Source organism: Stenotrophomonas sp. STEN063, from assembly GCF_056854515.1.
Window position 1 is genome coordinate 1 of record NZ_JBXFWF010000044.1, and the last position, 40,667, is coordinate 40,667.

General features: G+C 66.1%; 39 protein-coding genes. 22 read left to right on the forward strand and 17 right to left on the reverse strand.

Translation table 11 applies throughout. The annotated features are described in order from the left end of the window. Positions 1–123 precede the first annotated feature (123 nt). The 4 genes from AC1VWL_RS12440 to AC1VWL_RS12455 all read right to left on the reverse strand — a co-directional run bounded on the left by AC1VWL_RS12440 (position 124) and on the right by AC1VWL_RS12455 (position 5,389). Entirely contained in the window at positions 124–1,680 is a 1,557-nt protein-coding gene (locus AC1VWL_RS12440; protein ID WP_482986897.1) for a hypothetical protein, read from the reverse strand. A 16-nt stretch (positions 1,681–1,696) separates the two neighbouring features. After that, complete coding sequence (locus AC1VWL_RS12445) at positions 1,697–2,275, reverse strand: hypothetical protein (protein WP_482986898.1); 579 nt, start codon at positions 2,273–2,275, stop codon at positions 1,697–1,699. A 40-nt stretch (positions 2,276–2,315) separates the two neighbouring features. Next, positions 2,316–2,747, reverse strand: a complete 432-nt coding sequence (locus AC1VWL_RS12450) for an NUDIX hydrolase (protein WP_482986899.1) — start codon at positions 2,745–2,747, stop codon at positions 2,316–2,318. A 275-nt stretch (positions 2,748–3,022) separates the two neighbouring features. Further along, entirely contained in the window at positions 3,023–5,389 is a 2,367-nt protein-coding gene (locus tag AC1VWL_RS12455) for a S9 family peptidase (protein WP_482986900.1), read from the reverse strand. A 483-nt stretch (positions 5,390–5,872) separates the two neighbouring features. Between AC1VWL_RS12455 and AC1VWL_RS12460 the strand changes: the two genes are divergently transcribed. The 3 genes from AC1VWL_RS12460 to AC1VWL_RS12470 all read left to right on the forward strand — a co-directional run bounded on the left by AC1VWL_RS12460 (position 5,873) and on the right by AC1VWL_RS12470 (position 9,741). After that, on the forward strand, positions 5,873–7,267 hold the full coding sequence (locus tag AC1VWL_RS12460; RefSeq protein WP_482986901.1) for a cytochrome ubiquinol oxidase subunit I: 1,395 nt from the start codon (positions 5,873–5,875) through the stop codon (positions 7,265–7,267). A 1-nt stretch (position 7,268) separates the two neighbouring features. Next, positions 7,269–8,282, forward strand: a complete 1,014-nt coding sequence (cydB, locus tag AC1VWL_RS12465) for a cytochrome d ubiquinol oxidase subunit II (protein ID WP_296248312.1) — start codon at positions 7,269–7,271, stop codon at positions 8,280–8,282. A gap of 112 nt (positions 8,283–8,394) precedes the next feature. Next, complete coding sequence (locus AC1VWL_RS12470) at positions 8,395–9,741, forward strand: AMP-binding protein (protein WP_482986902.1); 1,347 nt, start codon at positions 8,395–8,397, stop codon at positions 9,739–9,741. A gap of 53 nt (positions 9,742–9,794) precedes the next feature. On the opposite strand, the gene AC1VWL_RS12475 is transcribed toward AC1VWL_RS12470, so the two are convergent. Next, on the reverse strand, positions 9,795–10,805 hold the full coding sequence (locus AC1VWL_RS12475) for a chorismate transformation FkbO/Hyg5 family protein (RefSeq protein ID WP_482986903.1): 1,011 nt from the start codon (positions 10,803–10,805) through the stop codon (positions 9,795–9,797). Positions 10,806–11,001: 196 nt separating this feature from the next. On the opposite strand from AC1VWL_RS12475, the gene AC1VWL_RS12480 reads away from it, so the two are divergent. From AC1VWL_RS12480 to fabG, 8 genes are all read left to right on the forward strand, one after another. Continuing rightward, positions 11,002–11,271 carry a phosphopantetheine-binding protein gene (locus AC1VWL_RS12480; protein ID WP_303748293.1) on the forward strand — a complete coding sequence of 90 codons (270 nt, stop codon included), beginning with the start codon at positions 11,002–11,004 and terminating at the stop codon, positions 11,269–11,271. Between the two features lie 5 nt (positions 11,272–11,276). After that, positions 11,277–11,999, forward strand: a complete 723-nt coding sequence (locus tag AC1VWL_RS12485) for a ketosynthase (RefSeq protein ID WP_482986904.1) — start codon at positions 11,277–11,279, stop codon at positions 11,997–11,999. A 50-nt stretch (positions 12,000–12,049) separates the two neighbouring features. Next, entirely contained in the window at positions 12,050–12,349 is a 300-nt protein-coding gene (locus AC1VWL_RS12490) for an ApeI family dehydratase (protein ID WP_481533630.1), read from the forward strand. Continuing rightward, positions 12,346–13,293 carry an LpxL/LpxP family acyltransferase gene (locus AC1VWL_RS12495; protein ID WP_482986905.1) on the forward strand — a complete coding sequence of 316 codons (948 nt, stop codon included), beginning with the start codon at positions 12,346–12,348 and terminating at the stop codon, positions 13,291–13,293. The genes AC1VWL_RS12490 and AC1VWL_RS12495 overlap by 4 nt, the downstream gene beginning before the upstream one ends. Further along, positions 13,226–13,882, forward strand: a complete 657-nt coding sequence (locus tag AC1VWL_RS12500; protein WP_482986906.1) for a LolA-related protein — start codon at positions 13,226–13,228, stop codon at positions 13,880–13,882. The genes AC1VWL_RS12495 and AC1VWL_RS12500 overlap by 68 nt, the downstream gene beginning before the upstream one ends. A gap of 65 nt (positions 13,883–13,947) precedes the next feature. After that, the gene (locus AC1VWL_RS12505) at positions 13,948–16,218 is read left to right on the forward strand and encodes an MMPL family transporter (RefSeq protein WP_482986923.1); all 2,271 of its coding nucleotides are present in this window, start codon (positions 13,948–13,950) and stop codon (positions 16,216–16,218) included. Then, on the forward strand, positions 16,205–16,636 hold the full coding sequence (locus AC1VWL_RS12510) for a hotdog family protein (RefSeq protein WP_482986907.1): 432 nt from the start codon (positions 16,205–16,207) through the stop codon (positions 16,634–16,636). Before AC1VWL_RS12505 ends, AC1VWL_RS12510 begins: the two co-directional genes overlap by 14 nt. A gap of 33 nt (positions 16,637–16,669) precedes the next feature. Continuing rightward, positions 16,670–17,398 (forward strand): 3-oxoacyl-ACP reductase FabG, encoded by a 729-nt coding sequence (fabG, locus tag AC1VWL_RS12515; protein WP_482986908.1) that lies wholly within the window; start codon positions 16,670–16,672, stop codon positions 17,396–17,398. A 9-nt stretch (positions 17,399–17,407) separates the two neighbouring features. Here the strand turns inward: fabG and AC1VWL_RS12520 are convergent, their stop codons facing one another. Genes AC1VWL_RS12520 through AC1VWL_RS12530 form a run of 3 tightly spaced genes read right to left on the reverse strand, consistent with a single transcriptional unit; the run spans position 17,408 to position 20,182 of the window. Continuing rightward, positions 17,408–18,196 carry a glycosyltransferase family 2 protein gene (locus AC1VWL_RS12520; protein ID WP_482986909.1) on the reverse strand — a complete coding sequence of 263 codons (789 nt, stop codon included), beginning with the start codon at positions 18,194–18,196 and terminating at the stop codon, positions 17,408–17,410. Then, positions 18,189–18,977, reverse strand: coding sequence for a beta-ketoacyl synthase chain length factor (locus AC1VWL_RS12525; protein ID WP_482986910.1), 789 nt, complete (start codon positions 18,975–18,977; stop codon positions 18,189–18,191). Before AC1VWL_RS12525 ends, AC1VWL_RS12520 begins: the two co-directional genes overlap by 8 nt. Before the next feature lie 5 nt (positions 18,978–18,982). After that, positions 18,983–20,182 (reverse strand): beta-ketoacyl-[acyl-carrier-protein] synthase family protein, encoded by a 1,200-nt coding sequence (locus tag AC1VWL_RS12530; RefSeq protein WP_482986924.1) that lies wholly within the window; start codon positions 20,180–20,182, stop codon positions 18,983–18,985. Positions 20,183–20,423: 241 nt separating this feature from the next. Here AC1VWL_RS12530 and AC1VWL_RS12535 point away from each other — a divergent pair, with 241 nt between their 5' ends. Both AC1VWL_RS12535 and AC1VWL_RS12540 read left to right on the forward strand, forming a co-directional pair. Then, the gene (locus tag AC1VWL_RS12535; RefSeq protein ID WP_296248351.1) at positions 20,424–20,699 is read left to right on the forward strand and encodes a YcgL domain-containing protein; all 276 of its coding nucleotides are present in this window, start codon (positions 20,424–20,426) and stop codon (positions 20,697–20,699) included. Further along, complete coding sequence (locus AC1VWL_RS12540; protein WP_482986911.1) at positions 20,692–24,033, forward strand: ankyrin repeat domain-containing protein; 3,342 nt, start codon at positions 20,692–20,694, stop codon at positions 24,031–24,033. Before AC1VWL_RS12535 ends, AC1VWL_RS12540 begins: the two co-directional genes overlap by 8 nt. A 66-nt stretch (positions 24,034–24,099) precedes the next feature. Here the strand turns inward: AC1VWL_RS12540 and AC1VWL_RS12545 are convergent, their stop codons facing one another. After that, on the reverse strand, positions 24,100–24,528 hold the full coding sequence (locus AC1VWL_RS12545) for a hypothetical protein (protein ID WP_296248354.1): 429 nt from the start codon (positions 24,526–24,528) through the stop codon (positions 24,100–24,102). Between the two features lie 143 nt (positions 24,529–24,671). On the opposite strand from AC1VWL_RS12545, the gene AC1VWL_RS12550 reads away from it, so the two are divergent. The 4 genes from AC1VWL_RS12550 to AC1VWL_RS12565 all read left to right on the forward strand — a co-directional run bounded on the left by AC1VWL_RS12550 (position 24,672) and on the right by AC1VWL_RS12565 (position 27,257). Beyond that, the gene (locus tag AC1VWL_RS12550; RefSeq protein ID WP_481530425.1) at positions 24,672–24,920 is read left to right on the forward strand and encodes a hypothetical protein; all 249 of its coding nucleotides are present in this window, start codon (positions 24,672–24,674) and stop codon (positions 24,918–24,920) included. Between the two features lie 119 nt (positions 24,921–25,039). Then, positions 25,040–25,954 carry a bestrophin family protein gene (locus tag AC1VWL_RS12555; protein WP_482986912.1) on the forward strand — a complete coding sequence of 305 codons (915 nt, stop codon included), beginning with the start codon at positions 25,040–25,042 and terminating at the stop codon, positions 25,952–25,954. Positions 25,955–25,984: 30 nt separating this feature from the next. Beyond that, positions 25,985–26,974 carry a porphobilinogen synthase gene (hemB, locus tag AC1VWL_RS12560; RefSeq protein WP_282269327.1) on the forward strand — a complete coding sequence of 330 codons (990 nt, stop codon included), beginning with the start codon at positions 25,985–25,987 and terminating at the stop codon, positions 26,972–26,974. Position 26,975: 1 nt separating this feature from the next. Next, the gene (locus AC1VWL_RS12565) at positions 26,976–27,257 is read left to right on the forward strand and encodes an SHOCT domain-containing protein (protein ID WP_482986913.1); all 282 of its coding nucleotides are present in this window, start codon (positions 26,976–26,978) and stop codon (positions 27,255–27,257) included. 182 nt (positions 27,258–27,439) lie between these two features. On the opposite strand, the gene AC1VWL_RS12570 is transcribed toward AC1VWL_RS12565, so the two are convergent. Beyond that, positions 27,440–28,318, reverse strand: coding sequence for a TolB-like protein (locus tag AC1VWL_RS12570; RefSeq protein ID WP_482986914.1), 879 nt, complete (start codon positions 28,316–28,318; stop codon positions 27,440–27,442). Between the two features lie 52 nt (positions 28,319–28,370). On the opposite strand from AC1VWL_RS12570, the gene aroE reads away from it, so the two are divergent. The 4 genes from aroE (at position 28,371) to AC1VWL_RS12590 (ending at position 32,270) form a co-directional block, all read left to right on the forward strand. Next, positions 28,371–29,219 carry a shikimate dehydrogenase gene (aroE, locus tag AC1VWL_RS12575; RefSeq protein ID WP_482986915.1) on the forward strand — a complete coding sequence of 283 codons (849 nt, stop codon included), beginning with the start codon at positions 28,371–28,373 and terminating at the stop codon, positions 29,217–29,219. 8 nt (positions 29,220–29,227) lie between these two features. Continuing rightward, positions 29,228–29,584, forward strand: a complete 357-nt coding sequence (locus tag AC1VWL_RS12580) for a hypothetical protein (protein ID WP_296247431.1) — start codon at positions 29,228–29,230, stop codon at positions 29,582–29,584. A gap of 74 nt (positions 29,585–29,658) precedes the next feature. Next, positions 29,659–31,758, forward strand: a complete 2,100-nt coding sequence (gene dinG, locus AC1VWL_RS12585; RefSeq protein WP_482986916.1) for an ATP-dependent DNA helicase DinG — start codon at positions 29,659–29,661, stop codon at positions 31,756–31,758. An 83-nt stretch (positions 31,759–31,841) separates the two neighbouring features. Next, entirely contained in the window at positions 31,842–32,270 is a 429-nt protein-coding gene (locus tag AC1VWL_RS12590; protein WP_482986917.1) for a hypothetical protein, read from the forward strand. A gap of 790 nt (positions 32,271–33,060) precedes the next feature. Here the strand turns inward: AC1VWL_RS12590 and AC1VWL_RS12595 are convergent. The 5 genes from AC1VWL_RS12595 to AC1VWL_RS12615 all read right to left on the reverse strand — a co-directional run bounded on the left by AC1VWL_RS12595 (position 33,061) and on the right by AC1VWL_RS12615 (position 37,824). Next, positions 33,061–33,441, reverse strand: a complete 381-nt coding sequence (locus AC1VWL_RS12595) for a DUF1761 domain-containing protein (RefSeq protein ID WP_481513888.1) — start codon at positions 33,439–33,441, stop codon at positions 33,061–33,063. A gap of 129 nt (positions 33,442–33,570) precedes the next feature. Then, positions 33,571–34,752, reverse strand: coding sequence for an NO-inducible flavohemoprotein (gene hmpA / locus AC1VWL_RS12600; RefSeq protein ID WP_482986918.1), 1,182 nt, complete (start codon positions 34,750–34,752; stop codon positions 33,571–33,573). 687 nt (positions 34,753–35,439) lie between these two features. Further along, positions 35,440–35,706, reverse strand: a complete 267-nt coding sequence (locus AC1VWL_RS12605; protein WP_282272864.1) for a hypothetical protein — start codon at positions 35,704–35,706, stop codon at positions 35,440–35,442. A 63-nt stretch (positions 35,707–35,769) separates the two neighbouring features. After that, positions 35,770–36,354 (reverse strand): YdeI/OmpD-associated family protein, encoded by a 585-nt coding sequence (locus tag AC1VWL_RS12610; RefSeq protein WP_482986919.1) that lies wholly within the window; start codon positions 36,352–36,354, stop codon positions 35,770–35,772. A 93-nt stretch (positions 36,355–36,447) separates the two neighbouring features. After that, positions 36,448–37,824 carry an amino acid permease gene (locus AC1VWL_RS12615; RefSeq protein ID WP_282272859.1) on the reverse strand — a complete coding sequence of 459 codons (1,377 nt, stop codon included), beginning with the start codon at positions 37,822–37,824 and terminating at the stop codon, positions 36,448–36,450. Positions 37,825–37,965: 141 nt separating this feature from the next. Between AC1VWL_RS12615 and AC1VWL_RS12620 the strand changes: the two genes are divergently transcribed. Then, positions 37,966–38,715 carry a hypothetical protein gene (locus AC1VWL_RS12620; protein ID WP_482986920.1) on the forward strand — a complete coding sequence of 250 codons (750 nt, stop codon included), beginning with the start codon at positions 37,966–37,968 and terminating at the stop codon, positions 38,713–38,715. 4 nt (positions 38,716–38,719) lie between these two features. Here the strand turns inward: AC1VWL_RS12620 and AC1VWL_RS12625 are convergent, their stop codons facing one another. Further along, entirely contained in the window at positions 38,720–39,298 is a 579-nt protein-coding gene (locus AC1VWL_RS12625; RefSeq protein ID WP_482986921.1) for a methyltransferase family protein, read from the reverse strand. 186 nt (positions 39,299–39,484) lie between these two features. Next, a complete protein-coding gene (locus AC1VWL_RS12630; RefSeq protein WP_482986922.1) occupies positions 39,485–40,627 on the reverse strand; it encodes a nitrilase-related carbon-nitrogen hydrolase in 1,143 nt (380 codons plus the stop codon). Positions 40,628–40,667 lie beyond the last annotated feature (40 nt).

Here is a 40,667-nt window from a genome sequence, read left to right on the forward strand (position 1 = left end):
GCGGCCTGCTCGAGGGGGGCGCCGAGGCGGGCCTGCAGGCCGGGCATATAGACGCGGCGGCTGTCGAATGCGTGATTGTCCGTACGGTCGGGCCGGCCGCGGCCGCGGCCTGCGCCTCCTGCCTTACTTGCGCAGCGATTTGCCCTTGCTGGGCGTCGCCGGTGCGTCGGCGTCTTCTTCGTTGTCGAGGTCTTCGGCGGCACGCATCAGCTGCGCACCCAGGCCGGCCATTGCCCAGTTGGTGGTCTCGTAGACATCGCAGGCCACATGGGTGCCCTTGCCGTCGCGCTTGCAGATGGACAGCAGTTTGCCGGGGATGTCTTCGTCGCCGGTGTTCTCGTAGACGCCGCGCAGGTTCTCGCAGCCAACGCGCACACCGGCCTGGCACAGCTTCTGGTATGCCGGCGCAGAGGCCTGCCAGTCGCCGGCCAGCGCATGGCGATGGCCTAGGGTATTGCAGCCCTGCAGCTTGCCACTGTCGCAGCAGGCCTGCGGATCACTGCCCACAGGGCAATCCTGCGGCAGCGGCAGTTCGACGAATACCTTGGGCGCGCTGCACTGGCTGCTGCCGCCAGTGCGTTGGTAAACGGCATAGCGGCTCCAGCTGTCGATGCCGAGCAGGCCGCCGTTGCGCAGCGGCTTGAGCACGAAGTCGCCACCCTTGTCGTGGCGGATATGGATGGCGCCATCCTGCAGGCGTGCGCGCAGCTCGCTGCCCATGCCCATCGTGACCAGGCCATCGTTGCCGAAACCGAGCGCATCCATCAGGCCAGTGCTGGCCTTGTAGTCGCCGCAGGGCAGGCTGCTGGCGGGGCCGACGTCAACACCGGCAGCGCTCAGTGCAGCCAGCGCTTGTGCGCGCTTGCAGGTCATCTCGTCGGCGCCGGCCTTGCAGGCCAGCTGCAGCGCATCGCGCGCGGGCAGGTAGCGCCCGGCATCCCAATGCGCATCGGCGACTTCGCTGCAGAAGCCTGCGTCCGGGTGGCTGCGGCACAGCTGCAGCAATTCGTTCAAACGCGGTTCGGGCAGGACCGCGGTGTTGCTGCTCAAGGCGCCGGCCAGCGCCTTGGCCATGGCGATGCCGAGGACTTCCTTGGCGGCTGCCAGGCAGGCCGCTTCGTTGTACTGCGGATTGCCTTCCTTGCAGACCGCAGGCTCTTCCAGATCCGGGTCCGGCGTTGCGGCCTGTTGTGCGGCCTGGGCCTCATCGCGGTAGCTGGACAGCAGGCGCTCGCAGGCGAAGGGCAGGTCTTCCTGGCACCACTGGCGCAGCTGCGGCGGCGTTGCCGCGCTGGCATTCTCGATGCAGCTGTCGATATCGGCACGGCAGCTGCCTACGGCCGGCGTAGGCGCTGTCTTGCAGCTACTGCTGGTGTCCAGCACGTAGTCCCCCAAGCTGCCGGTGATGCGCTTGCCGTCACGGCTGAGGCTGTACTCGGTGCTGAAGCCATTGGATACATCGGCGGCATGCAGGGTGTCGCCCTGCTGGCGGATTACATATTGGGTAGGCGCCAGACCTTCATAACGCATCGTGGCCTGGCTGCTGCTTTGAACCACGAAGCGGGCCGACCCCTCTTCAGCGATATAGCTGCCGCAGCCCAGGGTAGCGGCGGCGGCCGGCAGCGCACTCAGCGCGAGCAGGCCGCCGGCGAGGGCGGAGAGGAAACGTGGGAAGGACATGCAAACTCCGGGGGACTCAACGAAACAGGGCGCGAACGTCAGGGCGACTCAGCTTGATCACCAGCCACGCATGCAGCCCGGCCAGTGCCAGGGCGGCAACGCCGCCAGTGATCAGCGAGGTCCACAGGCCAACGCGTAGTTGCACGCGCATTTCCAGGCCTTCTGGAGAATTGAGGAAGTCGGCAGGCACCATTGCCTGCATGGCTTCAAACATGCCGTGGATCAGTGGCAGGGAGGCAAAGTTGGCCAAGGCCACCAGCACCAGGAAGACGATGAAGCCGATCCGGCCCCATTCGCGGTGCCTGAGCAATGCCCACGACACCGCGAGGAACGCGATCGACAGCAGCAGGCCAAGCACGCTCAGCGAGAGTGCGTGTTCACCGAGCCAGAGCATGCCCGGCGTCACCGGCAGGCCTTCGTTCTGCATGGCCTGCAGGATGCCCAGGCGGCCGATCAGGACCACTGCCAGCAGTTGCAGCAGGCTCCAGACAATGGCCAGCGCAGCCATTACCAGCGAGAGCTTGGCGGTGACGGCGATGAACGAGGCCGCTGCGGAGGGCGGGGCCGGGATTGGTGGGAACTGTGGGGGATTCACGGTGGCTCGCTACGGATGTTCTGGTGGATCGTTGCAGGGGTCAGTCGGCTTTCTTCGAGGAGGACAACGCGGCGCACGCTGCAGGCAATACATGCAGCGCACTCAGCGGCGCCAGCTTCACGCCGTGCGGTGGCTGCAGCGGGATCCATTTCAGCTCGGCAATCTCCGCCTGCACCTGCGGCACGCCGGTGATGCTTACCAGGAAGGATTCGCCCTGCACACGGCGTCCGGGTTCGTTGACGGCAATGTCTTCGAAGCTGCCAAGTGCCACTGCACTGCTGTCGTCGACGTGAACACCGAGCTCTTCGAGGAGCTCACGCGCAAGTGTCTGCAGTGCGTCCTCACCGAATTCGCGTTTGCCGCCGGGTTGGATGAAGGTATCCGAGCCATGTTTGCGCACGACCAGCACGCGTTGCTGCGGATCGAGGATGACGGCGGTGACGATGCGGATGGGGTTTTCTGCGGTGAACATGTGCTTCCTGCGAATAGTGCTCCGTGAGGGGAATGGTACTGGAGGCTTGGGTGGTGGTGGGTGCTGCGTAGGCAGGAGCGGGATCAAGATCAAGAGCAAGAGCAAGAGCACCCCTCCCCAGCCCTCCCCTTGGCTGCGCCAAAGGGAGGGAGCACAGCGGCCCCCTCCCTTGCGTGCAGCGCAGGGGAGGGTTGGGGAGGGTGCTCTTCGCGGTACGCAAACAACATCCAACACCCACAAACAACAAGGGCGCCTAGCGGCGCCCTTGTTGATGCTTACTTCAGTTCCTGCTCGAACAGCTTGAGGATGCGCTTGTACTGGTCAAGCCAGGAGTCGGCACGCGTATAGCCGTGGCGCTCCAACGGGTAGGGCGCGATCGACCAGTTGTCCTTGTGCAGCTCGATCAGCTTCTGCGTCATGTTGACCGAGTCCTGGAAGAACACGTTGTCATCCATCATGCCGTGCGCGATCAGCAGGTTGTCCTGCAGGCCTTCGGCATACTCGATCGGCGAGGAGATGCGGTAGGCCTCCGGATCGATGTCCGGGGTGTTGAGGATGTTGGCGGTGTAGGCGTGGTTGTACTGGTGCCAGTCGCCAACCGGGCGCAGCGCGGCACCGGCCTTGAACGTGCCCGGCGAGCGGAACAGCGCCATGTAGGTCATGAAGCCACCATACGAGCCGCCGTAGATGCCGGCGCGGTCGCGGTCGCCCTGCTTGGTTTCGACCAGCCAGTCCAGGCCGTCCAGATAGTCTTCCAACTCCGGGTGGCCCATGTTGCGGTAGATGGCGGTACGCCAGTTGCGGCCATAGCCTTCGCTGCCGCGGTAATCCATGTCCAGCACGATGTAACCCTTCTGCACCAGCAGGTTGTGGAACATCTGCTCGCGGAAGTAGTTGGAATAACGTGCATGCACGTTCTGCAGGTAGCCGGCACCGTGCACGAACATGGCGATCGGGTATTGCTTGCCCGGCTCGAGCTTGTCCGGGCCGTAGTACTTGGCCCAGACGTGGCCGGCGCCGTGCTTGGACGGCACCTGCACCATCTGCGGCTGCACCCACTCGCGTGCCTTGAATTCGGCGCTGCGGGTATCGGTGAGCTTGCGTGCTTCGCCGCCGCTGACCGGCAGCACGGCGACCTGTGCCGGCAGATATGGTGCGGAGTAGCGCACCAGCAGCTGCTGGCCATCCGGCGACAGGCTGAAATCCTCCACGCCATCGAGCGCGGTCACTTCACGCACGGCACCGCCGTTGGCGTTGACGTTGCAGACTTCGTAATCGCCCGGCCACTTCTGGTTGCAGACGAAGTAGAAGCTGTTGCCGTCGGCGCTGACCACCGGCGCCGAGGTTTCCCAGTTGCCGGAAGTGATGGCCTTGGGCTTGGCGCTGCCGGTCTGCGTGTACAAGTGCGAATAGCCGGATTCCTCGGACAGCAGCCACAGGGTGCGGCCGTCCGGCATCCAGCCGTAATCGTTGAAGCCCCAGTTGATCCAGCCGCCGTCGGTCAGGCGGTGACGGTTTTCCAGGCGTGCGCTGCTGGCGCTGGTGGTGGCGATCCAGCGGTCCTTGTTGTCGTTGGCACGCAGCATCAGCGCGGCCTGGCTGCCGTCGGCATTCCAGCGGATGCCGCCGCCCATGAAGTCGCTCATCAGTTCCAGCGGACGGTTGCCCTTCAGCGCGTCCTTGCCGGCCTTGCGGCGCAGCTCGGCCAGCGGATCGGTGGCGATGCCGGGCAGGTTGTCCAGCGACAGCGCTTCGACCTTGCCGGTGACTGCATCGGCCAGCCAGAACGCATGCGGCTCGGGATTGTTGCGGCCAACGCGGGTGCGGGTGTCTTCGGCTTCTTCGTAACCGGACTCGGTCACGTACAGCGGCATCTTGCCGCCACGGCCTTCGTCGTAGCCCTTGGGCTTGGTGACCACGATCAGGTGGCGGGCATCGGGCGACAGCGCGCTGTCGACGATCTCGACATCGGCGCCGAGGAAGATCGGTGCCGGCGCACGGGTCGGGTCGGCCTGGCGCCAACGCTCGCCCTGCTCGCGCAGTTCCTCGCGCTGGGCGCGATCGGTGCGCAGGGTGGACAGGGTGCGCATCTGCTGGTCGCGCAGCACGTCGGCCTTGGGCGCGTCGGCCGGGTTCTTGTCGGCCTTGAGCTGGGCGACCTGGCTGGTGACGTTGTTGCGTGGATTCCAGTGGAACCAGTTGTTGCCAACTTCCCAGATCACGCCGCCGTCGCTGGCGAAATTGACGCCACCGGCGCGCTCGTTGCTGCGGGTCAGCTGGGTCAGCGTGCCGTTGCGCAGGTCGCGTACGAACACGTCGCCGTTGCGGACGAAGGCCATGCGCTGGCGGCTGCTGTCATAGACGCGGTCGGCGGCATCGAGGGTGCCGCGCTGGTCATCGGCGACCTGCTGACCGACACCGCCACTGACTGGCAGGCGGAAGCTGTCGCGCACCGCGCTGCCCTGGCGCTTGAGCGTGTACTCGACCTGCTGGCCATTCCACGACCACCAGGCCGATTCCACCGGCGGCCCGATCCAGTCCGGGTTGGCCATGGCCTGCTCGATGGTGATCGGCGTGGGTGCGGCATGGGCGTTGCCGAAAGCGGTCAACAACAGCAGGGACAGGGGCAGCAGCTTGGGCATCATTCGGCACCGGTGTAGAGAACCGGGCAAGGGTAGCAGCAGGCCCGCGCGGCGGGCTGGGCCACAGGTCATGGAGGCAGGGTTCGGCGGGTGAGCTGCCGGAATCGGCAATGTTTGTTGCCTTGCTCCCTCCCTTGCGCCATGGGCGCAGGGGAGGGTTGGGGAGGGGGGCTTTGGGTTTTGCTTTTCTGGCTTTGAGCTGGTGCTGTAGAGCCAAAGGCAAAAGCGCACCCCTCCCCAGCCCTCCCCTTGGCTGCGCCAAAGGGAGGGGGCAAAGCTGACCCCTCCCCAGCCCTCCCCTTGGCTGTGCCAAAAGGAGGGGGCAAAGCCGACCCCTCCCCAACCCTCCCCTTTGTCTTCGACAAAAGGGAGGGGGCTACAGCCGCTGCGACTTTTTGACGCAGTGCGACATCCGGTCACATCCGCTCTTAACCAATACCGGACCAGAATCGCCCCAATTAAAAATGTTGCGGAGAAGCGGCCGTGGAAGCGCTGCTGTTGTCCCGGATCCAGTTCGGATTCGTGGTGAGTTTTCATGTGTTGTTCCCAGCCTTCACCATCGGCACGGCCAGCTGGTTGGCCTTCGTCGAATGGCGTTGGCTGCGCACCCGCAACCCGGTCTGGCGCGAGCTGTTTTTCTTCTGGCAGAAGATCTTCGCCGTGTCCTTCGGCATGGGTGTGGTCAGCGGCATCGTCATGGCCTTCCAGTTCGGCACCAACTGGCCGCGCCTGAGTGAAGTGGCCGGCACGGTGATCGGGCCATTGCTTACCTACGAAGTGCTGACCGCGTTCTTCCTGGAGGCCAGTTTCCTCGGCGTGATGTTGTTCGGCTGGGAAAAGGTCTCGCCGCGCCTGCACTTCTTCTCCACCTGCATGGTGGCCTTGGGCACGCTGTTTTCTACCTTCTGGATACTGTCTTCCAACAGCTGGCTGCACACGCCGGCGGGTTACACGCTGGTCGACGGCATCGTGCATCCGCAGGACTGGTGGCAGATCGTGTTCAACCCGTCGTTCCCATATCGCTTGGCGCATATGGCGCTGGGGTCGTTCATTACTACGTGCTTTGTCATTGGCGGTGTTGGTGCCTGGTACCTGCGTCGCGGCGTGCATGTGGAAGCCGGCCGCAAGATGCTGGTGGCAGCCGTCGCCTTTGCTGCTTTGACTGTGCCGGTGCAGATATTCGTTGGTGACATGCATGGTTTGAATACGCTGGAGCACCAGCCAATGAAGATCGCGGCGATGGAAGCGCACTGGCATGAAAGCAAGCCTGGCGAAGGCGTGCCGCTGGTGGTGTTCGCGGTGCCGAATGAAAAGGAAGAGCGCAACGATTACGAGATTGCCATCCCCAAGCTCGGCAGCGTGATCCTGACCCACAGCACGGACGGTACCTTCGCACCGCTGACCTCGGTGCCGGCCAGTGAGCGGCCGCCGGTGGTGCCGGTGTTCTATGCGTTCCGCATCATGGTCGGGATCGGTTCGTTGATGCTGTTGGTTGCGTGGATTTCGGCCTTCCAGCTGTGGCGTGGACGCCTGCTGCAGTCGAAGTGGCTGTTGCGTGGCTGGAACTGGATGCTGCCGAGCGGCTTCGTCGCGTTGGTGGCCGGTTGGTTCGTCACCGAAATGGGGCGGCAACCGTGGGTGGTGTATGGCGTGCTGCGCACGGCCGATGCGGTGGGCGCGCAGAGCGCGTGGATGACGGTGCTGTCGCTTGCCATCTATGTGATCGGTTATCTGTTCGTGTTCGGCTGGGGCATCTGGTACCTGGTCAAGATCATGCGCAGCGGGCCCAAGCGACATGACCTGCCGCCGCGCGATGACGGCATGCATACCCCGGCGCGGCCGCTGTCCGGCGTCAACGAACCGCTGGAGGAGCGCTGACATGGAGATGACAACCTGGCTGCCGGTGGCATGGTTCGCGGTGATTGGCTTCGGCGTGCTGATGTACGTGGTGCTGGATGGCTTCGTGCTCGGCATCGGCATCCTTGCGCCGTTCGCCGAGGACGAGCAGCAGCTCGACGTGATGATGAATACCGCCGCGCCGATCTGGGACGGCAACGAAACCTGGCTGGTGCTCGGCGGTGCTGGGCTGATGGCGGCGTTTCCCAAGGCCTATGCGGTGCTGCTGTCGGGCCTGTACCTGCCGGTGCTGCTGCTGGTGATGGGCCTGGTATTCCGCGGCGTGGCCTTCGAGTTCCGCTTCAAGGCGCATCGCTCGCGCGCGCTGTGGAGTGTTTCGTTCGCGATGGGCTCGCTGCTGGCGGCGTTCGCGCAGGGGGTGATCCTGGGCGCGCTGGTACAGGGGCTGCCGATGCAGGACGGGCAGTACAGCGGCGGCGCGTTCGGCTGGTTCAGCCCGTTCTCGATGCTGACCGGTGTGGCGGTGGTCACCGGCTATGCGCTGCTTGGCAGCACCTGGCTGATCCTCAAGACCGAAGGTCGCGAGCAGGCCTTGGCACGCTCGCTGACGCGGCCGCTGATGGTGGCGGTGATCGTGTTCATGGGCCTGGTCAGTACCTGGCTGCCGTTCCTGCAGTCGCGGGTGATGGAGCGCTGGTTCAGCGATGGCAACTTCTGGTGGCTGTCGCCGGTGCCGCTGTTGACCCTGGCCGTGGCAGTGGCGCTGTGGCGCAGCGCCATGCATCCGCGCCGCGACCTGCCGCCGTTCCTGCTGACCCTGGCGCTGTTCGTGCTCGGTTTCGTCGGCCTGGTGCTGGGCATGTGGCCCTACCTGCTGCCGCCGCACCTGACCCTGTGGCAGGCCGCTGCGCCGGCGTCTTCGCTGGGTTTCAGCATGGTCGGGCTGGTGCTGCTGTTGCCGGTGATCCTCGGCTATACGGTGTGGTCGTACCGGGTGTTCCGCGGCAAGGTGACGGCTGAAACCGGCTATCACTGAACCGTGGCGACATGGCCCGGCTTGCCAGCCGGGCCCCGCAGGGCCAAGCTGGCCGCCCCGTTGTGGCTGGCGTCATGATGGGCCATCCATCGAACGAGGTCGCTGTAGTCGCATGTCGGTTGTTCCCGAGCAGTTGTCACCCCCTTCCCACCATCCATTGGCCAACGGTGAGCTGCACCGTCTGCTGGCGGTAGGCGAGGGTCGCTCGGTCGATCTGCGGACCTTCTTCGCACATGTGCGCGCCGTGGCCGCGTTGCTGCCACCAGCCGAGCATGCGATCAACCTCTGCGATGACCGCTATCGCTTCCTGGTGGCGTTCTGCGCGGTGGCCTTGCGCGGGCAGGTGAACCTGCTGCCTTCGTCGCGTGCAGCTGCCGTCGTCGCCGATGTACAGCAGCGCTATGCGCAGACGTATTGCATCAGCGACGACGCGCTCGAGCAGTTGCCAGCGGACAGCTTCGTGTTGCCCGCGGAGCTGCCGCAGCTGGACGGCGATCTGCCGCAGCTGGCCAGCGATCAACTGGTGGCGATCGGCTTCACGTCCGGCAGCACCGGCACACCCAGCGCCAACAGCAAGACCTGGGGTTCGTTCCTGGCCAGCACCGCGCAGAACCTGCAAGCGCTGCAAAGCCTGTGGGGTGATGCGCAGCCAGCGCTGGTGGCGACGGTGCCGTCGCAGCACATGTACGGCATGGAGATGGCGGTGCTGCTGCCCTTGCTGGCGCCGGCAACCTTGCAGGCCGGGCGTCCGTTCTTTCCGCAGGACGTGGTGCTGGCACTGCAGCAGGTGCAGGCGCCGCGCGTGCTGATCACCACGCCGGTGCACCTCAAGGCGCTGGTGGAATCAGGTGTGGGCTTGCCGCCGCTGGCCGGTATCGTCACCGCCACCGCGCCGCTGTCGCAGGAACTTGCGGCGGCTGCCGAACAGGCGTTTTCCACCGAGGTGCGCGAGATGTTCGGCTCCACCGAGACCTGCATCTTCGCGCGCCGGCGCACGGCCAGCGAGACGGCCTGGAGCCTGCTGCCAGGCGTGCGCCTGGAGCCGCAGCCGGACGGCACGCGCGTGCATGCGGCGCATCTGCCGGCACCGGTGAACCTGGCCGATCTGGTGGAGCTGCTGCCAGGTGATCGCTTCGTGCTGCGTGGCCGCCGCGCGGATCTGCTTGAAATTGCCGGCAAGCGCGCTTCGCTGGGCGACCTGACCCGCAAGTTGCAGGCGGTGCCGGGCGTGGTCGATGCAGTGGTGGTGCAGCTGGCCCCCGAGCCTGGTCATGCGGTCGGTCGCATCGCTGCGCTGGTGGTTGCGCCAGAGCGTGAAGAGGCTGAGATCCTGCGCGAACTGCGGGCCTTCATGGACCCGGTATTCCTGCCACGGCCGCTGCGCAAGGTGGCGGTGTTGCCACGCAACGATACCGGCAAGCTACCGCGTGACGCGGTGCTGGCTTTGCTGGGGCACTGAAACGCCGCGCTGCAGGTAATGCCGGTGAACATGGCTCACCAGCGCTTGTTCGATCAGGCGTCGTGGACGCCGTCGATCTCGACCCGCAGGTCGCGTCGGCATACCGCTGCATGCAGCACGATATACGGCACCTGTGGCGGTAGATGCGCGGCCAGGGCTGCGCGCACCTCGGCAATCTCGGCCGCATCGCGTACATAGACCTTGAGCCGGCTGCCGTCGCCGAACTGGGTTGGCAAACCCGGCCGATGCGCACGTGCAGCGCCGATCAGGGCTTCGAAATTGGCGAAGGTTTCCTGCAACTGGCGCTGGGTGCTGTCGCCGTGCAGGGTGGCGTGGCCGACCACGCTGGCGGTGCCTGACAGCAGCAGCGGCAGGCGACTGCCGTTGGCGGCCAGCATGGCACGGGCGAAACTCGGTGATTGCCGGCCGTACTGGCGCGGATAACGGTAGGCGCTGACCTGGCGCGGGTTTTCCAGCGGTGTGCCGGCCTCACGCGCGGCCAGCCAATACACCTGCAGCACGCGCACGCCGTCGACGCGACCGATGGCGGTGGCAGCGGGCAGGGTGCTGGTGTCGATGGCACCGATGCCACGGGCACGGCCTACGCAGAACTCGCGGTAGCGTTCGCTGTCGTCTTCGCCGTCGGTGATCGCGTCCAGGTAGTTCCAGATCCGCAGCAGGTGCGGATAGGCATGCGCAGGCAGGGCTTCGAGCATGCGCGCATAGGCGTGCTCGGAGGCGCCGATGATGCCGCCGTGCTGGTGCTCATCCACCTGCAGCGCACCGAACATCAATGCACCGTCGCTGGCCCAGGCCACGCCATTGGCGTCGCGGCCGCTGCTGACCGGCTTATCGCTGCGCCACACTTCCAACTGGGCCTGGCCATCCGGTTGCAGGCCTACCTGCAGATAGCGCGGGTCAGCGCTGGCCACGGGCTCGTCCCCGGCCTGGAAGCCGAAGATCGCCAGCACCTGCGGATCCGCCAGCAGGACCGGCAACTGGGATGGATCGGCATAGTCGATCTGCAGCGCGGCAGCCGCCACCGGGGACGTCAGGGCATTCATCTCAGGCCCCCGTGACATTGGTGGTCAGGCAGGCGGAGCAGGGCTGGCGGCGGCGGGAGTGGAGCGGGAACGTCATTGCACGGCGTATCGGGCATCGCAGAGGTGGCAATGATACCCCGCGAGTCTGAACTGTCATGCTTGCGCAACAGTCGGCGATGCCGGATCGTTGCGGGTCTATTTGCTGTGGGTAGTGGAAATGTCGCAACAGAATGACGCCGAACGCGAGCTGGCCGGACTGCTGGTCGAGAGCCTGAACCTGGAAGACGTGGACCCGGCCCAGATCGACCCGGAAGCGGCGCTGTTCAACGATGGCCTGGGCCTGGATTCGATCGATGCGCTGGAGCTGGCCCTGGCCATCAGCAAGCGTTATGGCTTCCAGCTGCGCTCGGACAATGAGGACAACCGTCGTATTTTCGGTTCCCTGCGTGCCCTGTCGGCACATATCCAAGCCAACAAGACGGTCTGAACGGCGTGACTGCTGCCAGCCCTGAACCCGGCCACGGGCCGGTAGCGCTGGCGCTGCGGGTGCTCCTGCTGCTGGCCTATCCGGTGCTGTCGCACGTGGCCAGCCTGCGCAACGAAGGCATGTGGGCTGCCGCCGCGCTGGCGGGGCTGGTCCTGCTATGCCTGCTGGAACCGCTTGCCCGACGGCGGCCGTGGGCATTCGGTCTGCTGGCGGCGAGCTGTGCGCTGCTGTGGTGGCTGGGTGGATCGAGCTGGGCGTGGATGCTGCTGCTGGCGCCGCCGGTGGTGTTTCCGTTGCTGGTGGCCTGGGGCTTCGCGCGTTCGCTGCTGCCGGGGCAGGTTCCGCTGATCACCCGCATCGTGCGGGCGTTGTATGCGCGGGCAGAGATGCCGCTGACGGCGCAGCTCGAACGCTACACGCGGCGGCTCAGTGCTGCCTGGGCCCTGGTGCTGGTGCTGCTGGCGCTGATCAACCTGGGCCTGGCGATGAGCGCGGTGCCGGACGGCCTGTTGGCGGCGTTCGGCATCCAGCCGTGGTGGCCGGTGACCCATGAACAATGGTCGTGGTGCGCGAACATCGCCGATTGGGGGCTGATCGGCGGCTTCTTCGCGTTGGAATACGCGGTGCGCTCGCAGTTGTTCCCGCAGCGCCCTTACCGCAACGCCTGGGATTTCATGCGCCAGATGGGCCAGCTTGGGCCGGCGTTCTGGCGCGACCTGCTGCGCTGAAGCACAAGGCTGCCGGTATCCTGTCTGCACAAATCGCCGCCAGCGCAGCCATGTACTTCAGCATTCCGTCCGATCACCCCTGCCTGCCGGGTCATTTCCCGGGCCGTCCGCTGGTGCCCGGGGTGGTGGTGCTGGAGCAGGTGTTGCAGGCGGTGGCGGCCGAGTGCGGGCATGCGGTCGGCGCGCTGCGCCTGCCGCAGGTGAAATTCATGGCGCCGCTGCTGCCGGATGAGCAGGCGCGGATAGAACTGGAAGGACAGGCGCCGCGCTGGAAATTCCGCGTGTTGCGCGAAGACCAGCTGCTGGTGCGTGGCGAACTGGTGCTGGCCGAAGCTGACGCATGGGCATGAACGCGTCCGACTGGAAGCATCGACCTGAAGGCGGCGGCCGTTTCGCGGTCCGCCTGATTGGTGGCATTGCCCGCCATGGCGGCCGTGGTATCGCGCGCGCCTGCCTGTACCCGATTACCTGCTATTTCTACTGTGTGCGCGGCGCCGAAAGGCGCGCCTCCCGCGACTACCTGCAGCGCCTGCATGGTCGTCCGGTGAATGCTTTGGAAGTGGCGCGGCATATCCATACCTTTGCCGCCACCATCCTGGATCGGGTGTTCCTGCTGGCCGGCCGCACCGCTCTGTTTGATATCCGCAGCAGCGGCACCGAGCCGCTGCTGCAGTTGCTGGACCAGGACCGCGGGGTGCTGGTGTTCGGCTCCCACCTGGGCAGTTTCGATGCGCTGCGGGTGCTGGCCCGGATGCGCCCGGACCTGAAATTGCGGGTGCTGATGGACCGCGCGCACAACGCCGCCATCACCGAGTTGCTGGCCGAACTCGATCCGAAGCTGGCCGACTGCATCATCGATGCCGCACAGGATGGCACGGCAATCGTGCTGGCGATCCAGCAGGCTCTGGCGGAAGGTGCGATGGTGGCCTTGCTGGTGGATAGGGCGCGCCCGGGCGAGCCCGCCATCGCGACACCGCTGCTGGGTAGCGCGGCAGCCTTCCCGACCGCGCCCTGGCTGATCGCCAATGCACTGAAGGCACCGGTGGTGCTGGCATTTGGCCTGTACCGTGGCGGCAACCGCTACGACCTGCGCTTCGAGTCGTTTGCCGAGGCGGTGGACATTCCACGGCGCGGCCGCGCCGAGTTGCTGTCCGCGCTTATCCACCGTTACGCCGGCAGGTTGGAGCATCACCTGCGCGACGCCCCTTACAACTGGTTCAATTTCTATGATTTCTGGCATTCCCAAGACCCTGCGCCCACTGCTGTGCCTGCTGACGAGCCTGCTGCTCAGTAGCCCGGCGCTGGCCAATGGCGTCGATGCGGCGTGGATACTGCGGCAACTGGCGCAGCCGGCACCCAGCCAGACCAGCTTCCTCGAACTGCGTGGCTCGGCGTTGCTGAAGGAGCCACTGCGGGTTGAAGGCCAATACCGCCGCCCCGATGCCGGCACGCTGGTCCGCGAGGTACGCGCGCCGTATGCCGAGACCACCACGATTGCCAATGGCCAGGTCAGCATTGCCCGCGCCGGCAAGCCGCCACGTGTGTTCGCGCTGCAGCGTGTTCCAGAGCTGGCCGATCTGCAGGCCAGTTTCGGTGCGATGCTGTCCGGTGACCTTGCTGCCCTGGAGCGCAGCTACCGGCTGCAGGCCTCCGGCAACGCCCAGCACTGGCAGCTGCAGCTGACGCCCAAGGCAGAGGCATTGGCCCGCCGTGTGCGCGCCGTGACCCTGCATGGCCAGAATGCGGAACTGCGTTGCATCGAGACCCAGCCGGCGAAGGGCGATGTGCAGCGCACCCTGCTCGGCGGCGCTGCGACCGCGGCGGCCGTTGTACGCGAGGCTGCCGCATTGAATGGCCTGTGCACTTCGGGCACCACGCGTTGAAGCTCTCGTCCACGCATCGCATCGGCCTGGCCATTGTCTGGTTGCTGCTGCTCGGCGTGCTGGGCATGTGGATCAGCAGCCGCATCCAGGTCAGCGGCGACCTGCGCAAGTTCATGCCCGATGCACGCACACCCGCACAGAAATTACTGCTCGACGAACTCGGCGAAGGCCCCGGTGCGCGGCTGTTGCTGGTCGCACTGTCCGGAGCCGCGCCGGAGCAGCTGGCGCAGCAGTCGCGCGCGCTGCGTGAAGCGTTGGCTGCCGACACCCAGTTCGAGTTGGTCGCCAATGGCGAACAGGCCGGGCTGGAGGCATTTCCCGAGCGCCTGTTGCCCTACCGCTATCTGATTGATGCATTGCCCGCAGATGCGTTTTCCAGCGCCACCCTCGGCGAGGAACTGCAGGCGCGCCTGCAGGACCTGGGCTCGCCGGCGGGCGGCTTGATCGAACCCTTGCTGCCATCCGATCCCACCCTGCAGGTGCTGCGGGTGGCCGAGGCCCTGCAGCCAGCCAACGCACCGCAGCGCATCGATGATGTCTGGTTCGATCGTGCCGGCAGGCAGGCACTGCTGCTGGTGCAGACCCACGCCGCCGGTTTTGATCCCGGCGCCCAGCAGTTGGCGGTGGATACGATCAACCACCAGTTCACCCGCATTGCCGCGGACAGCGGCAGCCGCATCGAGTTGAGCGGGCCGGGCGCGTTCTCGGTGAAGATCGGTAACCGCACCGCCAGCGAAGCCGGCATGATCGGCACGCTGGACACCATCGGCATGATCCTGCTGCTGTGGTTTGCCTACCGCAGCTGGAAGATGCCTATCCTCGGCTTCCTGCCGCTGGCCAGCGCGGGGCTCGCCGGCCTGTGCGCGGTGGCGCTGGGCTTCGATGGCGTGCATGGCATCACCATTGCGTTCGGCTTCACCCTGATCGGCGTGGTGCAGGATTACCCCATCCACTTCTTCAGCCACCAACGGCCTGGCCGCTCGGCGTGGGACAACGTGCGCGCGCTGTGGCCGACCTTGGGCACCGGCGTGATCGCTACCTGCATCGCCTACCTTACCTTCCTGTTCTCCGGCGTGGATGGCCTGAAGCAGCTGTCGGTGTTCACCATCACCGCGTTGGCGACGGCGGCGCTGGCCACGCGCTATCTGCTGCCGGCATTGATCGATCCGGCGACACGCGATTTTGCCGACTCCGCACGGCTGGCGCGGCTGTGGAAGCACACCCAGCGCCTGCCACGACCGCGCTGGTCATTGGCCGTGCTCGCCGCGCTGGCAGTGGCGGTGATGGTGTTGGCGCCTGGTGCGTTCTGGCAGAACGACCTGGGCCGGCTGACCCCGGTGGACCCGCAGGAACTGCAGCGTGACGCGCAGCTGCGCAGCGAACTGGGCGCGCCGGATGTGCGCTATCTGGTCACCGTGCGCGGCAGCGATGCACAAGCCGCACTGGCCGCCAGTGAACGGTTGCGGCCGGCCCTGGATGCGCTGGTTGCGAACGGCGAGCTGGAGCGCTATGACATGGCCGCGCGCTATCTGCCAAGCGCGGCCGTGCAGCGCCAGCGCCAGCAACAGTTGCCGGATGAAGCCAACCTGCGCGCCGCGCTGGCAACGGCGGTGGCGGGAACGCCGTTCATCGATGATGCGTTCGAGCCATTCATCGCCGATGTGCAGAAGGCACGCAGCGCAGCGCCACTGCAACCGGCTGATCTGCACGGCACACCATTGGCGACGGCGGTTGATGGTCTGCTGGTGCAGGGCAAGGATCACGCCATCGCGTTGGTCTCGTTGAGCGGCCTGAACGATGTGGCAGCCGTAGCCAGCACCGTGCAGTTGCACGGCGCACAGTTGCTGGACATGAAGCAGGCCTCCGAATCCCTGGTTGCCGACTATCGCAGCCGTGTGCTGGTAGCGCTTGCGCTCGCCGTACTGCTGCTGGCACTGACCGTGGGCGCTGCATTGCGCTCGCCACGACGCGTGCTGCGGGTGTTGCTGCCGATGATCCTGACCACCTTGCTGGTGCTGGCGGTGCTGCGCGGCCTGGGTGTGGAGTTGAACCTGTTCCACCTGATCGGCCTGATCCTCGCCGCCGGGCTTGGCCTGGATTACGGTCTGTTCTTCGAGCATGCCGGCGACAGCCATGCCGACCAGCTGCGCACCCTGCACGGGCTGCTGGTATGCAGCGTGATGACGCTGCTGGTATTCAGCCTGCTTGGGTTGTCGTCGATCCCGGTGCTGCGTGCGATCGGCAGCACGGTGGCGCTGGGTGTGGTCTGCAATTTCATCCTGGCGTTGTTGATCTCGCGCCATCCAGCCCAGGAGCTCGGCCATGCCGGGACGTGAGGAAATTCTCAAACTCGTTCCGCACCAGGGCAGCATGTGTCTGTGGGACGAGGTAGTGGACTTGTCGGCGCAGGACATCACGTTGCGCGCGTTCAATCATCGCGATGTCCTGCATCCCTTGCGCTGCGACAACCAGCTGCGCGCGATCCACCTATGCGAGTACGGTGCACAGGCGATGGCCGTGCATGGCGGCCTGCGCGGACGCGAGCGCGGTGGCGCGGTGGTGCCGGGCGTGCTCGTGGCGCTGCGCGATGTGCAGTTGCATGTGGCGCGCATCGATGACCTGCCGGATGCACTGGAGGCCACGGCACAGGTGTTGGCCGAAGGCGAGGGCAGCCAGCAGTACAGCTTCCGCATCCACCATCGCGACCAGCTGCTGGCCGAAGGCCGGGCTGCGGTGATGCTGCAGCTGCCATGAACATTCAATGAGACAAAGCGGAGCAAACCCCTCATGAGCAAGCAGCGACGTGCGCTGGTAACCGGCGGCAGTGGTGATCTGGGCGGTGCGATCTGCCGCCGGCTGGCCGCCGATGGCGCACATGTGATCGTGCATGCCAACGCCAACCTGGCGCGTGCCGATGCAGTAGTGGCACGGATCATTGCCGACGGCGGCAGCGCGCAGGCGGTGGCGTTCGATGTTGCCGATGACGGAGCGGTCAGTGTTGCGCTGGAGGCGCTGCTGGCCGAGGGCCCGATCCAGATCGTGGTCAACAATGCCGGTATCCACGATGACGCGCCGATGGCTGGCATGGATGCGCAGCGTTGGCAGCGGGTGATCGATGTCAGCCTCAACGGCTTCTTCAACGTGACCCAGCCGCTGCTGTTGCCGATGGCGCGCACCCGCTGGGGTCGCATCGTCAGCGTGTCGTCGGTGGCGGCGGTGCTGGGCAATCGCGGCCAGACCAACTACGCCGCAGCCAAGGCCGGCCTGCATGGCGCAAGCAAGTCACTGGCGCGGGAAATGGCCAGTCGTGGAATCAGCGTCAATGTTGTCGCGCCGGGAGTGATCGAGGGCCAGATGGCGGCGGAGGCGTTTCCGCCTGAACTGATCAAGCAGACCGTACCCGCCGCGCGTGCTGGCAAGCCGGAGGAGGTTGCAGCACTGGTGTCCTTCCTGTGCAGTGATGCGGCGGGTTACATCAACGGCCAGGTGATCGGCATCAACGGCGGCATGGGCTGAACGCGCGGCTCAGCCGTTGGCGTCGGTGCTGTCGATGATCGGTGGATTCCTGCGGATGGTGCGGTAAACGCGCCAGACGTGGCCGTGGCGCAGCGCAAGCAGCACGATATGGCTGGTGATGCGGTACAGGTCCTGCAGCGGCTTGAAGTGGCTTGGACGGAACTGCTCATCGCTGTCGGCGCAGCGGTAACGCGATTCGATCGGCACCGACACGCAGCGCGTGCCAAGCCGGCGCGCTGCCGAGATCACCACCTGCGCTTCGAACACGAAGCCTTCGGCGGAAACATCGCGCAGGGCGATCACTTCGGCGGGGTAGAAGCGCTGGCCGCTCTGGCTGTCGGCCACCTGGTAATGCGTGCCCCAGGCGATGCCCCAGTCACCGAACTCGTTGGCCAGGCGGCGGTACAGCGGCTGCGAGGCACGTTTGCGCAGGCGTGCGCCGATGATGATGCAGGCCGGATGACGATTGGCGCTGGCAAGCAGCCGCGGCAGGTCGGCGGCGACATGCTGGCCGTCGCCATCCAGGGTGAGCACGCCGCGCAGGCCGCGGCGATTGGCTTCGGCAAAACCGCTGCGCAACGCCTGGCCCTTGCCCATGCGCTGTGGATGGCGCAGCACGGTGACAGGGAGGTCGGCGATGCAGTCCGTGGTACGGTCGCTGGAACCGTCGTCGACCACAATCACATGGGGGAAGTACTGCAGCACGCCCTCGACCACCTGGCGGATACGCAGTTCCTCGTTCAGCGCCGGGATGACCACGGCGACGTTGTCGGCGCAGAGCGGACGCTGGTCATTCATGGAGGATGTCGATCTCCAGCCACTGATCCGTGCCTGAGCGCATCCATACTTTTTCCTGATCCATTGCCAAGGCTTCCAGCAGCGGCAGCGCCGGCTGCATTGCATTGTCGGCGTACAGCTGCAGCAGCGGGCCCTGCTCCGCGTCCTGCGGTGGTGATGCGGTGTCGTGCAGCCTGAGCTGCAGGCTGGGCAAGCCGGCACAGGCCGTGCGCGACAACACGAAGGCTGCTCCCAGCAGGCCGGTGCTTGGCGACACCTCGGCGGCCGGGCCACTGGCATTGCCGTCATAGGCAACCAGCAGCACGGCTTCTTCGCCGGCATGCAGCTGCACCATCGCTTCCAGCAGGCCCTGCGCGAAGCTGTAACGGCCTGCGCTGATGGCGGTGGCGGCGACGTGAGCGCCGGCGCCGATGGTCCAGTAACCGGCGGCGGCGTTGTGCACCGAGTTGTGGAACTTGGTCGGCGAGATGGCGCAGGGGTCGTCCGCCAGCGTGGCGCACATGTAGTCGGTGATGGTCAGCTCGCCGTGGGTGGAGGTGAATACCGACGGCAGGGTCGCCGGCGCGCGGTCGGCGGCCTCGCACGCAGCCAGCGCAGCCTCCAGTGCAACCGCCACGGTGCCGGGCGCGCGGCGCCGCTCATTGGCTGCCAGCAGCTGCGGCGAGGGACGGGCTGGTGGATCCAGCGGGCGTTCGCCCTTGCGCATCCAGGCGCAGGCACTGTCCCAATCGGGAAGTCCCGTACCCCAGAAACCGATGCCTTCCAGTGTTGCTTCCAGCATCGTGCTCATCCTGCCTTGCCGAAGACCAGCGAGCAGTTGTTGCCGCCGAAGCCAAAGGAATTGTTCATTGCGTAGCGGATATCGGCCTGCGCGTTCTCGAAACGGATCTGCGGGCCGCAGGCCGGGTCGGGGATCTCGCTGTTCAAGGTGCCCGGCAGCAGCCCATCCTCCAGTGCCAACAATGCGAATACCGATTCGACGATGCCGGCTGCACCCAGCGTATGCCCGGTCCAGCCCTTGGTCGAGCTGGCGTGCAGGCTGGGCGGGAACAGTGCGGCGACCGCTGCGGCCTCGATGCTGTCGTTGGCCGGGGTCGAGGTGCCATGCAGGTTGAGATAGCCCACGTCGCCGGCCTCGATCCCGGCGCGCTGCAGCGCGGCCTGCATGGCCAGGCGTGCACCCAGGCCTTCGGGATGTGGCGCGGACATATGGTGGGCATCGCTGGATTCGCCGTAGCCGCGCAGCTGCAAGGCCGTGGCAGGGCCCGCACCGGCACGTTCCAGTACCGCGTAGCCGCCAGCTTCACCCAGCGACAGGCCGACCCGGCGAGCGTCAAACGGCTGACAGGGCGTCGCTGCAACCAGCTGCAGCGAGTTGAAGCCGTACAGCACGCTGCCGCACAGGGTATCCACGCCGCCGACCAGGGCGGCATCAGCCAGGCCGGCGTTGATCAGCCGGGCGGCCTGCGCGAAGACCTTGGCGCTGGACGAGCAGGCGGTGGCAACGGTGATGCAGGGACCGCTCAAACCGGTAGCCACCTGTACGAAATCGCCGAGCGAGTGCGGGGTGTGAATGCGCGGGCGCAGCATGTCCGGCGGGAAATGCAAGTTGCCGTCGGCGTCTGCTTCAAGCCGAGCATAGGCTTCTTCGGTGGCGCCGATGCTGGAGGTGGAGGTGCCCATCACCACTGCCACCCGCGATGCGCCGTGGCGTTCACGTACCTGCTGCAGCGCGGCCAGCACCTCGTCCTGCTGCAGTGCGAGCCAGGCCAGCTGGTTGTTGCGGCAGTCGAACCCGGCAAGCTCCGCCGGCAAGGCCAGCCATTCCAGGCCGTCCACCCGGCCAATCCAGCACGGCAGCGGCTGGTCGCCGAAATCGTTCTGCCGCAAACCGCAGTGGCAGCCGGCCAGGCCTCGCCGTTGCGCATCCAGACCCGCACCCAAGGCCGTGGTGGCGGTGTGCGCGAGTATGTTCAGCGGCGCCAGGCGCGGCGGTGATGCAGGCGTCACGTTATCTTCCAGGGCTTCGACGGGGCGCGAGTATATCGGCAGCTGGCTGTCTGGCGTTTCGACACGCGATGGCTGGACGGCCGGGGCAACGGAATCTTGATGTAGATGAATGTACAAAAGCCTGGTCGGTCCACGTGCTTGTTGGCCCGCCGCCTTTCAACAGCGCCAGATTTCCGACACAATCCCTGACTCCCGATGCAGGGCAAAGCCCGCTGGCATGCAAGCTTACGTCTACAAAAGCCAACGCAAGCAGGACACCTACGTGTACCTCGCCAAGCGTGATGATTTCGAAGTGATCCCGGCGGTGCTGGGCAACACCTTGGCCCCTTACACCTTCGTGCTGGAGGTGGCGCTGACGCCCGAACGTCGCCTGGCCCAGGCCGACGCCGCGCTGGTGCGCGCCAACCTGGCCGAGCGTGGTTTCCACCTGCAGGCCCCGCCGTTGCCGTTGGCCCCGGTAAAGATCGCCCGCATCGACGGTCGCGATGACTGAAGCATTGCGCAGCCGCGTAGTTGCCGCCGCGCTGGGCCTGGGGGTGTTGTTGACCCTGGCCACGGCGTTCGGTGGCGTGGCCGCGGCTGTGTGTGGCGTGCTGGCCCAGCCCGCCTTCGCCCTGGCGGTGTCATGGTGGCGGCGAACCCGCACGGTGACGCCGTCACTGGCCGTACTCAAACGTGAACTGCCAGGCCTGCTGGGGCTTTGGACCGGCGGCGCAGCGGTGGTTGCAGTATTGGTGTCCTGGCCGTTGGCGGCGCTGCATGACAGCGGCAGCCTGGCGGCGGTGTTGGCATTGAGCATCGCGGTCAGCGTGGCGTTGTTGGCGCTGTGGCGCACCTGGCCGCTATGGCAGGCGATGGAACGCGAGGACAGCTCGCTGCGCGCGCAATGGCAGGCCCTGAGCGGGCGAAATCTCGATTCATGGCACGGCCTGGGCGCGGCAGCGGTGGTGTTGCTGTTGTGCGCGGCAATCGTCGCTGCGGCCTGGCCAGGTCTGGTCGGCGGTGCCCTGCGTTGGCCCTTGGCCATTGCCACCGCGGTCGCCGCGCCGTTGCTGCATCACCTGCTGCAGGCTATGCGCAGTGCGCCGGTTGCCGTCGCTGGCAAGGCTGGCGAGGCACAACAACCCGCCGTCGACCTGTTTGCCGAAGCGCTGGCCGAACCGGCACCGCTGGAGCACATCGCCCAGCATGAGCTGGTGCCGCGGCTGTATGACGCCGCCCGCGGCGGCCGCATTGATCGCGCGCTGCAGCTGTTGGATGCCGGTGCCGATCCGCATGCGCCAGCCCCGGCCGAATCGCGCGACCAGCGCAGTCTGGCGGTGCTGGCGGCAGTGCTGCCGGACCTGCGCCTGCTGCGTGCGCTGATCAGCCGTGGCGTCGACGTCAACCAGGCGCATAAAGGCATGACGCCGTTGCTGGCGGCCACCCGCGACAGCTGGCACGGTCGCCCGGAAGCGGTGATGACCCTGCTGGCCAACGGCGCCGATCCACGCACGCCCGATGCCGATGGCAACACCCCGTTGCACCACGCCGCACGCAGTTCCGATCCGGGCGTTGCAGCACTGCTGCGCGATGCCGCGGCGGAGATCGATGCCCTCAACAATGATGGCCACAGCCCGCTGGCGGTGGCCTGCCAGGCCGGCAACTGGCGGCTGGGCAAGTTCCTGCTGGAGCGCGGCGCCAAGGTCGAACCGGCCGATGGCGTACCGGTGCTGGTGCAGGCGGCGGCCACCGATGACGATGACCCGGCCGGCGTGCAGCTGCTGCTCAAGCACAAGGCGCGGCTGGATGCGCGTGACCGTCAGCGCCGCAGCGCCCTGCACGAGGCCGCCCTGGCTGGCCACGTCGATATCGTCGAAACCCTGCTTAATGCCGGCGCCAATGTCGAGCCGCGTGATGCCGCAGGCCGCACGCCGTGGCTGGATGCCGCCGCGCAGGGCAATGCCGCGGTGCTCGAGCGCCTGCTGGCGCACAAGCCTGACGTGCATGCCGTCGATGGCGAAGGCAGCAATGCCTTGCTGCTGGCCAGCCGCGCCGAACACGTATCGGCGGCGCTGATCCGCCGCCTGCTGGACCTGGGCATTGCCGCCGATGTGGTCGGCAGTGATGGCCGTCGTGCCATCGAGCACGCTGCCGCAGCAGGTCGCTGGAGCATCGTCTCGCTGCTCGACCCGAGCTATCCGCTGCCGGCAGCGGTCAGCGATGCGGCCGCCGGCAATGCCGAGGGTGGCGATGGTGATGCGATGCCGGTGCTCAACGATCGCGCGCCGCTGGCCTTGCTGCGCGAAGCGCTGGTATTCGGCAACGTCGATGGCATGGCGCCCTTGGCCAGGCTGTGTGCGGCCGATGAACTGGGCGGCCTGCTGCACGATCCGGAGCTGGCCTTGCAGCCGCGCGTGGTCGATTGGCTGTTGGCACACGATGCCGCGCCGGAGATGCTCGACGCCTGCGGCGATACACCGATGTTCGCGCTGCTGTCGCGCGGCGTCGATGCGATCCCGACCCTGCAGGTATTGCTGCAGCGTGGCGTGTCGCCGGCCGGCCGCGGTGGCTTGACCCGCTTCCTCGCCGCCTGCGCGCAGCACGACCACGGTGCGCGCAGCACCGAGCAATTCGCGTTGGAACTGCTGGAGCGTGGCGCCGATCCGTTCGCCGCTTCGCCGGCCGGTGATCCGGCGTTGTCGCTGGCGGTACGCCTGGGCTGGCTGAAGCTGCAGCAGTACCTGCTGCTCAATGGCGTCGACCGTGAGGCGCGTGACAGCCATGGCATGACCGCACTGCACCTGGCCACCGCCCTGGCACGCGAGTCCGCGCTCAAGCAGCTGGTGCTGCAGGGCGCTTCACCGGATGCGCGGGCCGCTGACGGGCAGACGCCGTTGGGTGTTGCGCTGTCCAGCGGTCGTCGCGACCTGGCTGACCTGCTGGACTGGCGCGGCTGGCAGCTGCCGCTGCGCGCGCTGCGCGATGCCGACGTCGCCTCGGCGGCGATGGCCGGCGATGCCGACGCGGTACGCCGCCTGCTCAATCTCGGTTTTGCCGTCGATGCCGTCGATGCGCAGGGCTGCACCGGCCTGCTGCGTGCGGCCGGCGGCGGCCATGCGGCGGTGGTGGATCTGCTGCTGTCGCGCAGTGCCGACCCGCAGCACGCCGCTGCCAGCGGTGCCACGCCGTTGTCGGCAGCGGTGAGCATGCGCCAGACCACGATCGTGGCGGCACTGCTCAATGCCGGTGCCAAGCTTGAACACCGCCTGCCGGGTGGCGTCACCGTATTGATGCTGGCCGCTGCCCTGGGCTTGCCGGACATCGTCGCCCGCCTGCTCACTGCCGGTGCCGACGTGCACGCCGGTGACGACCAGCAGCTGGCACCGCTGCACTGCGCCGCGCTGTACGGCTTCACCTCGCGTGACCGCACCCGCCTGCTGGCCTTGCTTGATACCTTGCTGCTGGCCGGTGCCGAACCGGACCAGGCCTCGGCTGGCACGGTGACGCCGTTGCTGTTGCTGCTCGGGGCACGTGCCGAACCGGGTACCGCCTGTGACGAGAGCGTGGTGCTGGCCGCGGTGGACCGCCTGCTCGACGAAGAGGTTTCGCTGGACGTGCGCGACCCGCGTGGCTTCGGCCCGCTGCACCTGGCGGCACTGCACGGCCTGCCACAACTGGTGCAGCGCCTGCTGCGCGCCGGCGCTGATCCGGACATGCGCGATGCGATCAACCGTAGCCCGCGCGACATCGCCATCATGCGTGGCTTCATCGACGTTGCCGGCGAATTCGAGCCAGCGGTACCGGGCGTCTCGTCGATGGCCCGCTTCCTGCGCGATCACAACTGATTGCTGCAGCACTCATGACAAGGGCGCCGAACGGCGCCCTTGTTGCATCAGGACTGGCGGGAAGACTTACCTGCCTGCGCCCGGCGGTACCCAGATCGCAACGCCGGCAGCGCGCTTCTGCTGGGTGGGGATGCCGACGCTGAGGCCGCCAGCGGTGTGGCGGCCATAGCTGCCCGCGCCTACCGACATGCCGACCGGCGAACCACCGGAGCCCACGCCCATCAGGATCACGCCGTTGGCGCCGAGTGCGGCGGCCTCGCGCTTGAGCCGGGCAATGGCGGCATCGGTCTGGCCCTGGGTGCCGAAGCCGACCGCGCTGGAGGATTCGAGCTGGGCGATCTCCACCGAACCGGCCGGCGGCGTGGAATAGATCTGCACGCTGGCCGGGTCTACTGGCGCACGGGCCTGGCCCAGCATGACCTTGGAGGTACTGGCGCAGCCGCCCACGGCCAAGGCAACGCCAAGCGAAAGTGCGATAGCGAGCGGAAGTTTCATGGTTTCACTCCCCGGTGATCGGTAATTGCGGATGATCCATGGCGCCGGCTGAATCTGTCGAGAACTTCCGGCCAGGGCGAGGGTCTTTTGCTCTGCATGTGTTCCCGGCTATCTTGCAGGCTGTGCCTGGTGGAGGAAAGTACATGGGGCTGATCAGCCTGATCTGGGGCATTGTTGCCTTGCTGTGGATGATTCTGGCGTTTATTCCGCTGCTGGGCTGGGGAAACTGGTTCCTGATCCCGTTTGCCGCCGTGGGCGCGATTATCGCCGCCATCGGCTTGCTGTTCACCCATGCCAGCAAGCGCGGCCGGGCCAAGACCGGCCTGCTGCTCAATGCCATCGTCATCGTGGTCGGGGTGATCCGGCTGAGCATCGGCGGCGGCTTCATCTGAGTTCACGCCGGCTGCGGGGAAGCCCGGGGCGGCGGCTGACAGCCGGGGGGCGTAAAATGCATCGGCTGGCCGGAAGCCTTCCGGCGCCGTAGGCCTGTTGCAGGCGTTTCCGCTTCCCGATGATCATCCGCCCCCGTCCCACTGGCTGGCAGCTGCTGTACATCCTGCGCGGCTCCATCGTGCCGGCCATCGCCCCCAAGGTGCTGGCGATCGGTGTGCTGGCGGTGCTGGTGGCGGGGTTCAGCCGGATCTGGCACCCGCTGGGTGGTAGTGGCTTGTCGGTGGTGCCGTTCACCTTGCTGGGGTTGGTGCTGTCGATCTTCCTGAGCTTCCGCAACAACGCCTGCCACGACCGCTGGTGGGAAGGGCGCAAGCTGTGGGGGCAACTGGTCATCGAATCGCGCAGCTTCGCCCGTGAGGCGGCTGCGTTGCTGGCCGCCGAGCCGCAGCTGCGCGAGCGCGGCACCTGCCTGGTGATCGGTTTTGCCCATGCGCTGGCGGCACGCCTGCGCGGCCGCGACCAGGCTGCTGTCGCTGCGCCCTGGCTGCAGGCCGACCAGCACGCCGTGCTGGCACGGCAGAACATCGCCGACGGCATGCTGACCCAACTGGCCAGCGAGCTGGCCGCGCCGCTGCGCGAAGGCCGCTTGCATCCCTATCTCTACGCCCAGTTCGAGGCGCGCCTGCATGCCATGGCCAGCGTGCAGGCCGGCTGTGAGCGCATCTCCGGCACACCGCTGCCGTTCGCCTATACCTTGCTGCTGCACCGCTGTGCATGGTTGTTCTGCGTGCTGCTGCCGTTTGGCCTGGCCGGTGCATTGGGTTGGGCCACGCCGGTGGTGTCGATGTTGTTGGCCTATGCCTTCTTCGGCCTGGACCAGCTCGGCGAGGAAATGGAAGACCCGTTCGGCACCGAAGCCAATGACCTGCCGCTGGACGCGATGGTGCGTACCATCGAAATCGATCTGCTCGACGTCTTGGGCCAACGCCCGCTGCCCGAGCCACTGCAGCCGCAGGGCTACCGGCTGCAGTAATTCCCGTTTTCAGTATCAAGGAGTACCGCGATGATGCACCCCCAGTACCGCCCGCGGCGCATGCGCCACGATGAGTTCTCGCGCCGTCTGATGCGCGAGAACACGCTGACCAGCAACGACCTGATCTGGCCGGTGTTCGTGCATGAGCTCGACGGCCGCGCGGCGGTGGCATCGATGCCGGGCGTGGACCGCATGTCCATCGACGAGCTGCTGCGCGAAGCCGAGCAGGCGCTGGAGTTGGGCGTGCCGGTGATCGACCTGTTCCCGGTGATCGACCCGTCGCGCAAGTCGCTGGACGCGGCCGAAGCCTGGAACCCGGACGGCCTGGCACAGCGTGCGGTACGCGCGCTGAAGCAGCGTTTCCCCGAATTGGGCGTGATGACCGATGTGGCGCTGGACCCGTACACCACGCACGGCCAGGACGGCATCATCGACGACAGCGGCTACGTGCTCAACGACATCACCGTCGAGGCGCTGGTCAAGCAGTCGCTGTCGCATGCCGAAGCCGGCGTGGACATCATTTCGCCCTCGGACATGATGGACGGCCGCATCGGTGCCATCCGCACCGCGCTGGACGATGCCCGACATATCAACGCACGCATCATGGCCTATTCGGCCAAGTACGCCTCGGCCTTCTACGGTCCGTTCCGCGACGCGGTGGGCAGCTCCGGCAGCCTCGGCAAGGCCGACAAGAAGACCTACCAGATGGACCCGGCCAACAGCGACGAGGCCATGCGCGAGATCGCGCTGGACCTGGACGAAGGCGCGGACATGGTGATGGTCAAGCCGGGCATGCCGTACCTGGACATCGTGCGCCGGGTGAAGACCGAGTTCGGCGTGCCGACCTTCGCGTATCACGTCAGTGGCGAGTACGCGATGTTGAAGGCGGCCGCAGCCAATGGCTGGCTTGATGAGCGCAAGTGCGTGATGGAGACGATGATCGGCTTCAAGCGGGCGGGCGCTGATGGTGTGTTGACCTATTACGCGCCGCAGATCGCGCGCTGGCTGAAGGAGGCTTGAGATGAATGTTCCCGGTCTTGAAGGTTACAACTGGGCGGTATGGCTGATCGGCGTGCTGCTGTTCGCGGTGGCGATCGGTGTGTTCATCGCCGCCATCGTGCGCGCCGGCAAGCGTCCCCTACAGCTGCACTCGGCAGCCGAGCGGCTGCAGCGTGAGGCGGCGCAGGGTGGCGACGTCGATGCCAGGCTGCGCGCGCTGGAGCTGCGCAGGCAGGGTGGGCAGATTGGTGAGGCGGAGTACGAAGCGATGCGTGCTGCGGTGTTGGCTGGCACTAAAAGCTGAAGGCGGTAGAGCAGAAGCACCCCTCCCCAACCCTCCCCTTCGCTGCGCGAAAGGGAGGGGGCGGATTGCTTGGCTCCCTCCCTTTGGCCGTAAGGCCAAGGGGAGGGCTGGGGAGGGGTTGCTTCTGCTCCCTCCCTTTCGCGCAGCGAAGGGGAGGGCTGGGGAGGGGTGAAGCTCTTGCCTCACCGGCAAGAATCATCCCCATCAACCAATGGCGCCTTCATCCGGTAAAGATCCATGCCGCCGGCCCGTGGTGAGCGCGCCTTGCCGCTGACCACCAGCTCTCCGGGCTTGTTGGCATCAATCACCGCGCCACGCGTATCGCCATCAGCGCTGTTGAACGACAAGCCCAGCGGCGTCGCCTCACCCCATTGCCCCTGCCGGCACTGCGACAGCCACAGCTGGGCACCGCCCGCCGCATTGGCGCGGGCAAACACCACCGCGCGGCCGCCACCCAGCCAGCTCGCATCCAGTTCGTCGGCCGCGGTATTGATGCCGAGCAAGGCGGACGGTGCGGCAAAACCATCGCCTGCAGCCGGCGCACGCCACAGATCCCAACCGCCGCTGCCACCGGAACGATTGCTGGAGAACAACAGCCGGCCGTCGTCGGCCAGTGCGGGTGAACGTTCGTCCTGCCTGCCGTTCACCGCCGCACCCAGGTTCTGCGGCTGGCCGAGGCTGCCATCGGCGGCGACGGCCGCCCGGTACAGGTCGAAGCCGCCGTGGCCGCCTTTCCGGTTGGAGGCGAAGTACAGCCAGCGGCCATCGCCGCTGAGGAAGGGATCGACCTCATCAGCGGCACTGTTCAAGGCCAGTGGCTGCGGCTCCATCCAGCGCTTGTCCTGCAGCGTCGCCTGCCACAGGTCCCAGCCGCCGGCACCGCCCTCGCGGTTGCTGGCCCAGATGATGCGTTGCCCGTCCGCCGACAACGTGGCGCGGATTTCATCTGCACGGGTGGACACTACCCCCATGCCTTCGATGCCGAACTCGGAAAGCGCCGAGGCCATGGGGCTAAAGGGTAAACTCAGGGTCAGCGCGAGCAGCAAATGACGGGTCCGCATACGGGTCCAGCAAGCAAAGTCGCGTCCAGTCTAGGTCATGCAGAGGATCACAATGAGCGCTCCACGCTACGCAGTTTTCGGCCAGCCCATCGCCCATTCGCAGTCGCCGCGCATCCAGTCCGCGTTCGGCAAGGCACATGGCATCGCCGTGGATTACCGCGCCATCGAGGCCTCGCCCGAAGATTTCGTGGCGGCGCTGGAAGCCTTTGCCGCTGACGGCGGCGTCGGCGCCAACGTAACCCTGCCACACAAGGAAGCCGCGTTCGCGCTATGTACCACCACTACTTCGCGCGCGCATCGCGCCGGTGCGGTCAACACGCTGCTGCGCAAGGGTGATCGCTGGCATGGCGACAATACCGACGGCATCGGCCTGGTGCGTGACCTCACTGGTCGCCACGGCCTGGACCTGCGCGGCCGTCGGGTGCTGCTGCTCGGTGCCGGTGGCGCCGCACGCGGTGTGGCACCGGCGCTGCTGGATGCCGGCATTCTCGAACTGATCGTGGTCAACCGTTCGCCCGAACGCGCCGACGCGCTGGTCGATGCGATGAGCGAACCCGGCCGCGCCATCTCCGCGTATTGGGATGACCTGCGCGAGCAGGGCGATTTCGAGCTGATCATCAATGCCACCTCGGCCGCACGCGGCGAGGGCAGCGGTTTCAACCTGCCGCTGTCGCTGGTCAACAGCATGACCACGGCGGTGGACCTGAATTACGGCGAGGCTTCGATTCCGTTCCTGGCCTGGGCGCGGGCGGCGAACTGCCGCAACAGCTTCGACGGCCTGGGCATGCTGGTCGAACAGGCCGCAGAGAGCTTCCAGCAATGGCATGGCATGCGCCCGGAGACCGATGCGATCTACGCCGAGCTGCGTGCCGGTGACGCGCTGTTGGTCACCGCGGACTGAGGCCGGACATGGAACCCACTGAATTGCTGACCACCCTGCTGGTTTCCATCGGTTACCGCTTGCCGATCATGATCGCGCTTGGCGTTGCCGTGGTGATGCTGCTCGATACCCCGCGCGGCAAGGTGCGCAGCGTGGCATTGGGCGCACTTTCGTTGCTGCTGGCCGTCACCTTGATAGGCGGTGGGCTGACGGCAATACCGCTGGTGCTCATCGCCACTGGCAATTATTCCGGCATGGGCGCGATGAATACGCTGCTCAGCATCGGCCATGTTGGATTGGCGCTGCTGGAAGCGGTCGGTTACATCATGCTGGCCTGGGCGCTGGTGCAGGCCCTGCGGCGGCCACAGGCTCCCGGTAAACCCTGAGCCGGCAACGCATTCGGTGAATGCGGGCGGGTATGGGAAAATACCCGCCTTGATTGAGCTGCTGGCAGGTTGGCGTGACGGAAAAAGTAGAAGCACCACGGGCGCTGACCGAGGACATCAAAACCGGCATCCGTGACGCTTACAGCAAGCTGCAGGCGAATACGCCGGGCTTCAGCACGCGCCGCTCGCAGAGCCAGATGATAGGCGTGGTGTCGCGCGCGCTGGGCACTGGTGGCGTCGGCGTGGTGGAAGCACCTACCGGCGTCGGCAAGAGCCTGGGCTACCTCACCGCCGGCGTACCCATCGCGCTGGCCAGCAAGAAGAAGCTGGTGATCAGTACCGGCACCGTGGCCTTGCAGTCGCAGCTGGTCGAGCGCGACATCCCCAACTTCCTCAAGTCCACCGGCCTGCAGGCCACCGTTGCGCTGGCCAAGGGCCGCACCCGCTACCTGTGCACCCGCAATGCGGCCGAAGCGCAGGGCGAGGGCGTGCAGGAAGGCATGTTCGGCGACGACGTGCAGCTCTACGACCGGCCGTTGGCGCCGATTGAAATGGACGTTGCCGAAAAGCTGACCAAGGCCTTCATCGACGGCCGCTGGAACGGCGACCTGGACAACGCGCCGGAGAACGTCACGCCCACGCTGCGCATACGCATCACCACGCCGGCCTCGGCCTGCGCCGGGCGCCGTTGCGCGTATTCGGCGCAATGCCCGGTGCTTCGCGCACGTACTGAAGTACGCGACGCGCAGATCATCGTCACCAACCACGCGCTGCTGTTGTCGGCGCTGTCGCTGGGCGACAGTGACAGCGGCCAGCCCCTGATCGCGCCGCCCGGCGACATGCTGCTGGTGCTGGACGAAGGCCACCACATCGGCAACGTCGCCATCGACCAGGGCGCGGCCAATCTGCCGCTGGACGACATGGCCAAGCGTACCGGCCGCCTGCAGATCCTGATTGCCGGTGCCTACCGTGCGGTGGACAAGGACAAGATCGGCAACCTGCTGCCGAACGAGGCCATCGATGTGGCATCGCGGGTGAGCAAGCTGCTCAAGGCATTCCGCGACGAGATCGGCAATGTCTGGATTCCGCAGCCCGATGACCGCGAGCCGATGTGGCGCGCTGCCAATGGCCGCCTGCCCGAATCCTGGCGCCAGCCGATCGAAGTGCTGGCCGATGAAACCCGCACGCTGCTCAACTGGGCAACGGCGGCGGCCTCGGCGGTGGCCAAGGGCAAGCAGGATGATCCCGCGGTCGAACGCCTGCAGCGCAACCTGGGCATGGCCCAGGAAATGGTCGAGCAGCAGTACAACCTGTGGGCTGGCTGGCGCCGCGAGGACAAGGAAGGCCAGCCGCCGATCGCGCGCTGGGTGACGATGTCACGCGATGGCGATTACATCCTGCACTGCTCGCCGGTATCGGCGGCGATGGTGCTGCGCAAGCTGCTGTGGGATGAAGTGGACTCGGTGGTGATGACTTCGGCGACGCTGACCGGTGGCGGTGATTTCCAGTCGCTGGCGATCGACAACGGCATCCCCGAGGAAGCGGAGATGGTGTCGCTGGCGTCACCGTTCGACCTGCCGAACCAGGCTGAACTGATCGTGCCGCAGTTCCCGGTGACGCCGGATGACCGCGAGCGCCATCCCAAGGAAGTGGCCAAGTACCTGGTCAACGAGCTGGATTGGGACAAGGGCAGCATGGTCCTGTTCACCTCGCGCTGGAAGATGGAAAAGGTGGCCGAGCTGATGCCGGCGACGCTGCGCAAGAAGGTGCTGGTGCAGGGCGATGGCGCCAAGCAGAAGATGATCGACGAGCACATCAAGCGCACCTCGGCGGGTGAAGGCTCGGTGTTGTTCGGCTTGAATTCGTTCGGTGAAGGCCTGGACCTGCCGGGCGAGGCCTGCACCACGGTGGTGATCACCCAGGTGCCGTTCGCGGTGCCGACCGACCCGCAGACCTCGACGCTGAGCGAATGGTTCGAGAGCCGTGGTTTGAACTCGTTCAACCTGATCGCGATCCCGCATGCGCTGCGCACCTTGACCCAGTTTTCCGGGCGCCTGATTCGCACCTCGACCGATACCGGGCGGGTGATCATCCTGGATTCGCGCCTGCTGACGCGCAGGTATGGCAAGCGCATCATTGATTCCCTGCCACCGTTCAAACGGGTTATCGGTTGAGGTTGGGGAGAGGGGGAGCCGTTCGCTGGAACATCCCTCCTCCAACCCGTAAAGTGCGCCACCTTCCATCACTCCAGACAACCATGGCCACCCCTCCCGCAAGCTTCCCCTGGGCACCGCAACTGCAGCGACTGCAGCAGCGCGATGGCGCACTGGCGTTGTTGGGTACGCAGGCAATGTTCGCTGCCGAAGGCAAAGCGCTGACTGCGGCGGGATTGGCGCTGGAGCAGCTGTTGCTGGCGGGTGAAGGCCAGCTCAAGGCAGACAACGACGTGAGTCTGGTCGCCGATGAGCTGCGTCGCTACCAGAAGTTTGCGCCGCCGGGCCGTCCGTCGGTGCAGATCGTGCAGCTGCGCCGGCAGCAGTCGACGGTGCAGCAGGCGCAGCGGATCGCGCGGCAGACGTTCATTCGAAACGCCGATGCTTTTGCGCGTGCAAATGCTTTGGACGTGCCGCAAAAGCTGGGTGTAGTTGAAACGGTGATGCGCTGGCTACGTGCAAACCTGGCGTAACGCTGCTTCGCTCCCTCCCTTGCGCAAAGCGCAGGGGAGGGTTGGGGAGGGGTAGCCTTTGCAGTTGCAGTTGCAGTTGCAGTTGCCCTTGCCTTTGCTTTAGCTCCGGACCTTGATCTACCGGGCCCCTTCCACAGCGACGGAGCCAGTGGGAAGAACCCGAAGGGCGACGTGCATGGATGCACGTCGTTTTTCGTCACGACAGGGATGTCGTGTCGAAAAATCCCGCTGGCGGAGTGGACCCGCGTCGCGCAGCGGCGTGGGCGCGGAGGCAGGGTGTGCTTTCTTTGGGCCACGTTTCTTTGCACAAGCAAAGAAAGGTGCGCTCGCGCGCCGTAGGCGGGCGAAAGCTCTGCACTTGTATTTGCTTTGGTTTTGCAGGCAGTGACAGCAACAACGGAAGCCAAGGCTTTCTCTCCCCTTCGGGGAGCGAGTTACTTTTCTTTGCTTGTGCAAAGAAAAGCTAACCAAAAGAAAGCACACCCTGCCTACGCGCCTTCCGCGCGACGCGCTCCAGGTCCACTCCGCTGCCGGGATTTTTCGACGATACATCCATGTATCGTCGAAAAACGACGTGCGTCCTGCACGTCGCCCCATGCGGGGTCTTGTCCGTCAGCTCCGTCGCTGCGGAAGGGGACCCGGTAGAGCAAAGTCAAAATCCACTGCAACTGCAACTGCAACTGCAACTGCAACTGCAAAGGCTACCCCTCCCCAGCCCTCCCCTTGCCTGCGGCAAAGGGAGGGGGCTAGAGCAAGAGCAACAGCAACAGCAACAGCAGTTAGTGCTGGCTTAGTGCCACAGGCCGAGGATCAGGCCGAACAGCACGAACTGTGCGGTGTGGTAGCCGCCGTCGATTGCCCACAGCTTTCCACTGCGCTGGGCGAACTGGTAGTTGATGCCGAAGCTCGCCGCGACCATGCCGAAGCCGGCGACCAGACCGCACAACAAGGCCTTGCGCAGCTCTGGCTGCGGGCCGACAAACCATGCGAAGGCAAACGCCGCTACCAGCGAGAACACGAAGGCCACGCCAAACACCTTGCCCGGATGGCCTTGTGGCACTTCGCCGCCGTTCTCGCGGTTCCAGGCGCGGCCGAACAGAACCGGTGAGTACCACAGCCCACCCAACAGGAAACTCGATACAGCAGCCAACACCACGGCATAGACGTTCATGCACTTCCCCTTGGCAGTGAGCGATGGCGCATCCTAGCGCTGCCGCGGGCGCTTGCGAAGCTGCACAAAAAAGAAGACCGGCGGGTTTCCCCGCCGGCCTCCTACCTCGCACACTTGCTATGACGCGACTCAGGCTTCCAATGCCGCGGCCGGGCCAAAGAACTCGTAACGGCTCTGCGCTTCCGGCACGCCGACATCACGCAGCAGCTTCTTCACCTGCGCCATGAACGGCTTCGGGCCGAGGAAGTAGGCGTCGACGTCGCGCTCGGCGGGCAACCACTGCTCCAGCAGCTCGCGGCTGAGGAAGCCTTCGGCGTCGGCGGCATCGCCCGGCAGCGCCTCGCTGTAGCAGGTGTAGCTGTGCAGTTGGGGGTGCTGCTTCTGCTTGTCAGCGATGAACTCACGGAACGCATGTACGTCGCCGTTGCGTGCGCAATGGATGAAATGCACCTGACGGCCGCTGGCCAGCGCCTGCTCCAGCATCGGCAGGGTCGGGGTGATGCCGACGCCACCGCTGATGAAGGCGACCGGGCGCTCGCTGGCCACCAGGGTGAAATCACCGGCCGGGGCGAACAGCTCCAGCGTGTCGCCTACCTGCACCTTGTCGTGCAGATGGTTGGATACCTTGCCGTTGCCTTCGCGCTTGACGCTGATGCGGTAACCGACGCCATTGGCTGCGCGCGACAGGGAATAGTTGCGACGGGTTTCCTCGCCGTCGAGCTCCAGCTTCATGCCGATGTACTGGCCCGGCTTGAAGTCCACCACTGCGCCGCCATCGACCGGCACCAGATGGATGGAGGTGATCTCCGCACTTTCGGGCACCTTCTCGGCAACGCGGAACGTGCGCGCGCCGCGCCAGCCGCCCGGGGCCTTTTCATTGGCAGCGTAGACTTCTTCCTCGGCGCCGATCAGCAGGTCGGCCAGCATCTGGTAGGCCGCGCCCCAGGCGTCGATGATCTCGTCGGTGGCAATGTCCGGGCCCAGCACTTCGCGGATCGAGGCCAGCAGGTGGTGGCCGACGATCGGGTAATGCTCCGGCAGGATCTGCAGGGCAACGTGCTTGTTGACGATCTGACCCACCAGCGGACCCAGCGCTTCCAGGCGGTCGATGTGCTTGGCATACATCAGTACCGAGTTGGCCAGCGCCCGCGGTTGGTCGCCACTGCTCTGGTGCGAGGGGTTGAACAGCGGGCGCGCGACGTCGCTTTGGCTCAGCATCCGGTTGTAGAAATGCTTGGTCAGCGCTTCGCCGCCGGTCTCCAGCAGGGGGACGGTGGCTTTGATCAGGTCGCGTTGGGTGGGGCTGAGCATGGTGCGAACTATCCGGCTTCGGGGGTAGTTCCATGTTCCGCGCAGCGGGCCTGCTTTCTCGATGACTAATATCAAGAACCCGCACGATTGTGGTGCAGGGCCATGCACGGCGAGGGGCTTCACCGGTGCAACGAAATGTAGTGCCGAGCCATGCTCGGCAAAGGGGCGTTCCCGGCGGGTGTTGGGGGCGGCGTAAGCCGCGAAGCCACAGCTGCATCAGGCGGCGAAAAACCAACCCCTCCCCAACCCTCCCCTTGGCTTTGCCAAAGGGAGGGAGCAACAGCGTAGTGCCGAGCCATGCTCGGCAAAGGGGCGTTCCCGGCGGGTGTGGGAGCGGCGTGAGCCGCGAAGCCAAAGCTGCATCAGGCAGCGAAAAGTCACCCCTCCCCAACCCTCCGCTTGGCTTTGCCAAAGGGAGGGAGCAACAGCGTAGTGCCGAGCCATGCTCGGCAAGGGGCCTTCCCCGCGGATGTAGGGGTGGTGTAAGCCGCGAAGCCACAGCTGCATCAGGCAGCGAAAAGCCACCCCTCCCCAACCCTCCCCTTGGCTTCGCCAAAGGGAGGGAGCAACAGCGTAGTGCCGAGCCATGCTCGGCAAGGGGCCTTCCGGTAATGCTCCTGCCGAGCATGGCTCGGCACTACAGGGTAAAGCCCCAGCCGAGCATGGCTCGGCGTTACCTCGGCCTGCTCAGTCCGCTTCGGGGCGATTCAGGGCCGCGGTCAATGCAGCGGCGTCTTCGCGGCTGAGGAACAGGTACTCCAGCTCGGCGCTGCCGAACTTGTCCTCCAGTTCCTGCTTGCGCACCGGGTGGTTGCCAAAACGGTAATGGGTGCTGCCGTCATCGATGTTCTCAATGGCGTATACGCCGAACGACGGCGGGTTTGTCAGGGTGCCTTCCAGCCTGACGGACTCAGGGTCGATGGAGCGCTGGATGAGGTCTTCTAGGTCGATCATGGCGTAGCAACAGGACTGATGGGGGGATGTTTGCGGCAAGTGGAATCGCTGGGGCGGTCCACGTCAATGCTTCTCATGTTTCCAGCCGCGGTGCTTGCCATCGGATAACCACTCGATGGCCTGGGCGATCCGCTGCTGGCGGGTACTGTCGCGTTTGGCTTCACCTATCCATTCCAGATAGTCGCGTTGGTAGCCGGGGCTGAAACCGTCAAAGTGTGCCTTGGCGACGGCTGCACCAGCCAGCGCCTTGGCAAAGGCCGCGGGCATCGGCAAGGGCGCGCGCGGGGCCGCTTTGGGGCGGGTTACGCCTGCATCGATACGTTGCATGGCGGCCCGTAGCTGGGTTGTGAATTCGCGTTTGCCGGGCAGGTCGCCAAGCGCCTGCAGGCGACCGTACTGGCCCATGGCCGAGTCATCGCCGCTGCCGGCCTCGCGTTGCCAGAAGCCCAGCGTGGCATGCGCCTTGAACGCGGCCATGCCACACAGCAGCTTGCCGTTGTACAGGAACGCCGGCATGCCCCACTTGATGGCTTCCTCAGCCGTGGCGCAGCCGCTGTGCACACGCCGGCGGATCTCGTGCAGGATCGGCTGCGCGAAAGCGGCGGCATTGGCGATGTAGGCGTCTACGCGGGGGTCTGGGGTTGGCATGGCTGGCCTCGGATGGGCGCAGCCTGCCGTTAGTTTCGCGTTAAAACAAGCCCGCCATGGTCGTAGGCGGGCGAACAGCCTGTTCTGGCATGGTCAGCCGCGCTGCGACTTCCTTGCCAGGCCGCTGCACAGCGCGATGAAAGCGGTGAAGGCGGCCATCGACAGGAACTGCAGGCGGGTTTCCGGGGTGGCCAGCAACAGCGCGAAAATCAGCGCCAGGATCGCCAGTGCCAGCACCGTCAGGTAGGGGAAACCGGCCATGCGGAACGGCAGCGGCGTACCCAGACGGTCGGCCCGACGGCGCAGGATCAGTTGCGATACCAGGGTGATGGTCCACACCAGCAGGCAGGTGGAGCCGACCACGTTGAGCAGCACCGGCAACACCTTGTTCGGGTAGATCAGCTCCAGCACGGTGGCGACGAAGCCGAACAGCACGCTGGCCAGGACGGCCACTACCGGTACCTGGCGGGTGTTGGTCAGGCCCAGCCAGCGCGGCGCTTCGGCCCGTTCGGCCAGCGAATAGATCATCCGCGAGGCGCCGTACAGGTTGGCGTTCAGCGCCGACAGCAGGGCGATCACCGCGATCAGGGTGATCGCCGTGGCGGCCCCGGGGATGTTGGCGACCTGCAGCACCGCAGCGAATGGCGATTTCAGGGTCTCGCTGTTCCACGGCACTACCGCGATGATCACGCCGATCGAACCGATGTAGAACACCAGGATGCGCCAGGCCACGGTACGGATGGCGCGGGCCAGGCTGCGCTCGGGGTCCTGGGTTTCAGCCGCGGCCACCGCCACGATCTCGGTGCCGCCGAAGGCGAAGATCACCACCAGCAGGGCCGCGCCGATGCCGGCCAGGCCCTTGGGCATGAAGCCGCCATGGCCGGTGATGTTGGCCAGGCCGGGTGAGGGCACGTTAGGCAGCAGGCCCAGCAGCAGGGCAATGCCGACCAGGATGAAGGCGATGATGGCGCCGACCTTGAGGATGGCGAACCAGAACTCGAATTCGCCGAAATTGCGCACGCCCAGCAGGTTGATGGCAGTGAATACCAGCATGAAAGCCAACGAGGTCATCGGTACCGACAACTGTGGCCAGACCGTATTGAGCAGGCCGGCCGCGCCGACCGATTCGGCCGCGATCACCACCACCAGCTGCGCCCACCACAGCCAGCCCACGGTGGCACCGGCGGTGGCACCCAGGGCATCGGCCGCGTACACCGAGAACGCGCCGCTGGCCGGCCGCGCGGCCGCCATCTCGCCCATGGCGTGCATCATGATGATGACCAGGGTGCCGGCCACCAGGTAGGAGATCAGCACTGCCGGCCCGGCGGCCTGGATGCCCACGCCCGAGCCCAGGAACAGGCCGGCGCCGATGGCGCTGCCCAGCCCCATCATGATCAGCTGGCGCGGCTTGAGCGCGCGTTCCAGCTTGTGTGAGGGGGCGCTGGCCGGGGCGGAAGAAGTGCTGGGCATCGGCGGGTTCTAGGACAAGAAGAGGGCGACACGATACCGCGTCCGCCCGCCGCAGTGGCTGTGCCGTTGGTGGGGATTGGCATGCTGCCGGTACGATGCAGGTCCCGGCGCGCATGTGCGCCTGCAGCAACGGGTGCGCGGATGCGTGGTCTGGATTTCAGTTCCTGGCAGGGCCTGCTGTCGACGTTGGTGGGCCTGGCGATCATCACCCTGATCGGCGTGGGCATCCGCCTTCTGGTGATGCAGGCGGTGCAGCAGAAGCGGGAGGCGGCCAACCGGCAGATCAACGAGCGGCTGAAGACCCTGATTGCTGCCTACAAGACTTTGGGTGGTTCCTTTACAGGCGATCTCAGCGTCGACCCCAGCCATTTGCGCGATCTGCGCCGACGTGCGGCCGAACTGGCGCAGGGACAGACCGCTACCACCGCCGACGGTGCCCTGCTGTTGCCAAGCCCGGATCCAGGCGAGGCGGGTGAGCGGGCGCGGCGCATCCGTGATGCGGTGGAGGCGGCGCTGTCGGACGTAATCCTGCTGGGCACCGAGGAGCAGGTGCGGCTGGCCGCGCGCGCTGCCACCGATATGGTCGAGGGCCGGCCGATCCATACCGCCGAGCTGGTGGTGTCACTGCGCGACTTCGTCCGCAGCGTGCTGGACCTGGAAGTGATACCCGCTGCGGTCGCCATTCCCCGCCAAGGGCCGTTGCGTCCGGCGGGCAGCGGTGGCGGCAACAAGGGTGCGGGCAAAGGCGCCGACAAGGACGCCGCGGGTGGTGGCAAAGGCGGTGTCGGTGGTGGCGGCATGGGCGGGATGGGCGCCGGCATGGGCATGGGCGCCGGGTTGGGTTACGGCGCAGGGCGCGGCGGTGAGGATGATTCCGAGCGCGGTGTTTGAGGCGCTATAGCAGGCCGGGGATCAAGCGCTTGGTGTGTGCCGCATAGGCACTGTAGGCGGGCCCGAAGTGGGCCATCAGGAAACGTTCTTCCTGGCGCAGCTTGACCCAGAACGAGGCGAACACGATTGCCACGGCGATCACCCCGCGCCAATCGCCAACCATCAAGGCGGTGCCGCTGAACATCAGCAGGAAGCCGCTGTAGATGGGGTTGCGCACATGCGCATACGGGCCGTTGCTGATCAGCTCGTGTGCCTGCTTGATCTGCACGTTGCCGCTCCAGTTGCGGCCCAGCTGCCAGCGCGACCACAACGCGAGCGCGGCACCGGCCGCACACAGCAGCAGACCCAACGTGTAGATCGCCACTGAATGCGGAACGAACTGCTCGCGCAGCCAGCTGTGGCCGAACCAATGGCCCGGGCCCAGCAGCAGTACCGCGATGATCAACGGCAGCCAGTACGCCAGGAACTGCCTGGCACGTGACTCGCTGCGGGTCACCGGCTTGGCGCGCAGTGCGGTGATGGCCCAATAGCCAAGCACCACGGCCCAGCACAGCAGCAGGCCGAGATGGAAGACGGTTGGCATTGGCGACTCCGTTGTCGCAGAACGGGCGCTCAGTTTGCCCCGAGCAGCGTCACCTGCCTGTGAGTTGGATTTGCTGTGGGCAGTACCGCGCGCTGCGGCTTTGAAGCCGTCCTGACTCGATCGGATGGAATCAGATATGACGCACAACAAAACAACGGCGCCTTGCGGCGCCGTTGTCGGTTCAACTTACTTCCAGCGCGACTTGCCGCGGATGTAGCGCGCCGCATCTTCCAGCGAAGTGGGCAGGTACTCCGACCACAGGTTCGGCGGATAGGCGTTCTGGTAGCTGTTGTAGACGTCGCGGAACAGATCCATGTGCACGACAGGTTGGCGCTTGCGCGCGCGCAGCTCGGCGATTGGCACGCGGCCCAGCACCAGGGTCTCCTCCTTGCTTTGTGCCTCGGCGACGATCTTGCCGCTGGGGTCGTACAGGGCGGTGCCGCCTGAACCCGGATCGTCGAAGTAGGGACCGTTGTCCGGCGAGATCGAGTTGTTGACGATGGACGAATAGACGCCGTTGTACATCGCGCAGGCAGCGATATCCATGTCCGAGAAGCCGCCCGAAGCAGTACGCAGGAACACCTCGGCGCCCTTGAACGCCATCGCCCGGAACAGCTCCGGCTCACGCTGGGTGGAGCTGGTGCAGATATTGCCCAGCGGCGTGCGAGTGACCGGCACCACCGCATCGCGGCCGTACATTTCCACGTAGCGATCGAGCACGTCATAGGTGGTAGTGGTGAACAGCTCGAAGTCCGGGAACGCGCCCTTGAGGTTGCGTGCCTTCCAGTGCTTGTCCACGATCTCGCCCTTGTCGTTCATGATCGTGGTGATCGACAAGACGTGGCCCGGCCAGTCCGGATCGGTGGCGTAGGCACCGAATACGATCCAGGTGCCGTACTGGCGTGCCTTGGCGGCGATGGCTTCGGTTTCTTCGCCGGGAATGGTGATGGCGAACTTGAGGATTTCATCGCGGGTCCACTTGCGCCAGCCGCTGAGCGGGAACTCGTGGAACTGCAGCAGGTCGGGCTTGGCGTGGTAGTGCGCCTTGTCGATGAGCTCGAGCATATGCGCCAGATTGCGTTTGCTGCCGGCCTTCCACTCCCTGGCATCGAAGCTGTGCACGCGTGACTGCACCAGGCCCAGGGTCCAGGCCGGCTTGGCCAGCTCAACCGTGGCGTAGGTGCCGTCGGTACGCTCGTTGAGCGCATCCGGGCCCTTGCCCATGGCTGCCTGTGCGGGCGCCGAGCTGCCAAGCAGGGCGGGGCCGACGGCGCCGAGCGCGGCCAGGCCGGCGGCGCTGCCGAGGAAGTGTCTGCGGGTGTTGCTCATTGCTTGCCTCTAGGGATGTGCGGCGTGGATCATCTTGGTT

Coding starts and splice junctions, on each gene's coding strand:
- AC1VWL_RS12625 (WP_482986921.1), bottom strand. CDS start 39,298: ATGCCAACCGTCTTCCATCTCGGCCTGCTGCTGTGCTGGGCCGTGGTG.
- hemB (WP_282269327.1), top strand. CDS start 25,985: ATGATGCACCCCCAGTACCGCCCGCGGCGCATGCGCCACGATGAGTTC.
- AC1VWL_RS12510 (WP_482986907.1), top strand. CDS start 16,205: ATGCCGGGACGTGAGGAAATTCTCAAACTCGTTCCGCACCAGGGCAGC.
- AC1VWL_RS12550 (WP_481530425.1), top strand. CDS start 24,672: ATGGGGCTGATCAGCCTGATCTGGGGCATTGTTGCCTTGCTGTGGATG.
- AC1VWL_RS12590 (WP_482986917.1), top strand. CDS start 31,842: ATGGCCACCCCTCCCGCAAGCTTCCCCTGGGCACCGCAACTGCAGCGA.
- AC1VWL_RS12450 (WP_482986899.1), bottom strand. CDS start 2,747: ATGTTCACCGCAGAAAACCCCATCCGCATCGTCACCGCCGTCATCCTC.
- AC1VWL_RS12540 (WP_482986911.1), top strand. CDS start 20,692: ATGACTGAAGCATTGCGCAGCCGCGTAGTTGCCGCCGCGCTGGGCCTG.
- AC1VWL_RS12525 (WP_482986910.1), bottom strand. CDS start 18,977: ATGCTGGAAGCAACACTGGAAGGCATCGGTTTCTGGGGTACGGGACTT.
- AC1VWL_RS12470 (WP_482986902.1), top strand. CDS start 8,395: ATGTCGGTTGTTCCCGAGCAGTTGTCACCCCCTTCCCACCATCCATTG.
- AC1VWL_RS12565 (WP_482986913.1), top strand. CDS start 26,976: ATGAATGTTCCCGGTCTTGAAGGTTACAACTGGGCGGTATGGCTGATC.
- AC1VWL_RS12520 (WP_482986909.1), bottom strand. CDS start 18,196: ATGAATGACCAGCGTCCGCTCTGCGCCGACAACGTCGCCGTGGTCATC.
- AC1VWL_RS12620 (WP_482986920.1), top strand. CDS start 37,966: ATGCGTGGTCTGGATTTCAGTTCCTGGCAGGGCCTGCTGTCGACGTTG.
- AC1VWL_RS12615 (WP_282272859.1), bottom strand. CDS start 37,824: ATGCCCAGCACTTCTTCCGCCCCGGCCAGCGCCCCCTCACACAAGCTG.
- AC1VWL_RS12570 (WP_482986914.1), bottom strand. CDS start 28,318: ATGCGGACCCGTCATTTGCTGCTCGCGCTGACCCTGAGTTTACCCTTT.
- AC1VWL_RS12490 (WP_481533630.1), top strand. CDS start 12,050: ATGTACTTCAGCATTCCGTCCGATCACCCCTGCCTGCCGGGTCATTTC.
- AC1VWL_RS12555 (WP_482986912.1), top strand. CDS start 25,040: ATGATCATCCGCCCCCGTCCCACTGGCTGGCAGCTGCTGTACATCCTG.
- AC1VWL_RS12480 (WP_303748293.1), top strand. CDS start 11,002: ATGTCGCAACAGAATGACGCCGAACGCGAGCTGGCCGGACTGCTGGTC.
- AC1VWL_RS12535 (WP_296248351.1), top strand. CDS start 20,424: ATGCAAGCTTACGTCTACAAAAGCCAACGCAAGCAGGACACCTACGTG.
- AC1VWL_RS12455 (WP_482986900.1), bottom strand. CDS start 5,389: ATGCCCAAGCTGCTGCCCCTGTCCCTGCTGTTGTTGACCGCTTTCGGC.
- cydB (WP_296248312.1), top strand. CDS start 7,269: ATGGAGATGACAACCTGGCTGCCGGTGGCATGGTTCGCGGTGATTGGC.
- AC1VWL_RS12505 (WP_482986923.1), top strand. CDS start 13,948: ATGTGGATCAGCAGCCGCATCCAGGTCAGCGGCGACCTGCGCAAGTTC.
- AC1VWL_RS12595 (WP_481513888.1), bottom strand. CDS start 33,441: ATGAACGTCTATGCCGTGGTGTTGGCTGCTGTATCGAGTTTCCTGTTG.
- AC1VWL_RS12475 (WP_482986903.1), bottom strand. CDS start 10,805: ATGAATGCCCTGACGTCCCCGGTGGCGGCTGCCGCGCTGCAGATCGAC.
- aroE (WP_482986915.1), top strand. CDS start 28,371: ATGAGCGCTCCACGCTACGCAGTTTTCGGCCAGCCCATCGCCCATTCG.
- AC1VWL_RS12495 (WP_482986905.1), top strand. CDS start 12,346: ATGAACGCGTCCGACTGGAAGCATCGACCTGAAGGCGGCGGCCGTTTC.
- AC1VWL_RS12610 (WP_482986919.1), bottom strand. CDS start 36,354: ATGCCAACCCCAGACCCCCGCGTAGACGCCTACATCGCCAATGCCGCC.
- hmpA (WP_482986918.1), bottom strand. CDS start 34,752: ATGCTCAGCCCCACCCAACGCGACCTGATCAAAGCCACCGTCCCCCTG.
- fabG (WP_482986908.1), top strand. CDS start 16,670: ATGAGCAAGCAGCGACGTGCGCTGGTAACCGGCGGCAGTGGTGATCTG.
- AC1VWL_RS12605 (WP_282272864.1), bottom strand. CDS start 35,706: ATGATCGACCTAGAAGACCTCATCCAGCGCTCCATCGACCCTGAGTCC.
- AC1VWL_RS12500 (WP_482986906.1), top strand. CDS start 13,226: ATGATTTCTGGCATTCCCAAGACCCTGCGCCCACTGCTGTGCCTGCTG.
- AC1VWL_RS12545 (WP_296248354.1), bottom strand. CDS start 24,528: ATGAAACTTCCGCTCGCTATCGCACTTTCGCTTGGCGTTGCCTTGGCC.
- AC1VWL_RS12440 (WP_482986897.1), bottom strand. CDS start 1,680: ATGTCCTTCCCACGTTTCCTCTCCGCCCTCGCCGGCGGCCTGCTCGCG.
- AC1VWL_RS12630 (WP_482986922.1), bottom strand. CDS start 40,627: ATGAGCAACACCCGCAGACACTTCCTCGGCAGCGCCGCCGGCCTGGCC.
- AC1VWL_RS12580 (WP_296247431.1), top strand. CDS start 29,228: ATGGAACCCACTGAATTGCTGACCACCCTGCTGGTTTCCATCGGTTAC.